Source organism: Albidovulum sp., assembly GCF_041919395.1.
Lineage (GTDB): Bacteria > Pseudomonadota > Alphaproteobacteria > Rhodobacterales > Rhodobacteraceae > Albidovulum.
In genome coordinates this window covers 1-45487 of sequence record NZ_JAYRTX010000012.1, presented here as the reverse complement: position 1 = coordinate 45487, position 45487 = coordinate 1, and the positions used below count along the sequence as shown (strand labels likewise).

At 66.7% G+C, this 45487-nt stretch carries 45 protein-coding genes, 1 tRNA gene and 4 pseudogenes; 24 read left to right on the top strand and 26 right to left on the bottom strand.

The window, feature by feature from the left end; genetic code table 11:
* Positions 1-923, bottom strand: a 923-nt coding sequence (locus tag ACMUOO_RS04015) for a PQQ-dependent sugar dehydrogenase (protein ID WP_413854881.1), incomplete at its 3' end; no start/stop codon positions are given.
* Positions 924-1090: 167 nt separating this feature from the next.
* Here ACMUOO_RS04015 and ACMUOO_RS04010 point away from each other — a divergent pair.
* The 6 genes from ACMUOO_RS04010 to ACMUOO_RS03985 all read left to right on the top strand — a co-directional run bounded on the left by ACMUOO_RS04010 (position 1091) and on the right by ACMUOO_RS03985 (position 6878).
* On the top strand, positions 1091-2275 hold the full coding sequence (locus ACMUOO_RS04010) for an ABC transporter substrate-binding protein (RefSeq protein ID WP_301918245.1): 1185 nt from the start codon (positions 1091-1093) through the stop codon (positions 2273-2275).
* A 112-nt stretch (positions 2276-2387) separates the two neighbouring features.
* The gene (locus ACMUOO_RS04005) at positions 2388-3188 is read left to right on the top strand and encodes an ABC transporter ATP-binding protein (RefSeq protein WP_301918244.1); all 801 of its coding nucleotides are present in this window, start codon (positions 2388-2390) and stop codon (positions 3186-3188) included.
* Complete coding sequence (locus tag ACMUOO_RS04000) at positions 3185-4012, top strand: ABC transporter ATP-binding protein (protein ID WP_301918243.1); 828 nt, start codon at positions 3185-3187, stop codon at positions 4010-4012. The genes ACMUOO_RS04005 and ACMUOO_RS04000 overlap by 4 nt, the downstream gene beginning before the upstream one ends.
* A 4-nt stretch (positions 4013-4016) precedes the next feature.
* The gene (locus tag ACMUOO_RS03995; protein ID WP_301918242.1) at positions 4017-4511 is read left to right on the top strand and encodes a hypothetical protein; all 495 of its coding nucleotides are present in this window, start codon (positions 4017-4019) and stop codon (positions 4509-4511) included.
* A gap of 64 nt (positions 4512-4575) precedes the next feature.
* Entirely contained in the window at positions 4576-5586 is a 1011-nt protein-coding gene (locus tag ACMUOO_RS03990) for a branched-chain amino acid ABC transporter permease (protein WP_301918241.1), read from the top strand.
* Positions 5583-6878, top strand: a complete 1296-nt coding sequence (locus tag ACMUOO_RS03985) for a branched-chain amino acid ABC transporter permease (protein ID WP_301918240.1) — start codon at positions 5583-5585, stop codon at positions 6876-6878. The genes ACMUOO_RS03990 and ACMUOO_RS03985 overlap by 4 nt, the downstream gene beginning before the upstream one ends.
* Here ACMUOO_RS03985 and ACMUOO_RS03980 read toward each other — a convergent pair.
* Complete coding sequence (locus ACMUOO_RS03980; protein WP_413854880.1) at positions 6862-8427, bottom strand: ArnT family glycosyltransferase; 1566 nt, start codon at positions 8425-8427, stop codon at positions 6862-6864. The genes ACMUOO_RS03985 and ACMUOO_RS03980 overlap by 17 nt on opposite strands.
* Positions 8428-8644: 217 nt before the next feature.
* Here ACMUOO_RS03980 and ACMUOO_RS03975 point away from each other — a divergent pair, with 217 nt between their 5' ends.
* The gene (locus tag ACMUOO_RS03975; protein ID WP_413854879.1) at positions 8645-11068 is read left to right on the top strand and encodes a GcvT family protein; all 2424 of its coding nucleotides are present in this window, start codon (positions 8645-8647) and stop codon (positions 11066-11068) included.
* A 145-nt stretch (positions 11069-11213) separates the two neighbouring features.
* Complete coding sequence (locus ACMUOO_RS03970) at positions 11214-11807, top strand: nucleotidyltransferase family protein (protein WP_301918237.1); 594 nt, start codon at positions 11214-11216, stop codon at positions 11805-11807.
* A gap of 19 nt (positions 11808-11826) precedes the next feature.
* Here the strand turns inward: ACMUOO_RS03970 and ACMUOO_RS03965 are convergent, their stop codons facing one another.
* The 5 genes from ACMUOO_RS03965 to ACMUOO_RS03945 all read right to left on the bottom strand — a co-directional run bounded on the left by ACMUOO_RS03965 (position 11827) and on the right by ACMUOO_RS03945 (position 16701).
* On the bottom strand, positions 11827-12501 hold the full coding sequence (locus ACMUOO_RS03965; RefSeq protein ID WP_301918236.1) for a Hint domain-containing protein: 675 nt from the start codon (positions 12499-12501) through the stop codon (positions 11827-11829).
* A gap of 153 nt (positions 12502-12654) precedes the next feature.
* Complete coding sequence (locus ACMUOO_RS03960) at positions 12655-13305, bottom strand: Hint domain-containing protein (protein WP_301918235.1); 651 nt, start codon at positions 13303-13305, stop codon at positions 12655-12657.
* A 12-nt stretch (positions 13306-13317) separates the two neighbouring features.
* Positions 13318-15114 (bottom strand): Hint domain-containing protein, encoded by a 1797-nt coding sequence (locus tag ACMUOO_RS03955; protein WP_301918234.1) that lies wholly within the window; start codon positions 15112-15114, stop codon positions 13318-13320.
* A gap of 592 nt (positions 15115-15706) precedes the next feature.
* Positions 15707-15790, bottom strand: a tRNA-Leu gene (locus ACMUOO_RS03950).
* A gap of 56 nt (positions 15791-15846) precedes the next feature.
* Positions 15847-16701, bottom strand: a complete 855-nt coding sequence (locus tag ACMUOO_RS03945; RefSeq protein WP_301918233.1) for a neutral zinc metallopeptidase — start codon at positions 16699-16701, stop codon at positions 15847-15849.
* A 147-nt stretch (positions 16702-16848) separates the two neighbouring features.
* Between ACMUOO_RS03945 and ACMUOO_RS03940 the strand changes: the two genes are divergently transcribed.
* The 4 genes from ACMUOO_RS03940 (at position 16849) to ACMUOO_RS03925 (ending at position 18712) form a co-directional block, all read left to right on the top strand.
* A complete protein-coding gene (locus tag ACMUOO_RS03940; RefSeq protein ID WP_301918232.1) occupies positions 16849-17427 on the top strand; it encodes a YqaA family protein in 579 nt (192 codons plus the stop codon).
* Entirely contained in the window at positions 17424-17879 is a 456-nt protein-coding gene (locus tag ACMUOO_RS03935) for a disulfide bond formation protein B (protein WP_301918231.1), read from the top strand. Before ACMUOO_RS03940 ends, ACMUOO_RS03935 begins: the two co-directional genes overlap by 4 nt.
* 236 nt (positions 17880-18115) lie before the next feature.
* Positions 18116-18298 (top strand): hypothetical protein, encoded by a 183-nt coding sequence (locus ACMUOO_RS03930; protein WP_301918230.1) that lies wholly within the window; start codon positions 18116-18118, stop codon positions 18296-18298.
* A gap of 18 nt (positions 18299-18316) precedes the next feature.
* Complete coding sequence (locus ACMUOO_RS03925; protein WP_301918229.1) at positions 18317-18712, top strand: hypothetical protein; 396 nt, start codon at positions 18317-18319, stop codon at positions 18710-18712.
* Between the two features lie 68 nt (positions 18713-18780).
* Here the strand turns inward: ACMUOO_RS03925 and ACMUOO_RS03920 are convergent, their stop codons facing one another.
* The 3 genes and pseudogenes from ACMUOO_RS03920 to ACMUOO_RS03910 form a co-directional block, all read right to left on the bottom strand.
* Entirely contained in the window at positions 18781-19854 is a 1074-nt protein-coding gene (locus tag ACMUOO_RS03920) for a tellurite resistance/C4-dicarboxylate transporter family protein (protein WP_301918228.1), read from the bottom strand.
* Positions 19847-20212, bottom strand: coding sequence for a hypothetical protein (locus ACMUOO_RS03915; RefSeq protein ID WP_413854878.1), 366 nt, complete (start codon positions 20210-20212; stop codon positions 19847-19849). The genes ACMUOO_RS03920 and ACMUOO_RS03915 overlap by 8 nt, the downstream gene beginning before the upstream one ends.
* A gap of 350 nt (positions 20213-20562) precedes the next feature.
* Positions 20563-20820, bottom strand: a pseudogene (locus tag ACMUOO_RS03910) (integrase core domain-containing protein); the annotation flags it as partial.
* A 398-nt stretch (positions 20821-21218) separates the two neighbouring features.
* Between ACMUOO_RS03910 and ACMUOO_RS03905 the strand changes: the two are divergent.
* The 6 genes from ACMUOO_RS03905 to ACMUOO_RS03880 all read left to right on the top strand — a co-directional run bounded on the left by ACMUOO_RS03905 (position 21219) and on the right by ACMUOO_RS03880 (position 28081).
* Entirely contained in the window at positions 21219-21446 is a 228-nt protein-coding gene (locus ACMUOO_RS03905) for a hypothetical protein (RefSeq protein WP_301918226.1), read from the top strand.
* A 73-nt stretch (positions 21447-21519) separates the two neighbouring features.
* Positions 21520-22458 (top strand): ABC transporter permease, encoded by a 939-nt coding sequence (locus tag ACMUOO_RS03900; RefSeq protein ID WP_301918225.1) that lies wholly within the window; start codon positions 21520-21522, stop codon positions 22456-22458.
* The gene (locus ACMUOO_RS03895; RefSeq protein ID WP_301918224.1) at positions 22455-23297 is read left to right on the top strand and encodes an ABC transporter permease; all 843 of its coding nucleotides are present in this window, start codon (positions 22455-22457) and stop codon (positions 23295-23297) included. The genes ACMUOO_RS03900 and ACMUOO_RS03895 overlap by 4 nt, the downstream gene beginning before the upstream one ends.
* Positions 23294-24949: a dipeptide ABC transporter ATP-binding protein gene (locus ACMUOO_RS03890; protein ID WP_301918223.1), complete on the top strand. Its 1656-nt coding sequence runs from the start codon at positions 23294-23296 to the stop codon at positions 24947-24949. Before ACMUOO_RS03895 ends, ACMUOO_RS03890 begins: the two co-directional genes overlap by 4 nt.
* On the top strand, positions 24946-26460 hold the full coding sequence (locus tag ACMUOO_RS03885; protein ID WP_301918222.1) for an ABC transporter substrate-binding protein: 1515 nt from the start codon (positions 24946-24948) through the stop codon (positions 26458-26460). Before ACMUOO_RS03890 ends, ACMUOO_RS03885 begins: the two co-directional genes overlap by 4 nt.
* Positions 26461-26521: 61 nt before the next feature.
* On the top strand, positions 26522-28081 hold the full coding sequence (locus ACMUOO_RS03880) for a D-aminopeptidase (protein ID WP_301918221.1): 1560 nt from the start codon (positions 26522-26524) through the stop codon (positions 28079-28081).
* Between the two features lie 644 nt (positions 28082-28725).
* Here the strand turns inward: ACMUOO_RS03880 and ACMUOO_RS03875 are convergent.
* Complete coding sequence (locus tag ACMUOO_RS03875; protein ID WP_301918220.1) at positions 28726-29097, bottom strand: hypothetical protein; 372 nt, start codon at positions 29095-29097, stop codon at positions 28726-28728.
* Between the two features lie 209 nt (positions 29098-29306).
* Between ACMUOO_RS03875 and ACMUOO_RS03870 the strand changes: the two genes are divergently transcribed.
* Together ACMUOO_RS03870 and ACMUOO_RS03865 are read left to right on the top strand one after the other, a co-directional pair.
* Positions 29307-30764 carry an META domain-containing protein gene (locus ACMUOO_RS03870; protein WP_301918219.1) on the top strand — a complete coding sequence of 486 codons (1458 nt, stop codon included), beginning with the start codon at positions 29307-29309 and terminating at the stop codon, positions 30762-30764.
* A gap of 52 nt (positions 30765-30816) precedes the next feature.
* Positions 30817-33105, top strand: a complete 2289-nt coding sequence (locus tag ACMUOO_RS03865) for an alpha/beta hydrolase family protein (protein WP_301918218.1) — start codon at positions 30817-30819, stop codon at positions 33103-33105.
* Positions 33106-33357: 252 nt separating this feature from the next.
* Here ACMUOO_RS03865 and merA read toward each other — a convergent pair whose 3' ends face one another.
* From merA to ACMUOO_RS03845, 4 genes are read right to left on the bottom strand one after another with little or no spacing between them, the layout of a single operon-like run.
* Positions 33358-34782 carry a mercury(II) reductase gene (gene merA / locus ACMUOO_RS03860; RefSeq protein WP_301918217.1) on the bottom strand — a complete coding sequence of 475 codons (1425 nt, stop codon included), beginning with the start codon at positions 34780-34782 and terminating at the stop codon, positions 33358-33360.
* Positions 34783-34786: 4 nt separating this feature from the next.
* Positions 34787-35020, bottom strand: coding sequence for a mercury resistance system transport protein MerF (gene merF, locus ACMUOO_RS03855; protein WP_301918216.1), 234 nt, complete (start codon positions 35018-35020; stop codon positions 34787-34789).
* A 4-nt stretch (positions 35021-35024) separates the two neighbouring features.
* Entirely contained in the window at positions 35025-35330 is a 306-nt protein-coding gene (locus ACMUOO_RS03850; protein ID WP_301918215.1) for a cation transporter, read from the bottom strand.
* Between the two features lie 16 nt (positions 35331-35346).
* The gene (locus tag ACMUOO_RS03845; protein WP_301918214.1) at positions 35347-35736 is read right to left on the bottom strand and encodes a mercuric transporter MerT family protein; all 390 of its coding nucleotides are present in this window, start codon (positions 35734-35736) and stop codon (positions 35347-35349) included.
* 76 nt (positions 35737-35812) lie between these two features.
* On the opposite strand from ACMUOO_RS03845, the gene ACMUOO_RS03840 reads away from it, so the two are divergent.
* Complete coding sequence (locus ACMUOO_RS03840; protein ID WP_301918213.1) at positions 35813-36235, top strand: MerR family transcriptional regulator; 423 nt, start codon at positions 35813-35815, stop codon at positions 36233-36235.
* A gap of 63 nt (positions 36236-36298) precedes the next feature.
* Here the strand turns inward: ACMUOO_RS03840 and ACMUOO_RS03835 are convergent, their stop codons facing one another.
* From ACMUOO_RS03835 to ACMUOO_RS03800, 8 genes are all read right to left on the bottom strand, one after another.
* A complete protein-coding gene (locus ACMUOO_RS03835; protein ID WP_301918212.1) occupies positions 36299-37087 on the bottom strand; it encodes a nucleoside phosphorylase in 789 nt (262 codons plus the stop codon).
* The gene (locus ACMUOO_RS03830) at positions 37084-37455 is read right to left on the bottom strand and encodes a MerC domain-containing protein (protein ID WP_301918211.1); all 372 of its coding nucleotides are present in this window, start codon (positions 37453-37455) and stop codon (positions 37084-37086) included. Before ACMUOO_RS03830 ends, ACMUOO_RS03835 begins: the two co-directional genes overlap by 4 nt.
* A 58-nt stretch (positions 37456-37513) precedes the next feature.
* Positions 37514-38278, bottom strand: a complete 765-nt coding sequence (locus ACMUOO_RS03825; RefSeq protein WP_301918210.1) for a class I SAM-dependent methyltransferase — start codon at positions 38276-38278, stop codon at positions 37514-37516.
* A 149-nt stretch (positions 38279-38427) separates the two neighbouring features.
* The gene (locus ACMUOO_RS03820; RefSeq protein ID WP_301918209.1) at positions 38428-39393 is read right to left on the bottom strand and encodes a cysteine desulfurase family protein; all 966 of its coding nucleotides are present in this window, start codon (positions 39391-39393) and stop codon (positions 38428-38430) included.
* Positions 39394-39421: 28 nt separating this feature from the next.
* Positions 39422-39727 (bottom strand): rhodanese-like domain-containing protein, encoded by a 306-nt coding sequence (locus ACMUOO_RS03815; RefSeq protein WP_301918208.1) that lies wholly within the window; start codon positions 39725-39727, stop codon positions 39422-39424.
* A complete protein-coding gene (locus tag ACMUOO_RS03810) occupies positions 39727-40080 on the bottom strand; it encodes a DsrE/DsrF/TusD sulfur relay family protein (protein WP_301918207.1) in 354 nt (117 codons plus the stop codon). Before ACMUOO_RS03810 ends, ACMUOO_RS03815 begins: the two co-directional genes overlap by 1 nt.
* Positions 40077-41381 (bottom strand): MFS transporter, encoded by a 1305-nt coding sequence (locus ACMUOO_RS03805; RefSeq protein WP_301918206.1) that lies wholly within the window; start codon positions 41379-41381, stop codon positions 40077-40079. Before ACMUOO_RS03805 ends, ACMUOO_RS03810 begins: the two co-directional genes overlap by 4 nt.
* On the bottom strand, positions 41378-42232 hold the full coding sequence (locus ACMUOO_RS03800; protein ID WP_301918205.1) for a sterol desaturase family protein: 855 nt from the start codon (positions 42230-42232) through the stop codon (positions 41378-41380). Before ACMUOO_RS03800 ends, ACMUOO_RS03805 begins: the two co-directional genes overlap by 4 nt.
* An 86-nt stretch (positions 42233-42318) precedes the next feature.
* Here ACMUOO_RS03800 and ACMUOO_RS03795 point away from each other — a divergent pair, with 86 nt between their 5' ends.
* Complete coding sequence (locus ACMUOO_RS03795) at positions 42319-42984, top strand: ArsR/SmtB family transcription factor (RefSeq protein ID WP_413854877.1); 666 nt, start codon at positions 42319-42321, stop codon at positions 42982-42984.
* Positions 42985-43154: 170 nt separating this feature from the next.
* On the opposite strand, the gene ACMUOO_RS03790 is transcribed toward ACMUOO_RS03795, so the two are convergent.
* A complete protein-coding gene (locus tag ACMUOO_RS03790; protein ID WP_413854876.1) occupies positions 43155-43412 on the bottom strand; it encodes a hypothetical protein in 258 nt (85 codons plus the stop codon).
* A pseudogene (locus ACMUOO_RS03785) lies at positions 43409-43759 on the bottom strand (peptidase M15); the annotation flags it as partial. The pseudogene ACMUOO_RS03785 and the gene ACMUOO_RS03790, both read right to left, overlap by 4 nt.
* Here ACMUOO_RS03785 and ACMUOO_RS03780 point away from each other — a divergent pair.
* Positions 43758-44267 (top strand): annotated as a pseudogene (locus ACMUOO_RS03780) (recombinase zinc beta ribbon domain-containing protein); the annotation flags it as partial. The pseudogenes ACMUOO_RS03785 and ACMUOO_RS03780 sit on opposite strands and share 2 nt — an antisense overlap.
* On the opposite strand, the pseudogene ACMUOO_RS03775 reads toward ACMUOO_RS03780, so the two are convergent.
* Positions 44235-44810, bottom strand: a pseudogene (locus ACMUOO_RS03775) (Crp/Fnr family transcriptional regulator); the annotation flags it as partial. The pseudogenes ACMUOO_RS03780 and ACMUOO_RS03775 overlap by 33 nt on opposite strands.
* Positions 44811-44960: 150 nt before the next feature.
* On the opposite strand from ACMUOO_RS03775, the gene ACMUOO_RS03770 reads away from it, so the two are divergent.
* Positions 44961-45197, top strand: a complete 237-nt coding sequence (locus ACMUOO_RS03770) for a hypothetical protein (protein WP_413854875.1) — start codon at positions 44961-44963, stop codon at positions 45195-45197.
* Positions 45198-45487: the final 290 nt, after the last annotated feature.

Here is a 45487-nt window from a genome sequence, read left to right as displayed (position 1 = left end):
AGGCTGCCCAGGAAGTGATCCCCAGCCCACTCCGGCCAGAGCCTGCCGGAATAGACCATGTGGCCCGAGGGCGCGATCGAGGGATCCCAGTAGTGGGCGGGCTGCGTCACGCCCTCCCCCGCCGTGCCGCGGCCGATCCTTTCGCCGCTGTAATGCCGCCCGTAGGCGATGACGGGCCAGCCGTAGTTCCCGCCCGGTTCGATCAGGTTGATCTCGTCGCCGCCCATCGCCCCGTGCTCGCTTTCCCAGAGCCGCCCCTCGGCGTCGAAGGCAAGCCCCTGCGGGTTGCGGTGGCCGTAGCTCCAGATCGTGCCGTCGGCGCGGTCGGGGAAGGGATTGTCCGGCAAGGCGCGTCCGTCCCGGTCCATCCGCAGCACCTTGCCCATAAGCGCGTCGAGGTCCTGCGCCGGGTCGAAGGCCCCGCGCTCGCCCACCGTCAGGTAGATCGCCCCCTCCGGCCCCTCGGCGAGTCGCCCGCCGAAATGGACGCCACCCGTGGTGCCGGGCGGCATCTGCCAGACGATGGCCAGATCCTCCAGCCGGTCGCCGTCGAGCCGCGCCCGGGCCAGTGCCGTGCCCGCGCCCCCGTCCTGGGGCCTGGCGAAGCTGAGATAAAGCTCGCGCCGGTCGGGAAAGTCGCGGGGCAGCAGCACGTCGAAAAGCCCGCCCTGCCCGCGCGCGAAGACCACCGGCACGCCCGCGACCGCGTGGCGTTCCCCCGCGGGGTCCACCCGCGTCAGCCGACCGTCGCGCTCGGTCACGAGAAACCCGCCCTCGGGCAGGAAGGCAAGCGACCACGGTTCGACGAGGCCCGTGGCCATGGGCTCGACCACCACGCGGCCGGCACCCGTCTGAACCTCGGCCGCCGTCATCGCGCAAGGGACGAACGCCAGCACGACGGCAGCCAGCAGCGTTGCTCGCATTGGTTCCCTCCATGCAACAGCAGAGGCAAGTTAGAGACCAATGGCGCGGCCACCAACCCAAATCCCCGTGACAGAACCCGGCAGAAGCACCACCGAGTGGCTTTTCTTTTCAGACGGCTCCCTCTAGTTTGCCCTACAGGACAACGTTCCACACAGGGAGTGACCTTATGAAGAAACTTCTCGCTGCCACCGCTGCGGCGGCCCTCCTGGCCGGTGCCGCCGGGGCGGAAGACATCAAGATCGGCGTGATCCTCGGTTTCACCGGGCCGCTGGAATCCATCACGCCCGCGATGGGCACGGGCGCCGAACTGGCGATGAAGGAAGTGACCGATTCCGGCAAGCTGCTGGGCGGTTCCACCGTGACCTCCGTCCGCGGCGACAGCACCTGCGTCGACGCGGCGGCCGCGACCGCCGCGGCCGAAAGGCTTGTCACGACCGACAAGATCAACGCCATCATGGGCGCCGACTGCTCGGGTGTCACCGGCGCGATCCTCGCCAACATCGCGGTGCCGAACGGCATCGTCATGATCTCGCCCTCCGCCACGTCTCCTGCGCTCTCGACGGCCGAGGACAACGGCCTGTTCTTCCGCACGGCGCCGTCGGATGCGCGCCAGGGCGAGATCGTCCGCGACATCCTGAAGGAAAAGGGTGTCAGCGCCATCGCCATCACCTACACCAACAACGATTACGGCAAGGGCCTGGCCGAGGCGATCCAGCGCAACTGGGAAGAGTCCGGCGGCACGGTCACGATCTCGGCCGCGCATGAGGACGGCAAGGCCGACTACTCGGCCGAGGTCGGCGCACTCGCCTCGGCAGGCGGCGATGTGCTCGTCGTCGCCGGCTACATCGACCAGGGCGGCTCGGGCATCGTCAGGAACGCGCTCGATACTGGTGCCTTCTCCACCTTCTACTTCGTGGACGGCATGGTCGGCGAGAAGCTGAACGAAAACTTCGGCGCGGAACTGAACGGCTCCTACGGCGCCTATCCGGGCACCGACAGCCCCGGCGCGACGAAGTTCCAGGAGATGGCCGCGGCGGCGGGCTTCGACGGCACATCGGCCTTCGCACCCGAAAGCTATGACGCGGCGGCGCTCATCATGCTGGCGATGCAGGCCGCCGGCTCGTCGAAGTCGGCCGACTTCGCCGGCAAGGTCATGGACGTGGCGAACGCCCCGGGCGAACAGATCTTCCCGGGCGAACTCGCCAAGGCACTCGACCTCATCGCCGCAGGCACCGACATCGACTACGTGGGCGCGACGGCGGTCGAACTCATCGGGCCGGGTGAATCGGCCGGCAACTACCGCGAGATCGAGTTCAAGGACGGCAAGTACGAGACGGTCAAGTTCCGCTGACCGTCAAAGAACGCGGAAGGCAGCCCGACCAACCGGGCTGCCTTCTTCGACATAAGAACAAGAGCTTCGCGGGCGTTTCCAAGACGCCACGCGCGCCAGGTGGGGATACTGCATGATCATCGTCGAGGATCTGCACAAGCATTTCGGCGGATTCCGCGCCGTGGACGGCGCATCTCTGGAGATCGCCACCGGGTCGATCACCGGCCTCATAGGGCCGAACGGCGCGGGCAAGTCCACGCTCTTCAACGTCATCGCCGGGGTCCATCCGCCGACATCGGGGCGCGTGGTGATGGATGGCGAGGACATCACCGGGCTGCCTCCACACGCGCTCTTTCACAAGGGGCTTCTGCGCACCTTCCAGATCGCGCACGAGTTTTCCTCGATGACGGTCCGGGAAAACCTGATGATGGTGCCGGCGGGCCAGTCGGGAGAGACGCTCTGGAACGCCTGGTTCCATCGCGCCCGCATCCGTGAGGAAGACGCGGCTCTCGCGAAGAAGGCCGATGATGTCCTTGAATTCCTGACCATTTCCCATCTCGCGGACGAAAGGGCGGGCAACCTGTCGGGCGGCCAGAAGAAGCTTCTGGAGCTTGGCCGCACGATGATGGTCGAGGCGAAGGTGGTCTTCCTCGACGAGGTGGGCGCGGGCGTGAACCGGACGCTTCTCAACACGATCGGCGACGCGATCGTGCGGCTGAACAAGGAACGCGGCTACACCTTCTGCGTCATCGAGCACGACATGGATTTCATCGGCCGGCTCTGCGACCCGGTCATCGTGATGGCCGAGGGCAAGGTGCTGGCCAGGGGCTCGGCTGCCCATATCATGGAAAACGAGGCGGTGATCGAGGCCTACCTGGGGCGCGGGCTGAAGAACAAGGTGAAGGCCGAGGCCCAGATGGAGGCCGGCGCATGACCAGGTCCGACAACCCCTACCGGGACGACCGCGGCAACAAGGATCGGTCGATCACAAAGGCCGGTGGCGGAACGATCGACAATCCGGAGGGCGGCGGAAGTGCCTTGCCCGCCCCCGGCGGCCCGTTCCTCGCGGCCGAGGGCATGACCGGCGGCTACGGCGCGGCCGACATCCTCCACGACTGCACGCTGACGGTGGAGAAGGGCCAGATCGCGGTCATCGTCGGCCCGAACGGCGCCGGCAAGTCCACCGCGATGAAGGCCGTCTTCGGCATGCTCCGGCTCCGCGGCGGCCATGTCAGGCTCGACGGCGAGGACATCACCCATCTCAGCCCGCAGGACCGCGTCGCCAAGGGCATGGGCTTCGTTCCGCAGACCAACAACGTCTTCCCGTCGATGTCGGTCGAGGAAAACCTCGAAATGGGGGCCTTCCTGCGCCGCGACGACTTCCGGGCGACGATGGAGCAGGTGTTCGATCTCTTCCCCATCCTGAAGGACAAGCGCCGCCAACCGGCAGGGGAACTTTCGGGCGGCCAGCGCCAGCAGGTCGCCGTCGGCCGTGCGCTGATGACCCAGCCGAAGCTCCTGATGCTCGACGAACCGACCGCCGGCGTCTCCCCCATCGTCATGGACGAGCTTTTCGACCGGATCATCGAGGTCGCCCGCACCGGCATCTCGATCCTGATGGTCGAACAGAACGCCCGCCAGGCGCTGGAGATCGCCGACAAGGGCTATGTCCTCGTCCAGGGCGCCAACCGCTACACCGATACCGGCGCGGCGCTTCTCGCCGACCCGGATGTTCGTCGCACCTTCCTGGGGGGCTGAGGCGATGGGCCGACTTGCAGTCCTCGGCGTGGCACTGAAGAGCGGCCTTCTGGCCGGCGCCGCCGCGCTGGCCGAGACACCCGCGGCTGGCGGAACGGAAGGGCTGGCGCCGGTTCAAGACCTTGCCGGCACGCACACGGCGGTGCCGCCGCACGCCGACGCGATCCTTCCCGATGACCGCACCGTCAGGGGCATCCGCTGCGAGGCCGATCCGCCGCCGGTCGACGCTTCCGACGCGCTCGGACTGCCGGAGACGATCCGCACCGACGGGCTCCTGCACCGCAATGTCCGGGTGGAGAACCCCTGGGAGGCCGAACCGGTGATGACGGGCGCGGGCCCTGCGGTGGAGGTGGTGGTCTACAAGCGCGGCCGGACGCTGATCTTCGACGCCGGGACCGAGGTGCTCTATCTCGACCGCGAGAACCGCCGCTTCACCTACATGCGATCTGCCACCGACCGGGTGACGCTCTGGCACGGCACCTGCAACGCGGAGGGATGATGACGAGCCGATCCCAAGCCCCCGACCGCCCGACTATCCGCCGCATCCGCAGGAAAGAGGACTGATGGATTTTCTCAACGCGATCGTCGCGCTTCTCAACTTCGTCGTGATCCCGGCGACGGCCTACGGCGCGCAACTGGCACTCGGGGCCCTCGGCGTGACGCTGATCTACGGCATCCTCAGGTTCTCCAACTTCGCGCATGGCGACACGATGGCGCTCGGCACCGGCTTCGTGATCCTCTTTACCTGGTGGTTCCAGTCGATGGGCCTGCATTTCGGCCCGCTCCCGACGGCGCTCCTGGCGCTGCCCTTCGGCATCGCCGTCACCGCGGCCTTCGTGCTTCTGACCGACCGCGTCGTCTATCGTTTCTATCGCAAGCAGAAGGCCGCGCCGGTGATCCTGGTGATCGTGGCGATGGGGGTGATGTTCGTCATGAACGGCCTCACGCGGTTCCTCATCGGGGTGGACGAGATTCGCTTCGATGACGGTGCGCGGTTCCTGATCACCGCCAACGACTTCAAGGCGGCGACGGGCCTCGCCGAGGGGCTCGCGTTCCGGTCCACGCAGGCCCTGACCATCGCCACCGCCGTCGTCGTCGTCGCTGCTCTCTTCTGGTTCCTGAACCGGACCCGCACGGGAAAGTCGATGCGGGCGTTTTCCGACAACGAGGACCTCGCGCTCCTCTCCGGCATCAATCCCGAGAAGGTCGTGGCGGTCACCTGGATCATCTCGGCCGGACTCGCGGTGATCGCCGGCACGCTCTACGGACTCGACAAGAGCTTCAAGGCATTCAACTACTTCCAGCTCCTGCTGCCGATCTTCGCCAGCGCCATCGTCGGCGGGCTCGGCAATCCGCTTGGCGCCATTGCCGGCGGATTCCTCATCGCCTTCTCGGAGGTCGGCTTCACCTATGCCTGGAAGAAGGTCGCGACCTATGTCCTGCCCGAAAGCCTTGCCCCTGACGGCCTCGCACAGCTTCTTTCCACCGACTACAAGTTCGCGGTGTCCTTCGCGATCCTGATCGTCGTCCTCCTCTTCAAGCCCACCGGCCTCTTCAAGGGGAAAGCGGTATGAACACGCGCAACCTGCTTCTCTTTGCCTTCGTCGCGGCGCTCATCGTCGGCGAGGGGCTGACGGCGAGCTGGAACACCGCGCTCGGCATCGTCAACATGGGGCTGATTTCCGCCATCCTTGCGCTCGGCGTGAACATGCAATGGGGCTATGCCGGGCTCTTCAACGTCGGCGTCATGGGCTTCGTCGCGCTCGGCGGGCTCGCGCCCGTCCTGATCGCGACCCCGCCTGTGACCGAGGTCTGGACGGCCGCAGGGGCCTTCCGCATCATCTTCGCGCTTCTCGTCGGGGCAGGTGTCATCGCGCTCGCCATCCTGGCGAACAAGCGGCTCGCCGGGGCGGTCCGGGTCATCGCCCTTCTTGTCACGATGATCGGCGGCTTCTTCCTCTTCCGCGCGCTGTTCGATCCCGCGGTCGATGTGGTGGAGGCCTTCACGCCGGCCACCTACTCGAACATCGGCGGGCTCGGGCTGCCGGTGCTCCTCTCCTGGCCGGTCGGCGCGCTCCTCGCCGCGGGCGCGGCCTGGGCGGTCGGCAAGACGGCGCTCGGGCTCCGCTCGGACTATCTTGCCATCGCCACGCTCGGCATCGCCGAGATCATCCTCGCGGTGATGAAGAACGAAGACTGGCTGGCACGGGGCGTGAAGAACGTCATCGGGATTCCGCGCCCTGTCCCCTACGAAGTCGATCTTCAGAGGAGCCCCGGTTTCGTCGAATGGGCCGCAGGCCTCGGCTCGGACCCGGTGACGGCCTCGACCATCGTCGTGAAGCTTCTTTATGCCGGGCTCTTCACGGCGATCCTTCTCGCGCTCATCTGGGCGTCGGAGAAGGCGCTGAACTCGCCCTGGGGCCGGATGATGCGCGCAATCCGCGACAACGAGACGGCGGCCGAGGCGATGGGCAAGGATGTGACACGGCGGCACTTGCAGATCTTCGTCCTCGGCTCGGCGATCTGCGGGCTCGCCGGCGCGATGATCGTCACGCTCGACAGCCAGCTCACCCCCGGCACCTACAATCCCCTGCGCTTCACCTTTCTCATCTGGGTCATGGTGATCGTCGGCGGTTCGGGCAACAACTGGGGCGCGGTGCTCGGCGGCTTCCTGATCTGGTTCCTGTGGATCAAGGTCGAGCCCTGGGGCAATGCGCTGATGGACTTCATCACCGCCGGCATGGCCGATGGCACGCTGAAGACGCACCTCCAGGAAAGCGCGGCCCACATGCGGCTCCTGACCATGGGGCTGGTGCTGCTCCTCGTGCTCCGCTTCAGCCCGCGCGGGCTCATTCCCGAACGCTGACGGCGACGGTCCCGGCCGGCCAGAGACCGAGATCGAGGCCGTTGTAACGGATCGTCTCGGCGGGCGGGACATCGACGGGCACGCGCCCGACCGGCCCGAGGACAAGCCCGCCGGGGTGCGCCACGCTCCAGTCCCTGAGGGCCGCGGGTGTCTTCGGCGTGGCGACCGGTGCCGTAAGCCGCGCGCCGAAGTTGAACTCGGCGCTGTAGGTCATGGCGGCGACCGCTATTCCCCGATCCCGCGCCGTGTCGATCCGGGCCACGATGGCCGCGCTATCGTACTGGCTCGTCAGCCCGCCCGTAGCGAGAAACACGTGCGCGGCAAGGGCCATGCCCGCGCCTGCGAGCGCAGCGTTGGCGGGCCGTGGCAGCAGCAGGACCGCGACCGCGAGCCCGAGGCATCCGACCGCGACGACCGGGAGGAACCAGCCGGGCGCAGCCGCGGCGAAGTCGCGCGCGGCCGGCACGAACCCGGCCGCCACGGCGCAAGCGGCAAGTGCCGCGCCGAAGGGAACCAGCGCCGCGGCGCGCCACGCGCGGGCACCGTAGAGGCCCGGCAGGGCCCGCGCCACGAGCAAGGCCACAGCGGGGTATTCGGGCAGCAGGTAGTGCGTCTGCTTGCCCGAGATGAACGAGAACAGGACGACCGCCGACACCGCCCAGATCGCCAGCATGCGCGCGGCCGGGTCCGCGCGGACGCATTCGCCGATCCGGCGCCAGAGCCGCGCCGACCATCCCCATGGAAAGAGAAGAATCGGCAGCAGGGCGAGAAAGAACCACACTGGCCGGTCATGGGCCAGCCCGCCGGCCACGCGCGCAGCCGACTGCGTCCAGAGAAGCTCGCGCCGGAACTCTGCCGTGCCTGCGACAAGCGCCGGGACGAGCCAGAGCCCAACGATCGCGAGTCCGGCCGCGACCGCCAGCCCAAGACCCGCAAGCTGATCCCGGAGCCGCGGCGGAACCGGTGCCCAGAGCCGCATCGTGAGCAGCACAGGAAGCAGATGGACGAAGATGACCGGCCCCTTGGCCAGCGTCCCGAAGGCGAGCGCCCCGCCGAACGCAACCCAGTGCCGCAGACCTGCCCCGCCCTGGCCGATCCGCCAGAGCACGGCCGCGCCCAGCACCGCGGCGAGGCCCAGCATCGCGTCGAACATCGTGGTGCTGGCATAGATCAGGAAGACGGTGAAGCCGGCGAGGACCGTCACAGCGCGCGCGCCGATCCCCGCGTCGCCCGTCCAGAGGCGCCGGCCCAGGCCGGCCGCCGCGACTGCCAGCGACACGCCGAAGGCGGGTCCGACAAGTCGGGCGGGGAATTCGTGCACCCCCGTGATACCCCAGACGAGGTTGATCGCCCAGAAGAGCAGCGGCGGCTTGTGCGCGTAAATCTCGAAGTTTCGCGTCAGGTGGAACCAGTCGCCCGACAGCCGCATCTCCCAGGCGACGGCAAGATAGCGCGTCTCGTCGACCGGGACGAGCGGTCGCAGCGCGACAAAGACTGCCAGAAGCGTGGCAAGCACCAGCGCGGCGCCCACAGTCCGAGAAAGAATCACACTCCGCCTCGCTCGGCCATTGATGCCCCCACAGTCACTAACCGCACCATGCGCGCGGCTGCCATCCCCCTCCGGATATAGACGGGTGAAATCGACGAAGCGCAGTCCATTTGCGACAGAGTCCGTCGCTGACGGTCTGTCTGCCCGTCGGCACCTTTGCCATTTTCGCGGAGACGGGGCCGCCGCCGGCGCCACCCGCGATCACGAGGGAGATCCCATGAAGACCCATGCACAGGTCGTTGTCATCGGCGGCGGCGTCGTCGGCTGTTCGGTGCTCTATCACCTGACGAAATTCGGCTGGACCGACGTGATGCTGATCGAGCGGTCGGACCTCACCTCCGGTTCCACCTGGCACGCGGCGGGCGGGTTCCACACGCTGAACGGCGACACCAACATGGCGGCACTTCAGGGCTACACCATCCAGCTCTACAAGGAGCTGGAAAAGATCACCGGCATGTCCTGCGGCCTCCACCACGTCGGCGGCATCACCCTTGCCGACAACCAGGCCCGGTTCGAGATGCTGAAGGCCGAACGCGCCAAGCACCGCTACATGGGGCTTCACACCGAAATCCTGACGCCCGAGGAAGTGCACGAGTTCACCTTCGGGCAGGTCAACCTCGACGGCATCATCGGCGCGCTCTACGACCCTTTGGACGGGCACCTCGACCCTTCGGGCACGACGCACGCCTATGCCAAGGCGGCGCGGATGGGCGGCGCGGAGATCGTTCTGCACAACCGGGTTCTGGCGACCACGCCGCGACCCGACGGGACCTGGGACGTGGTGACCGAGAAGGGCACTGTCCACGCCGAGCATGTGGTGAACGCCGGCGGCCTCTGGGCGCGCGAGGTGGGCGCGATGGCCGGCGTCTACCTGCCGCTCCTGCCGATGGCACACCAGTATCTGGTGACCGACGACATCCCGGAGATCATGGCGATTCTCGACCAGGGCAAGGAATTCCCCCATGTGATGGACCCCGGCGGCGAAAGCTACCTGCGCCAGGAAGGCCGGGGCATGTGCATCGGCTTCTACGAGAAGCCCTGCGAACCCTGGAGCGTGGACGGCACGCCCTGGAACTTCGGGCATGAGCTTCTGAACGAGGATTTCACCAAGATCGAGGAGTCCGTCGCCTTCGCCTATCGCCGCTTCCCGGTGCTCGAGCGCGCGGGCGTCAAGCGGGTGATCCACGGCCCCTTCACCTTCGCCCCCGATGGCAACCCGCTGATCGGCCCGATGCCGGGCCTCAGGAACTACTGGTCGGCCTGCGCGGTGATGGCGGGCTTTTCCCAGGGCGGCGGCATGGGCAAGAGCCTTGCCGAATGGATGACCCACGGCGAGACCGAGGTCGATCCGCGCGGCTTCGACGTGGCGCGCTTCGGCAAGTGGACCTCGCCGGGCTATACCGTCCCGAAGGTGATCGAGAACTACCAGATGCGGTTTTCGGTGAGCTATCCGAACGAGGAACGCCCCGCCGCCAGGCCCTTCCGCACGACGCCGATGTACGACATCTTCGACGGCATGGGCGCGGTCTGGGGCCAGCAGTACGGGCTCGAGGTGGTCAACTACTTCGCCCACGACAAGGAGCCGCGCTACGAGACGCCGAGCTTCAAACGCTCCAACGCCTGGGAGGCGACGGCGCGCGAGGTCCGCGCGGTGCGCGAGGGCGTCGGCATCAACGAGGTGCAGAATTTCGGCAAGTTCCGCGTGACGGGGCCGAATGCACGTGGCTGGCTCGACCGGATCATGGCCGGCGCGATCCCGAAGCCGGGGCGGCTCTCGCTGACCCCGATGCTCAGCCCCAAGGGCAAGATCATCGGCGATTTCACCGTGACCTGCCTTTCGGAAACCGTGTTCCAGATCACCGGCAGCTACGGCGCGCAGGACCAGCATTTGCGCTGGTTCCAGAAGAACCTCGACGCCAGCGTCGAGGTGGAAAACGTCTCCGACCGGATCACCGGCTTCCAGATCGCCGGGCCGAAGGCGCGCGACCTCCTGGCGCGGGTGACGCGGGCGGACGTGTCGGCGGCCGGATTCCGGTTCATGGATGCGAAACAGATCACTGTCGGGATGGTCGATTGTCTCGTCCAGCGCGTCAGCTACACGGGCGACCTCGGCTACGAGATCTACTGTGATTTCATGAAGCAGCGCGCGCTCTGGAACGCTCTCTGGGCGGCCGGACAGGATCTGGGCCTGACGCCCTTCGGCATGCGGGCGATGATGTCCCTGCGGCTCGACAAGCTCTTCGGTTCCTGGGCGCGGGAGTTCTCGCCCGACTACTTCCCCGGAGAGACCGGCATCGACCGGTTCATCCGCTGGAACAAGGATGCCGACTGGATCGGCAAGGCGCCGGCGATGAAGGAAAAGGCGGAAGGGTCGAAGCGCCGGCTTTGCGCTTTCGTGGTCGAGGCCGGCGATGCCGATGTCGTGGCCTACGAGCCGATCTGGGTCGGCGAGAAGGTCGTGGGCTTCTGCACGAGCGGCGGCTATTCGCACTGGTCCGGCCAGTCGGTCGCCATGGGATTCCTGCCGGCCGACCTTGCCGGTGCGCGCGAGGTCGAGATCGAGATCCTCGGCATCCGGCGCAAGGCGCGGCGCATTGACGGCCCGCTCTGGGACGCCGACGGGGCACGGATGCGGGGGTAAGGCGGCGATCGTCCCGCGGAGGGTCGTCACTGCCGAAGGCGGCCGCACACGCGAAAGGCCGGGCAAGACGCCGGGCTTGCCCCGCGCCGCCACCGCGGCAATACTGCATCGGGTGTCTGCGGCCCGGCCATGCGGGGAGGACGCGATGGCGGCGCTTGTCATTCTCATCCCGGCGGCGGGCGCCTCGCGGCGGATGCGGGGCGCCGACAAGCTGTTGGAAGACATCGACGGGGAGCCGGTTCTCAGGCGCACGGCGCGGATCGCGTCGGAGGCCGCTCCTGTCCTTGTGACATTGCCCGACACCGGCCCGCTGCTGCCCGCCCGCCGCGCGGCACTGGCGGGACTGGGCGCGCGCATTCTGCCGGTCGCCGATGCGCACGAGGGAATGGCGGCGAGCCTGCGCGCCGGCGCGCGGGAGATCGGCGCGGCCGAGGGGATGATGATCCTCATGCCCGACATGCCCGAAGTGACGGCGGACGACCTGCACCGGCTGGCCGCCGCCTTCGCCGCGGACCCGACGCGACCGCTGCGCGCCGCGACGGAGGACGGAACGGAAGCCGGCCATCCCGTGATCCTGCCCCGGAGACTCATGCAGGAGGTCGCGGTGCTGAATGGCGATCGCGGCGCCCGGATCGTGCTCGAAGGGGAAACGGTGCGGGTGCTGCCCCTGCCCGGCCGCCGTGCCGTGACCGACCTCGACACGCCGGAGGACTGGGAAGCGTGGCGCGCGGGCCGGTGAACGTGGCCCCGGCGCGCCGTCAGGCCGCGCGAGGGACGATGCGGACGGGTTCCCTCGGGTCGAGCGACAGCATCCGCCGGGCCGGCAGATAGGCGCTCTGCCCGGCCATCGTCGCAAGCTCGGGGAAGATCGTCAGGATCTCGCGCAACTGCGCGTCGTGCAACCCGTCGAGCGCCGACGCCTCGGGCAGGAAGCTCTCGCTCCAGCAGCCGTCGGCCCAGACGATCTCGTGCTGGTCGAACATCATGTGATAGTATGTGACGGCCGCGGTCTCCTCCACCCGGGCCAGGCCCAGCGTCACGAGATCGGTTGCCGCGGCGAGTATCTCTGCCTCGGCGCTCGCCACCGGCACGTGGTCGGCCGACAGCAGCACACGGTGCTGCGGGCTGACGAGCAGATCGGCGGAAGGAACATCCGATCCGAAGGCTCCCCGGCGGATGCGCACCGGCCTAAGTTCGGGATAGTCGTTCAGGGCAGAGGTGTCGAAGGCCCGGCCGCCGATCCAGCGGATCGGCCGGAAACCGTTGTCGCGGGTGAGCACGAGGTCACCGACGCAGAGCGACTCGATCGCCACCGGGCCAGCTTGTGTCGCGATGCGGCTGCCGGCCACGAAACAGGGCGTGCGCGGCGGCCGCCGCGGCCCTTCCGCACCGGTGCTGCCGCACCCCGCTCTCTCTGATCCCCTGCCGCACATGATCGGCGCTCCACACTCACAACTTCCACGCCGCGATCTCTAGTCCAGGAAATCGCCGAAAGTTAGGACTTTGTTCATCCTTTTATGGGCTGTTGCACGACAGCATCCGGGTGGTGCCGCCATGATGCATCCCACAGGTTGTGCTGGGCCCGCTCAGTTCTCCGAACCCAGCGCCGCCTCGGCAATCGCGACGGGCCGGCCCGCAGCAGTCGCGGAGTCCGGTCCGCAAACGCCCTCGACCCAAAGACCGTTGGCAAGGATGGCGCCAGACCGGCGAAGCGTGAGCCGCACATAGCGTATTGCTGTCACATCCGCCTCCGCCACGCCCGGTTCGCCCAGCAACGCGCGCGCGGCCGTTGCGCTTTCGCCCCGCCCTGCCGGAAGGATCCCGAGGCCGCCGGCGACAAGGAGATCGCGGATCGGGCCCGCCTCTCCGAACGCGCCCGAGGCGATGCGGATCGGACGGAGCACCGGCAGAAGGCCGAGTTGGCGCCAACCGATGTCGAGCGTCACGACGCCGATGACCGGCTGGAGTCCTGCCTCGCGCGTCACCACGCGGTCGCCGGGCCGGAGTGCCTCGGCCCGGACCTCGCCGCGTTCGGTGGCGATCAGCGTCCCCTCGGCGACGCCGGCACTGTCGGCCGCGACCCGCGCGAGATCGGCCCCCGCAAGGGTCCCGAGGGCCTCCCCGAGGACCTCGACCCGCCCTACGGTCATCGCGTCGTCATCATAGCTGAGGCGCAGGCTGCCCGCGCCGGCCGCGAGACCGGTGCGAAACACTTCCTGTCCGGCGTCCGTCTTCATGCCCCCTCCCGGTCACTCCCTCAGAAGCGCGGCCTCGTACCGCTTCAGCGTACGGCGTGCCGAGACGTAGGCCTTTCGGCCCGGCCTCTCGGCAAGTTCCGGAAACAGTTCGTAGATCTCGGTCCTCTGGGCATTGCCGAGGCCGTTGAGCGAATGGTCGCCCGGCTGGAACGATTCCGTCCACGCGCCATTGGCGAGAACCACCTCGTGCCGGTCGCACATGAAATGGACGTAGGTCACCCCCAGCACGTTGACCGGCCGGATCGTCCTGCTGTCCACCAGATGCTTGGCCGCGACCAGCACCTCGTGCTCCTCGAAATAGAGCATGGTGCGCTCGTTGGCGGCCAGGAAACGGTGGTTCGGACTCACCAGCATGTCGCGCTCGGGCAGGCCCTGGCCGAGGCTGCCGCGTGTGACCAGGATCGGGCGGAGATGCTCGGCCGCGGCAAGCTGGCCGTGGTCCAGGGTCTTGCGGCCGATCCAGCGGATTTCCTGGATCCCGTTGTCGCGGGTGACGACGCGATCGCCAACCGCGAGTTCCTCGATGGCGCGCTCTCCTCTGGGCGTGGCGATGGCGGTTCCGGGTGTGAAGCAGGGCACAATGTTCTCGATGTTTTCGAAGGTGAGGGTGCCGACGATATTCCCCTGTGGATCGAGGAACTCGACGATACCGTTTTCGGGATTGTTGGGATCGAAGATGATGTTGGTGGCAGCCTTCCCCCAGTCGCGGAGGTCGAGCGTGTCAAAGTCGATGCCGCCCTCGCCGCCGTCGATGCTGTCGCCGGACGTGGTGCCGGTGAAGGTGTCGCGGTCGTCGCCACCCAGCTGTGTGTCGGCGCCGGCGCCGCCGGTCAGGGTGTCGTCGCCTTCGGCAGCGGTAAGATAATCATCCCCAATGCCGCCATCCAGCAGGTCGTTGCCGCCATCACCGTCCAGCCAGTCCTCACCCGCGCCGCCGAGGAGCGTGTCGTCCCCGCCACCGCCGCCGAGCGTATCGTCGCCCGCGCCGCCGTCGAGGATATCATTGCCGCCCTGCCCGAAGAGGACATCGTTGCCGGCCTCGCCGAACACCTGATCGTCGCCGCGTCCGGCGAGGACCGTGTCGTCGCCGTCGCCCGCGAGGACATGGTCGTCGTTCGGCGCCGCGCCGGGCAGCACCGCGTCGCCGGCGTCGATCCGGTCGCCCTCAGGGTCGCCGGTGTAATCGACGTCGATCAGATCGTTGCCGGCCGTCCCCTCGACGATCCCGTCGAGCGCGGCCGCGAGCGCCGTCGGCTCGGCCATGAGCTGGAAGGCCGTGACGGTCTGCGCCCCGCCCCCTTCCCCGCCCTCGTCGGCTGTCCGGCCGCCGTCATCCGCAAAGGTCCAGTCGGTGCTGTCGCCGGCGGCAAGGTCCATCGTCAGGGCGGCGCCTATCGCTTCCCCATGGGTTGCCCCCGAGGACATGTTGGTCGCGATGAAGGCGCCGCCCTTGCCCCCGGCATCCCAGGAGTAGCCGACCTTCAGGTGGTCGCCCTCCGAGAAGAAGGCCGCGGGTGTCGTGAACCGATGGTCTTCGCCGTCGACCCGATGATGGACGACAAGGGCCTGATCCGTCGTTGTGGAAAGCGAGAACTGCGGCGCTTCGAGTCCGCCGCCGGAAACGAGGGTCTCTCCGCCTCCGGATATCCGGGCGGCGGTCACGAAGGAGAGCGCGAGCGCGCCCTGGTCGAGGCGAAGCGCCGCCACGGCGGGACCTGCGTCCGCCGGATGCATGTCCTGCCCGGCTGGCCCCGCGACCGGAAGATCGAACTCACTCTTGACCGTCATCGCACCCTTCCCACCGCAATACACCTTCCGCGCCCGGCCGGGTCCGGCCATTCTGCGCGACCCATACGCTGGAGGATGCGCCGCTCCCGTCGGACGCGGCACCAAGATACGTTCTGTCTGGTTCCTCTTGTGACCGGTGTGGCGGTCCCACCCCGGACCGCCCGCACCCAGGCCAGCCAATCACCACCTTGCCCCCCAGAGCCCGTTCAGCCTAGCCCCCGTTGGGGCCGCGACCAAAGCGCAAAGTGGCAGGATTGTGGCAGGCTCGCCCGCCCCGGGCGCCGGCACGCGGACCGCCTGCCATGGTGAAATTCGCAAGAACGCCACCATTGTTTCCGAAGAGACGCCAAGTGGACTTGCCTTGCCGGAACGGAAGGCCCGGGACAGAGCGGATGTTTCGGCGACCGAAACAGTCAGTCGGAAGCCTTCCGCGCTGCCCCGACGTATCGCGTTCCAGGCCTCAGCCGCCGCTCCGCCCACGAAACGCAACCAAACTGCGCCGCGGCCTCTGATTGTTGACGACTACGCCACCGCCAGCCGCAACTTGCGGCGACGCGATTCGCGCCTCACGCGGTGAAGGAAGTCAGGGATGTGGTGCCCGAGGCGAGACTCGAACTCGCATGCCTTGCGGCGACGGATTTTGAATCCGCTGCGTCTACCATTCCGCCACTCGGGCCACTCTGGCCGTCTAACGCCCCCGGGTCGCCGCGGCAAGAGGGTGATCGACCCCGATCAGAGGTTGGCCGCCGCGAACGTGTCGCAGGCCTGCAACGAGCCGCTTTCGAACCCGGTCGCGAACCAGCGCTGGCGCTGCTCGGACGTGCCGTGGGTGAAGCTGTCGGGCATCGGCCGGCGGCCTGCGTTTCTCATCAGCGTGTCGTCGCCGATCTTTTCCGCGGCGTTCATCGCCTCGGCGATGTCGCCCTTCTCGAGGGTGCCGAAGGCTTCATGCGCATGCCGTGCCCAGAGGCCCGAGAAACAGTCGGCCTGAAGCTCCACCCGGACCGAGATGGCGTTCGATTCCGCTTCCGAGGACTGCTGGCGCAGCGCCGTGGTCTTGCCGAGGATGCCAAGTTCGTCCTGCACGTGATGGGCGACCTCGTGCGCCACGACATAGGCCGCGGCGAAGTCGCCGCCCGCGCCCATCCGCTGCGAAAGCGCGGCGAAGAAATCGGTGTCGAGATAGACCTTCTTGTCGAGCGGGCAGTAGAACGGTCCGGTCGCGCCCGAGGCATTGCCGCAGGGCGACTGCGTGACCTGCTTGAAAAGGACAAGCGTCACCGGTTCGTAGGTCGCCCCCAGTTCATCGCGGAATATGCCCGACCATATCTCCTCGGTATCGGCGAGCGTGACCGAGACGAACTCGGCCGCGCGCTGGTCAGCCTCGGTCAGTTCGACGTCGCTCTGGATCGCGCCGCCGCCGGAGAGGCCGGTTCCGTTCAGAAGCGGCGTCACGTCAACGCCGAAGAAGTATCCCACGAGCAGTACGAGGACGACGCCGCCAAGCCCGAGCCCCCCTGCCCGGCCCGCGCCCATCCGCCGCCTGTCCTCGATGTTCTCGCTGCCGCGCCGTCCCTGCCATCTCATGCCCGCACCTCCTGAACCACGAACGCCAATTGGCCCCCCAGGTTCCAGACTAGCCGCGAATGCGTCTGCCCGGAAGGCGGGACGCGCTTGACGCCAGACCGGGGCCGTGGCCTAACGGCGCGACAGAAACCTAGCCGGTGCCCTTGCATGATCCGTGCCCTCTACGACTGGACGCTCAGACTCGCGGATCATCGCCACTCGCTCAGGGCCCTCGGGATCGTCTCCTTCGTGGAAAGTTCGTTCTTCCCGATCCCGCCCGACGTCCTCATGATTCCGATGATCATTTCGCGCCCGTCCCGCGCCTGGATCGTCGCCACCGTTGCGATGGTGACCTCGGTGCTGGGCGGTCTGCTGGGGTATTTCATCGGCGCGGTGCTCTGGGACACGGTGGGCCAGCCGATCCTCGAGTTCTACGGCAAGACCGACGCGGGCGCGAAGTTCGCGCAGGAGTTCAACCAGTATGGCGCCTGGGCGGTTCTTTTCGCCGGGGTGACGCCCTTCCCCTTCAAGGTCATCACCATCGTCTCCGGCTGGACGGGCCTCAGCCTGCCGGTGTTCATCCTGTCTGCGATCGTGGCGCGGGGGCTGCGGTTCTACGTCGTCGCGGCGCTCCTCTGGAAGTATGGCGCGCCGATCCGGGATTTCGTCGAACGTCGGCTCGGGTTGATGTTCACGGTCTTCATGGTGCTCCTGATCGGCGGCTTCGCTCTCATCAAATACCTATGACCCGATCTCGCCTCATCCTCCTCGCCGCCGGCGGTTCCGCGGCCCTTCTCGCGGGGGCGCATGTGTTCGAGGCACTCGGCTACGCGCCCTGCAAGCTCTGCCTTTGGCAGCGCGGGCCGCACTGGGCGGCGGTGGCGATCGGCCTCGCGGCGCTGGTCGCGGCCTGGCGGGTGCTTCCCTGGGCCGGGGCACTGGCGGCCGCCACCACCGGCGCGCTCGGCATCTATCATACCGGTGTCGAACGCGGACTTTGGCAGGGGCCCGATTCCTGTACTTCCGGCGGCAGCCTGTCGGGTTCCGCCGAAGACCTTCTCAACGAGATCATGGCAGCGCCCCTGATCCGCTGCGACGAGGTGGCCTGGAGCCTTTTCGGCATCTCCATGGCCTCCTGGAACGCGATCCTGTCCTTTGCGCTCGTGGCGCTATGGGTCGCGGCCGCACGGCGCCGCTAGCTGTGGCGATTCTTGCCGAAGGTTTCCCGGGCACTTCGGTGGCGCCTGGACATTGCGATGGCGATCGGACAGGTCTTTTCCTACGTCAGTTCCTCCCCGGTGCCGTTCGTGACCTGACTGCGGGAGCTGGCGATCCTGCATCGCTCGGGCATCTGCTGGGATCTCGCCTCGACGCTCTTGCCGATCGCGATGCTCCTCGCGCGCATCTCGGCGAACCTGTGCGAGGGGCAAGGGCCATGCGCACGGCGCTCGGAACGGACGCCGTGGCGGCCGTCGGCGCCGCGGCGTTCTGGTGGGGGACCGGCCAGGGAGGCGCCCTCACCTCCGAAGCGGCGCGGCGGCTCGACATCGCCACCGCACCATGCGGTCTGCCGGATGTGACGTTGCGCGACCAGACGGGCGCCGAGACGCGGATGTAGGAGTATCGCGGCGCGCCAGTGCTGGAATTCGTCGGTGCGACCTGCCCCCACATCTGTCCGACGCTCGGCACCGCTTCCGGTCGACTGGGTTCGACGCTGGCCGAGGACGCGCGTATGTTGTCGATCAGCTTCGGCCCGAGTGACGACACCGAACTGCTTGGCTCGGTCGCCGACCGCCCTGCCGCGGTATCCCTCCGCTGGCGGGTCACCGGCATCGCGGAAGGCGGAGGCCGCGCCGCCCTGCTCGAGTCTGCCGCAGTTGTCGTGATCCAGGACGGTGAGGGCGGCCTCCTGCACGCCTACGCCGCGGCAATACTCGCGGTCATGGGCTGGATGCCGCTCGCCGCGCCCTTCGGGGTCTGCAACGCCGACTGGCCCGCGGACCGGAGGCCCCGCTTGGAACGGGGCTGCTGATCGCCACCGTAGGGCTGATCGCGGTCCTGCCCGTCCCGGAGCTGATCGGGCGCGCTCCGGAGTCCGGATCACCGCCGCAGTGCACGCGCCAGCCTGCGGAGCAGCCCGGTCATGCCCAGCACCCAGGCCGTGAGCGCGACATAGACCAGCACCTTGGGGATGGGATCGAGGAAGCCGTAGCCCATGGCGTGGTCGAACTGGTAGGTGCTAGTGGTATACATCCCGAGCGGGAACACCATGCCCCACACCGCCGGCTCGTAGGTGAAGCGGTCGCGCATCCAGACATAGCGCCAGGTCATCAGCGCGAAGAGGAACGGTATCCACCAGCTCGCCACCGCCCAGAAGAAAAAGGTGAAGCCGCGCAGGAATGGGATGAGCGGTCCGAGGAGCGGCCAGGTCTCGCCGCGCAGGAGCAGGATCGAGCCCGCAAGCGCGGTGATCGCCACTGCCCCCATGTTGATCCAGTAGGGCGGGCTGAAGTCCTCGTGGCTCATCGGCACGAAGGTCAGGCGGTAGAAGATCAGCGGGATGATCGCGAGATAAAGCATGCAGCCGATCAGGAACATCGCGATCACCTGGAACTGGATCAACTCGGACGGAGGCGCGCCCACGTCTATCACGCCCCGCAACACGACCACCGACTGGGTCGAGACCGCCGCGATGAGCCATGCTCCGTTGATCCCGCGCTTGAGCGTCGGCTTGCGCGCGCGCACCGTGACCGCGGTGAAGAAGCTGTACATGATCGCGAACCACAGGATCAGTCCCAGCCACCACAGCGCCGTCCCGACGTCGCGGGCTCCGATCACCACCACGTTCTGCGTGCCCAGAACGCAGGTGCCGGCCACGATGGTGAAGAAGCCGGGCGCGCGCTGGTGATCCGACAGGTCGCGGACAAGTTCGGCACGGAACCGCACGGCCCGAAGGATCGTCAGGGCCCAGAGCACCGGCCAGGCGATCCAGTTGACCGCGATCAGCGCCAGCGCGATCGGGCGCAGCCCCATGAAATGGCAGGCGATCGACACAACCCCGGTCGCCATGACAAGTGCGAAATAACCCGGAAACAGCGAGGCCGCACCATCGAGCAGAAGCTGTCTCGCGCCAGCAGGCCCGACCGTCCTGTTGGTCGAGGTCAATTTATCCACGTGCAAATCTGAGCGCCAACTCGATCTGGAGAAAGAGAAGGACAAATGCTGTATTCAGTCCCCAGGCGATGGTCGACCATCTTGCAAGAACCCCCCAGAATGGAGCGGCGTTCGGCGCGCACCGCCAGATCGCGACCAGAATCCAGATCGTGTAGGCCGCCGAAACCACGATCAGGACTTGCTGAAAGGCCAATTGTCCCGCGTCGAGCGCGGTTGCGTGAAGAATGACGAGAGCCATGCTCGTCGCAACGCCATATCCCCAGAAAACTACGGCCAAGGGCATCCGCCCACGCCATGCTCGCAGTTCAGGAGCGAAGAACAGTGATAACAGTGATTTCCTGGACTCACTTGGTGTCATGGCCGCACCTCTCGATTCAAGTCTGAACCAGTGCCCAGCGATTTGAAAGGCCATCCGTCCCGACCGGCCGGCCGACATGACGGCGGGAAAAATTGCCCGGTCGCCTCGGGGCGCTCCGCGCTCCTGCGCGCTCCCTCGGACATGCGTTCTTGTTCGACGAACCCTTCGTGCGCCCGGTCCGGCCAAGCCCGGCTCTCATGACGGGAGGCGTTGTGTGCCGCTGTGGGAGCGGGTCTGGCTGGCCAACTGCCCGAACATCGGACGGTGACAAAAGCTACGATCTGACGTCTGCCGGTCTCCGAGGACGAGGAGGTCCGAATGTGGACTTGCCCGGCTTTTGTGGAGAGCGTTTAGCTCACTACCCGGGCCCTCCGCTCGAAGGCGATGGGTCTCTGGAAGCCGAGCGATGAGTGCCGCCTGACGGGGTTATAGAACCCGTCGATGCATCTGGCGACGGCATTTTCGGCCTGCAGGCGGGATTGCCAGGCGACCGGCCAGATCAACTCCGACTTGATGGTTTTGAAGAACGTTTCCACCATCGAGTTGTCGAAGCAGTTCCCGCGCCCGCTCATCGAGATCAGGATGCCGCGCTTCCGGAGCAGCGTCTGCTGCGTCATGCCGACCTGGCGCACCGCTTCGGCCACGCTCACGCCTCGTCCCCGCAGCACTTCAACCTGCCGCAGCTTCATGACGATGCCTTCGGCCTTCCCTCGCGTCCCAGCCATCTCCTGGTTCTCCAATCTGCGGGCCAAATATATCCCAATTGGTGGGCCACTTCAGAGAGGGTACTCCACCCCGAGAACAAGGAGGCTTCATCAGACACGCAATCGCCGTGCTGCTCCCGCTGAATTCCTGCTGGCAAGTGACCGGCAGAGATCAGGGACTTGACCGCAGCGCCATGAAGCCTTTTGATGAAGCGCAGATGTCTGGCAGCCGAGCCTCGAATCCCGATTTGCGCAGGAGCGCGATGGCGGGAATGCGAGGCTTTTTTCGCTTTTGGGGTGGCATGAAGCAAGTGATCGGACTTGGGCTTCTCTATTCGCGTCACGGGATCCATACCCGCCGCCTGATCGAGGCGGCGCCTGTGCCCGAACCGGCGCGCGCGCGCGCGTCCAGCCCGGGCCTGTCCGGCAAGGTGCGAAGCCCGATCCATCCCGTCCGCAGCCGTCTCGGGCCCCTTGTCCTGCGCTACATCGGCGGCGAGCATCTGGTGGCAGGTCAGGTCACGGCGTGAAAGACCGGAACCTTCCCGCTCTCGTCCGACCGGCGATGCCCTGCCACGCCCCCGCCCCAACGGGAGCCGTCTGATGCGCCGCTACCGTTTCGTCCTGTTCCGCCCGTTCCAATTTCTCCCAGTCCTTTTCGGAATCTCGATTATCACCTTCGTGCTCGTCCGGCTCATACCCGGCGATCCGGCGCGGATCCTCTTGGGCACCCGCGCGACCCCGACCGCCATCGCCAACATCCGCGCGCAATATGGTCTCGATGAGCCGATGTGGGTGCAGTACCTCTACTTCCTCAAGAATCTCGCGTCCGGCGAGATGGGCAAGTCAACGCTATACAAGGTCGACACGCTGAAACTGATCGTCACGCGGATCGAGCCGACGCTGGCGCTGGTCGTCGCGGGCGTGGTGCTGGCGCTGGTGATCGCGGTTCCCTTCGCCGCGATCTCCGCGCGGCGGCAGGGGACGGCGGCGGATCACGCGATCCGGATCGTCTCCACCGCCGGGATCGGCTTTCCCTCGTTCTGGCTCGGGGCGATGCTGATCATCCTTTTCGCGGTGCGGCTCGACTGGCTGCCGGTTTCGGGCTACGGCGAACGCCTTGGAGACAAGCTCCTGCACCTGATCCTGCCCGGGCTGACCATCGCGCTTTCGCTTTCGGCGGTGATCACCCGGTCGCTGCGTGCCGGCATGATCGCGGGGCTGTCGTCGGACGTGGCGGTAGCGGCGCGGGCACGCGGGATGCCCGAAAGCGTCGTCTTCTGGCGCCATGTCGTGCCAAACGCGCTGGTGCCGACAGTCAACCTCTTGGCGGTCAACATCGGCTGGCTGATCGGCGGAACGGTCGTGGTCGAAAGCGTCTTTGCGGTGCCAGGCCTCGGGCAGCTCATGGTCCGGGGTATCTTCAGCCGCGACTACATGGTCGTGCAGGGCGTGGCGCTGACCTTCGCGGTGGCGACCGTGCTGATCAACTTCCTTGCCGACATCATCACCGTCGCGCTGGACCCGAGGGTGGAGATATGACGGCAACGACGCTTTCCCCGCGCTGGAGTGCCAGGTTCGGACGCAGACCCATGCTGCTGGCCGGGCTGACGATCCTTGGCGCCTTCGTGGCGATGGCGGTTTTCGCACCCCTCGTCGCGCCTTACGACCCGATCCTTCACGACGCGGGCGCCAAGCTGCAGCCTCCTTCGCTGGTGCATCCCTTCGGCACCGACAACTTCGGCCGGGACGTGCTGTCCCGCGTGATCTGGGGCGCGCGGATCGACCTTCAGATTGCGGTGATCGGGGTCGTCTTTCCCTTCCTGATCGGCACCGGCATCGGCACCGTCGCGGGTTTTTTCGGCGGCTGGGTCGATGCGCTGTTCATGCGGATCATCGACGTTGTTCTGGCCTTCCCCTTTCTTGTGCTGATGCTGTCGATCATCGCCATCCTCGGCCCCGGTCTGGGCAGCTTCTACATCGCCATGGCGCTGGTCGGCTGGGTCAGCTACGCGCGGCTGATCCGGGCGCAGATCCTTGTGCTGAAGACGCAGGATTTCGCCGTGGCCGCCGCCAGCCTCGGCTTTTCACGCCTGCGGATCATGTTCCGGCACCTGTTGCCGAATGCGCTGGCGGGGTCGCTCGTCTTCGTCATGTCCGATGCTGTGCTGGTGCTCCTGAACGGTGCGGCGATCAGCTACCTCGGCCTTGGTGTGCAGCCGCCCGTCGCCGAATGGGGCGTCATGGTCGCCGAGGCGCAGGGCTTCATCACCCAGGCCTGGTGGATCACGCTGTTCCCCGGCCTTGCCATCGTGACTCTGGCCTTCGGCTTTTCGCTGACCGGCGACGCGCTGGCGGACCTGATGGGGGTGCACGAATGAGCGTGCAGCTTGAGATCGCCGGCCTCGCGGTCGCCTTCCGCGACCATCGGGAAGAGCGGCCGCTGCTGGAAGACGTCTCGCTGTCGCTGGAGCGGGGCGAGATCCTTGGTCTGGTGGGCGAGAGCGGGTCGGGAAAAAGCCTTCTGTGCCGCACCATCATCGGCCTGATACCCTCGCGCAAGCTGCGTGTGACGCAAGGCAGCGTGCGGCTGGACGGCGACGAGATCCTTGGCCGCGACATGCAGGCTGTCCGGGGCCGGCGGATCGGCATGATCTTCCAGAACCCGACAAGCCACCTCGACCCCGTAATGACGATCGGCCGCCAGATCAGCGAGGGGTTGCGCCATCACAAGGGCCTTGACGACCGGACCGCCCGGGCCGAGGCGATCGCGCTTCTGACCCAGGTGGGCTTTCCCGATCCGGCGCGGGCCGTCACCTCATATGCGCACCAGTTCTCTGGCGGGATGCGCCAGCGCGCGATGATTGCCATCGCCCTTGCCTGCGACCCGGAGATCCTGATCGCGGATGAGCCGACCACCGCTCTCGACGTGACAGTGCAGGCGCAGATCCTGCGGCTTTTGATGGAGCTGCGCGACCGGCGCGGGCTGTCGATCATCCTCATCACCCACGACCTTGGCGTCGTGGCGCAGACCTGCGACCGTATCGCGGTGATGCGGCACGGCAAGGTGGTGGAGGTCGGCGAGAAGCGCGCGCTTCTGGCCGCGCCGCAGCACCCCTATACCCGGGAGCTTATTGCCTCGCACCCCTCGATGCCCCACCCCGAGGATGCGGTGATAACCCACCCGCATGACCGCCGGCCAATCTTCGAGATCGACGACCTGGACGTCAGCTTCCCCGTGGGCGGCGGCTTCCTGACCGGAAAGCGCGAGGTGCGTGCCCTGAAGGGTGTCAGCCTGCGTATCTGGCCGGGAGAGACGGTGGGCATCGTCGGGGAAAGCGGCTCGGGCAAAAGCACCCTCGCCCGCGCGATGCTCGGCCTGACGCGAGTTAGTGCGGGCGACATTGCCTTCGACGGCAATGTGCTGACGAAAGACCGGGACAAGACACTGAAACACCTGCGCAGCGATGCCGCGATGGTGTTTCAGGATCCGTTCAACTCGCTGAACCCGCGCCTGACCATCGGGCAGACGCTGGCCGAGGTTCTGAAGACCCAAGGCGAAACGCGCTCCGACAAGATCCCCTCGCGGATCGGGGAGCTGCTTGACCTCGTGGGGCTGGACCGCAGCTTTGCCGCGCGCAGGCCGCGCAGCCTGTCGGGCGGGCAGTGCCAGCGGGCCGGGATCGCGCGCGCGCTGGCGGTCAATCCGCGCGTCATCATTGCGGACGAATGCGTCGCGGCGCTGGACGTGACGATCCAGGCGCAGATCGTCGATCTGTTCCGCGACCTGACGCAGCGCACCGGGCTGACGCTGGTCTTCATCGCGCACGACCTCGCCATCGTCCGAAACCTCTGCGAGCGGGTCATCGTCATGCATCACGGCGAGATCGTCGAGGACGGACCTTCCGCCCGGGTCTTCCATCAGCCCGAACGCCGCTACACGGCCCAGCTGATCGCGGCAATTCCAGACATAAACCCGGATCGCCCCATCAACTGCGGCCCCCCATCAACCCAACAGGAGTATGTGACATGATGAAAGACCTCACCCGCGCGGCCATGTTCGGCCTCGCCATGACAACCGGGCTTGTGTCCGTCGCCGAGGCGCAAGGCGTGCTGACAATAGGCCGGCGCGAGGACAGTTCCACCTTCGACCCGATCGCCACGGCGCAGAACATCGACTTCTGGGTGTTCTCGAACGTCTTCGACGTGCTGGTGCGCGTGGACAACGCGGGCCAGAACCTTCTGCCTGGCCTTGCCGAAAGCTGGGAAGTGTCGGACGACGCGCTGACCTATACCTTCCACCTGCGCGACGCCAAGTTCTCGGACGGCATGCCTGTCACCTCCGAAGATGTCGCCTATTCGCTGGCCCGCATCCGCGACAGCGAGCTGTCGCTCTGGTCGGACAGCTACAAGATCATCAAGGACATGCAGACGCCGGACGCCAAGACCCTGGTCATCACCCTCGACGGCCCCTCGGCGCCGTTCCTCTCGACCCTGGCCATGCCCGGCGCCTCGATCGTCTCGAAGGCGGCGATGGAAAGCATGGGGGAAGAGGCCTTTGCCGAGAAGCCTGTGGGATCGGGTGCCTTCACCGTGGACGAATGGCGCCGCGGCGATCGGGTGATCCTGAAGAAGAACCCCAACTACTGGGATGCCGCCAACGTCAGTCTCGACGGGGTCGAGTGGATATCCATGCCTGACGACAACACGCGGATGCTGGCGGTTCAGGCTGGGGAGCTTGACGCGGCGATCTACGTCCCCTTCTCGCGCGTGGAAGAGTTGAAGCAGGATGCGAACCTCAACGTGGTCGTCGATCCCTCGACCCGCGAGGATCACCTGCTGATGAACCAGGAACATGCGCCGCTTGACAACGTGAAGGTGCGCGAGGCGCTCGACTATGCCATCGACAAGAAGGCGATCGTCGACACCGTGACATTCGGTATCGGCGAGGTGGCGAATTCCTACATTCCGAAGGGCGCGCTCTATCACAGCGACGACAACGGTGCGCGCGACTTCGACCCGGAAAAGGCCAAGGCGTTACTGGCCGAGGCGGCCGCAGGCGACATCAGCCTCGATTATGTCGTCAACGCCGGCAACGAGGTCGATGAACAGATCGCCATTCTCCTGCAGCAGCAACTGGGCAATGTCGGGATCACGCTCAACCTTCAGAAGATGGACCCGAGCCAGACCTGGGACATGCTGATCAACGGCGAATACGACCTGTCGGTCATGTACTGGACCAACGACATCCTCGACCCCGACCAGAAGACGACCTTCGTTCTGGGCCATGACGTCAACATGAACTACATGACCCGCTACCAGAACGACGAGGTCAAGCAACTGGTGGCCGATGCCCGGCTCGAGATGGACCCGGCGAAGCGCGAGGCGATGTACGCGCAGATACAGAAGCTCGCCAAGGCCGACGTCCACTGGATCGACCTCTACTACAGCCCCTACATCAGCGTGACCCGCAAGGGCGTTGAGAACTTCGGCCAGAACCCGCTCGGCCGCTTCTTCCTGGAAGAAACCAGGAAGACCTACTGAGCAGCACGCGGCGGCTTCCTTTGGGCCGCCGCGTCCCAACCGTCTTGAGAGGACATGCGATATGACCGAGATCGACCTTTCCGCGCTTGAAACCGCTCTCGACGCGTTGCCGAAACGCTATCCCGGTCCCGGCGGCGTGGCCGGAATCGTCAAGGACGGCAAGGTGGTCGCGACCCGCGCCTGGGGGTATGCGAACCTCGACACCGCCGCGCCGATGACCCGCGCGACGCGGTTGCCGATTTGCTCGATCTCGAAGCAGTTCACCTGCCAGGTGCTGCTGGCCTCCATCGAGAACCCGGATCGGCTGGACGGCAGGATCGCGGATTTCCTGCCGGACTTCACCGGCCCCATGCCCAGCCTGCGCCAGCTTTGCGACAACCAGTCGGGCCTGCGCGACTACTGGGCGCTGACCGTGCTGCAAGGGGCCAGGGCCGAGCAGGTCTTCGCGCGCGAGGATGCGCTGCCGGTGATCGCGCGGATGAAGACCGGCCACTTCCCGCCAGGAACGGCATATTCCTACTGCAACTGCAACTACCGCATCGTCTCGGAACTGATCGAGGCGGAGACGGGCGAGAACCTTGAAACCCTCTACCGCCGCCATGTCTGGGGGCCGGCGGGAATGAAGACGGCCGTCCTGACCTCTGACACCCGTTATCCCGAGGACGGCGTGGTGGGCTATGAGGGCAGCGATGCGACCGGATTCTTCCCGGCGGACAATGCGATCTTCTGGATCGGCGACGCGGGGATATCGGCCTCGCTTGACGATATGCTGGCCTATGAAAGCTGGATCGACGCCACCCGCGACGATGAAAACAGCCTTTACCGCCGCGTTTCCGTACCGCCGACCTACGTCGACGGGACACCGGCGACCTATGGCTACGGCATCGCCCGGCATCAGATCGCGGGACTTGAGTTCACCGGCCATGCGGGGGCACTGCGCGGCTTTCGGGCACAGCGTCTGAATGCGCGCGATGCCCGCCTGTCGGTCGTGGTGATCTTCAACCACGAATGCGACAGCCACGGCGCCGCGCAGTCCCTGATCGAGGCCGCGCTTGGCCACGAAAAGCCCGAACCTGCCCCGATCCCGGAGGGATGGGACGGCCAGTGGCTCGCCGATGACGGCTTGCTGGTCCGGATCGAATGCGGTCGCCGCAGCGCGACGCTGGCCTATGCGACCGGGGCCGAGACGCTCACGCTGTCGCCGGACGGCACCCTCGCGGCCGCCGGCGCCATCCTGTCCCGGCAGGGCGAGGCGATGCTCATGACACGCCCGCGCGACAATACCGCGCCGAAGCTGACCCCCCTTCCGTCCACGGAAACCGGCGACGCCACGGGAATCGCGGGGCGATATACATCCGCCGAACTGGAAGCGGATCTTGTCATCGAAGCCCGGGACGGCGCTGCCTTTGCCCGCTTTGAAGGCATGCTGGGAAATGGTCGGATGGAAAGGATGGAACCCGCCGGCAAGGATGTCTGGGTCGTCGCCACAAGGCGCTCGATGGATGCCCCGGCCCCAGGTGACTGGACCGCGATCATCCAGCGCGACGCGGCGGGCGAAGTCGCGGGCCTGACCCTCGGCTGTTGGCTGGCGCGCCGGGTCGAGTATGGGAGGTGCGGTTAAGCGGCGCGGTCGGGCATTCGATTTGGGTGAGAACCGTAGGCGGTCTTTCCTTCGCCGCACGACATTCGGCGCTGGACGACCAATTGGAACCAGCCTCGGCCAGGACACTGACGCTGTCCCTTGTGCCGCGCAGAGACGCCCGCCACGGCGCAAGGGCGGTGATGGGTTTTGCCGTCAAAACCCTGCGGGCAGGCCCGTGAGGCTGACAATACTGGCAGAGGGGATGGGCCTGACGTCGGACCTTTTCCGGCATGTAACATCGCATGCAGGTCGGTGCAGTTGCCCGCCCCGGGCCTCAAAACGAGCTCCCGCTGACATCAGTTGCGGCGGAGAGGACGGCAGACTCAACAACCTTGTGATAACTCACAGATAGTCATTCAGACTACCGGAGAGGTTGTTTTCCGAGACATGAGTCATCACGGTCATCGCCACCTGCTCTCTCGGGCTGTAGGCGGCATGGTTGCCGTCCTGGGCGCTCACGGCTCCCAAAACAGCGACGGCGCAAACCTAGAAAGTGAGGCTGTTTTTCAAAACCATCGCGGTCACCCTTGAGGGCCTGGCCTTGGACGCCCGTCGCACTTGCCGTTGGTCGCGACGACTCGAGCCGGTACATGCCCGGCCCGCTGCCGAAGAAATCCCCGCGATCAGGTGCGGCTGATATCCGTGGAGCCGTCCCTGTAGACGTAGCGGCAGACACGCGGTTCGGTGTTGACCGTAAACTGGTCGCGCCGGACCTCCATGTTCACCTGAACGCCCCGCGGAGCGCCGTTCCCGAAGCCATACTTGCTGACGGAGTCGACGCGCGCGACTATCAGGCCCTGCTGCCGTGCGGCGTTGACGCAAATGTCACGTGCGCGGCTGAGACTGATCTGGTTCGTGCCCCAGGATCCGCCAAAACCGCCCGAACCGCCGCTGCCGCCGAAACTTCCGCCCGAACCGCCAAACTCCGCGGTCTCGACGCAACCGACCAAGGCAAGGCTTCCAAGCAGCCCCACTATCGCTGTTCTCACCGCCATGGTCCGCCCCCTGATTTCACGCTGCGCCGATGCTACCCATAATTCCGGTACGAAGCGGGCGTGAATGACCCGGATCGGGTCATCTGGCTTGGTCTTGTGTGCCTAACGCCGATAAACCGGAGGCAGTCTGCCGCGTATCCTGCCGATGTCTGACGCGACCGGCGGCGCGTGGCCGACTGGCGCGAGGAACGGCGGTGGAAAGGAAACCGATGCAGTCGAAGCAAAGAAAGACCCGGATTGGGCGCAACAGCGCCCTGCGTCCCGTGTTTCGCCGGGTGGCGTCCCTTCTTGCCACTGTGGCGGCGCTGCTTGCAGGACCGGCAGCTGCCGAAACCCTGAATGGTCGGGCTGTGATTGCGACGCGCATGGCGCTGCCCCCGGGGCTGACCTTCGAGGCGATCATCGAGGATATCTCGCGGGCGGGCGCTCCGGCGGAGGCTCTCGCCCGCATCACGATCGAGAATCCGGGCCAGCCGCCCATCGACTTCGCGATCGAGTACGACCCGGCAGACCTGCAACCGCAAGCGATCTACGCCCTGCGCGCGACGATCCGGCGGTCGGACATGCTTCTGTTCACGACCGATACGATCACCCCCGTCCTGAACAGCAACGCGCCGGGCCCTGTCGAGGTGCGCCTGGTTCCCGTCGGCCGGCCGACCGGCGCCGATGTGCCGCTGGTCGGCGCGCACGGGCTGGCCTTGCCCGCCACCTTCACCGGCGTTCTGCCCTGTGCCGACTGCGAGGGCATCCGGCATCATCTCGATCTCTGGCCCGACCAGGCCTACCACATGCGCCGTGAATGGCTGGGCCGCGCCGAGGGGCCGCTGCGCCGCGACGAGGTGGGGCGCTGGTATGCCGATCCGGCCCGCGGGGCCATCGTGCTTCATGGCGCCTCCGAGATGCCGCTGTTCTGGAAGGTTAAGGGGCCCGACAGCTTGCGCCAGATGGACATGGCCGGAAACCCCATCGCGTCCGACCTGCCCTATGAGCTGACGAGCGATGGCACGCTGTCGCCCACGGATATTGAAGGCACGTTCCTTCTCGGCATGATGACCTACCTCGCCGACGCGGCCATGTTTCAGGAATGCCTGACCGGTCGGGCCTACCCGATCGCCGGCGAGGGCGATTACCTTGCGCTGGAACGCGCCTATCTCGATACGCGTGCCGGACCGGGCGCGCCTCTGCTGGTGCATGTCGAAGGTGGACTGGTCCAGCGCCCGGCGATGGAGGGGCCGGACCGCACGCACCTTGTTGTCGACCGGTTCATCAAGACCGTGCCGGGCGAAACCTGCGCCGGGGATGCCCCGACGGCGTCGCTGACCAACACCTACTGGCGCATCGACAGTCTGATGGGCCAGCCCGTGACGGCCATGGACAATCGCCGCGAGCCGCATCTGGTGCTCGTGGATGCCGACGGGCCGCGGTTTCGTGCCACGGTGGGCTGCAACCAGCTGATCGGCGGGTATGAGCGTGACGGCGACCGCCTCGGCTTCGGGGCCGCTGCCAGCACCATGATGGCCTGCCCGCCGCCGCTCGACGGGATCGAGCGACAGCTTGGCGAGGCGCTGTCCCTGACCCGGCGGATGCTCCTTGAGGGAAATCGGCTTGACCTGCTCGGCGACGATGGTGCGGCGCTGGCCAGGCTGGAGGCCGTCTATCTGCGCTGAGGACGTCAGACAGCAGATGGCAGGACGTGGTATGGCATCGGGGAGAGGCATGATGGTCCGTTCGCTTCTGATTGCTGCGGTGGTTGCGCTGTCGGGGGCGATGCCGCTTCTGGCGCAGACCGGTCAGCCCAAGGTCGGCACGGATACGGGAGGCGAGGTCGTGGCGATCGGCACGGGCGTGGGCATCTTCGACGTCGACGGCACCCAAGGGCGGCTACCCGATCTTCTTCCGCCCGAAGAGCTTGACCGGCTCACCGCGCTGCTCGGCGCCCCCTCGGGCCCGAGCTACAAGATCGACAGCCCGGTCAGCCCCGATGACCGGACGATCCTTGCCAGCACGAAGGGCCAGCGCTTCTTCGTCAACCTGCAGAGCGGCGAGATCGTTCCGGTCGTCTTCGAGCGGATCCTGGCACTCGCAAGCAATGTGATCTGGCTTGATGACGACACCGCGGGTTTCCTGACATTCCAGTCCGAGGCGGATGGCAAGGCGCGCCTGGTGGGCGGCAGCGTGGACCGGCGCACCGGGGCGGTGACGATCCCCGAGCCGCGCCTCGCCGCGGTCGCCGACCGGCTGGGCGAAAAGCAGACGCCGCTTCTGATGTCCGATGACGGCAGCCAACTCCTGCTGGCCGACGGGCGCGACGCAAAACCGATGGCCTTCCCCGGCATGCCCCGGCCCGGCGATGGTAAAGGGGACAGCACGGGCGACAGCTATGACCCGATCCCGACGCTGGTCGCGATGGCGCTGACCGAAGGCACGCGGCTGATCGTGACCGATGTCGCAACCGGCGCCGCGCATGAGGTCTTTTCCATGGGCCCCGACATCCGCATTCTGGATGTGGCCTTCAGCGCAGATGGCAGCCGGTTCTGCCTGACGAGCGAATCCATCGGCGATTCGCAACGCCGCACCTTCGACGGGGCGAACCTGACCGAGCAGGAATACCAGGACTCGGTCGGCATTCTGCCGCCCGGAAAGAACATTTTCTTCCAAAGCAATCAGGTCACGGTGCTGGATACGGGAACCGGCGCGCTTTCCACGCTGCGGGCAGCCGACGGCGACGGGCTGGTGTTCCGCGGCACGCACTGGAACCCTGACGGCAGCGTGATGCTGGCCGAGATGGCCGGGCCGGGACGTCTGGCCGGGCGGCCCCACCCGCAATACCTGGGGGACTCGCGCTCGGGCGGGGCGATCGTCTTCTACGACCGGGATCTGCGCGAGATCGGCCGGATCGACCGGCCCGAGGTCGACAGCCCGGTGAAGGACGCCCGCTTCATCTCGGAAACAGAGGTGCTGGTGCAGACCCGTCACGGCACCAATGGGCATCCATATCTCTATAACCTCGCCACCGGCGAATTCCGCAACCTGGCCGACCGGCCGGGCGCGTATCTCGAAGTTGTCGCCACCCGCGCCAGCCGCGAGATCGTTTTCGTCCATACCTCCTGGACCGAACCGCCGGAATATGGCCGCGCGAAGATGGACGGGACAGGCTTCACCCGGCTCACCTCGCTGAACGCCACCGCGCAGGCGGAGGTGCGGGCGACGCAGCATGCCGTCTCGTTCGATCTGGAGGATGGTGATCGCATCGACGGTGTGCTGATCCTGCCCGAAGGCGTGGCCTTTCCGCCGGTCGACGTGCCCATCGTGGTCTGGCAGTCCGGCGGGCCCTTCAACGCCGTCACCAACAACTGGGACCCCACGGTCGAGACCCCGGCAAGCTTGCTGCCAAGTTTCGGCTTCGGCGTGCTGGTGACGCCGCTTTACGGGCGGCACGGCTATGGCGACGCGCGGTTCAACAAGATCGCCGACAACGACAACTTCGGCCGCGCCGACATCGACGCCCAGGCCGAGATCGTGGACCAGATGCGCGCCCGCGGCTGGGCCGGCAAGGTCGGGATCGCGGGATGCTCCTATGGCGGCTACTTCGTGACCCAAAGCCTCGTGCGCCACTCCGACATCTATGACGCGGGCCATTCCATGTGCTCGATTGTCGACTGGGTGACGGAATGGAGTCGCGGCGGCGGCCAGGGGGCCCCATGGCTTCTGGGCAAGGCGATCTACGATGACCCGATGGCCTATGTCCGCGTCTCGCCGGTATACAATGCAAGCGCGATCAAAAGCCCGCTCCTCGCCTTCCACGGCACCGACGATTTCGTGCCCATCGCGGTGATGGAGAACCTGATGCATCAAGTGATCGCGGCAGGCACCCCGGCGCGGCTTCTGCGCTTCCGCAAGGCCGGCCACGGGCTTTCCGGCACGTCGCCGGCCGAACTGGCGCGGGGCTACGAGGTCTACGGCGTCCAGGAACAGGTGATGTGGTTCCGGACCTATCTTGGGGAGTGAGACGGGGATCACCGCAGAGGCCGCGCCGAGGGTGCTGGCAGACTCATTCGAACCAGTCTCAGCTTGGACAGTGACGCTGTCCCTTATTCTGCGCAAACGCAGCGCCACTCGGCGAGAGCAGCGGCGCGGTTGTCCGTGTTCGCAACAGGGATTATGGCGGAGGGGATGGGCCTCACATCCACCCCATCTCCACAACTAAACCATTGTTGTTATTATACTATACGTCCAATGCGGTGTCGTCCGCAGGGCTTGTTATCCCGCACAGCACGACAGTTTCGCCACATCCTTGTCGAAGGTCTGGGCGGCGAGTTTCAGGCCTTCGACCGTGGCGAGGTATGGAAAGATCGTCTCGCCGAGGGCCTTGGTCGTCATGCCGAACCTCAGTGCCATGACAAGCGTCTGGACGCTGTCCGCGCATTCGGGGGCCATGATCACGCCGCCCAGCAGGCGGTCCGTCTTGGCATCCGCGACCAGCTTGATCAGCCCCCGCGTATCTCGGGCGGCGAGCGCGCGGGGCACGTTGTCGAGGCCAAGCACGCTCGTCTTCACGTCATGGCCCGCCGCACGCGCTTGCGCCTCGGTCAGGCCGACGCCCGCGACCTGCGGGTCGGTGAACACCACCCAGGGCATCACCGCGTTGTCGTAACGCTCAGACCCACTCAGCACCGCGTTGCGGGCCGCCAGCTTGGCACCATAGGCGGCCATGTAGACGAACTGATCGCGGTCGGTCACGTCCCCCGCCGCATAGATGCCAGGCCGCGTCGTGGCCATGTCGTCGCCGACCTTGATCGCGCCGCGCGCATCGGTCTCGACGCCGATATCGGGCAGGCCCAGCCCCTCGGTATTGGACACGCGTCCCGTCGTCAGGACGAGATGATCGGCCGCGAGATCGCGGGCAGCGCCGTCCACTGTCACCGTCAGAACCGCGCGGTCTCCGCTGCGCTGCACGGCGTCGTAAGTCACGCCGTCGAGGATCGTCAGACCTTCCGCGTGCAAGAGTTCGGTGAGCACTTCGGAAACCTCCGGCTCCGCCCGCGGCAACAGGCGCGAGCGGCAGACGATGGTCACGCGGGTGCCCATCCGCGCCATCATCTGCGCGAGTTCGACACCGATATAGCCGCCGCCGAGGAAGATCAGGCTCTCGGGCAATCGGTCCAGTTCCAGAAGCGAGGTGCTGTCGAGTGTCGGAACATCCGCAATTCCAGGGATATCGGGCACGGTCGGCCGGCCGCCGGTGGCGACGATGACCTTGGGCGCCGTGATCATGCGCCCGTCGATCTCGACACCACCGGGAACGAGCCGCGCCGGACCCTCGTCGATATAAGTCACGCCATCGTAGCCCGGCAGCAGGTCGGCGTACTTCTTCTGGCGCAGCGTCGTAACGAGATCGTCTTTGGCCGCGACGAGCGCCGCCCAGTCGGCGACCTGCGCCGCGCCGTGCAGGCCCGGGAACCGATGCGCCGAATGCGCGCCGTGCAAGGCTTCAGCGGCCCGGATCATCGTCTTGGAGGGCACGCAGCCAACGTTCACGCAGGTGCCCCCGATGGTGCCGTGGCCGATCAGGGCGACACGTTTGCCGCCCTCGGCGGCGGTGATCGCGGCCGAGAACCCGGCCGATCCGGCGCCGATCACGGCAAGGTCGAAATCGCCCTTGGGCGCGCAGCAGTCGTCCTTCATGGGATCATCCGTCCGTTCGTGTGTTCAGCCGCCGCTGCCGCCGCCAGACGGCATAGACCGTCAGCGCGACGAAAAAGGCGAGCGCGGGCAGCAACACATAGTCGAGCCAGCCGAGCCAGGCTGACAGACCTACGGCGCCGAGAAGTACGACCAGCACCGGCGTGAAGCAGCAGAGCGCCGCGATGACGGTGCCGGCGATCCCTGTCGCGATCAGATTGCGGTCGGATCGATCGGCCATTCCGTCAGCCCGAGACACGCGCCGGGTAGCCTGCATTGGCCGAAGCGGCCGCGATGGCATCGGCGCTGGTAGCGGCGGTGTCGAAGAACACCGTGGCGGTGCGCGCCTCGAAGTCGATCTCGACGGCACGAACGCCCTCGACGCCTTCCATCGCGCGTTTCACCGTGATCGGGCAGAGCGCACAGGTCATGTTGTCGACGGCGAAGGTGACGGTCTGTTCGGCGGCGACATTCTGCGCGGCGACCGGGAGGGCATGGAACGGCGCTGTCGCAGTCAGGCCAAACAGGGCAAGAGCGAGGAACTTCTTCATGGGTTTTCCTTTCGGGTCAGTAGAGAAGCGGCGCCCACCAATCGATGGTCAGCGCGGCGACAACGAGGATCAGGGAGGCCCAGAGCGCGGTCTTGGTGATCCGCGCCGAGGCGGGCCTCGCGCAGTAAGAACCCGGCTCGCATACGATCGGTTTGCGGAAATACACCTGCCGGAGTCCGGCCGCGATGAAGCCAAGCGCGAACACAGCGAAGATCGGCTTGTAGGGCTCCAGCGCCGTCAGGTTGCCAATCCAGGCGCCGGAGATGCCGAGGGTCAGCAGAACCAAAGGCCCGACACAGCAGGCCGAGGCGAGAAACGCGCCCAGCACGCCACCAGCAGCGAGCCAGCCCTTGCGGGCCGGGCGAACCGTACCCGCGCTATCCGTCCTCTCGTCTGTCAGCGCCATCGCACGCACCTCTCGTCTCTGATTGACGATGGGTGTAGGGTCTGTAGCAACTACAGGCTCAAGCGGGAATTTGCCCATGACCGATCACGAGAGCGAGAGCGGCCTCACGCGCGGAGAGCTGGCGCGTGTGACCGGCAGCAATATCGAGACGATCCGCTATTACGAGAAGACCGGCTTGCTGCCCGATCCGCCCCGTACTGACGCGGGCTATCGCATCTATTCCGCCGCACACGCCACACGCCTGCGGTTCATCCTGCGCGCCCGCGAGCTTGGGTTCTCGACGGAAGATGTCCGCGGGCTTCTGGGGTTGGAAGACGGCGCCGCGCCCACCTGCGCAGAGGTCAAGGAGCGCACCGAACGCCACCTTGCCGATGTCCGCACGAGAATTGCGGATCTCAGACGCATTGAAGCAGTTCTCGCCAAAACGGCCGCCAGGTGCTCCGGCGCCGACGTCCCCGACTGCCCGGTACTCGACACGATCGGATCGCGGGATCGTTGACGCCGAGATGCGGAACCCGCGGCTTCCCACGGGACCCCCGCAGAATTCCGGCTGAGGGCCGGTTCAGCCCAGTCGAGCCACGATCTTTGAAACCACCGCGAGCGCGTCAGCCGTGCCGTTCGCCTCACCCTTCTCGAAGTCACCATCGATGGTGCCCATCTGGTTGGTCACATGCGCTAGGCAGATGACAGCCCGGTCCCGCGCCTTTGCGAAGGCGTAGAGCCCGGCCGCCTCCATTTCGACCCCCAGGATGCCGCGAGCGCGCGCCGATCCGATTGCGGCCTCCGTCTCACGAAACGGCGCGTCGGTGGTCCAGGTCGCCCCGGTGAGCACGCGGGGGCCATCGTCGAATGCTCCTTCCAGCCGCGACAGAAGCTGCTCGGGTGCTGCGCTCCACTCCGAGGGCGGGAGGTAGTGATAGCTCGTGCCCTCGTCGCGCAGCGCCCGGTCGATCAGGATGAAATAAGGCGGCGCCCCCTGTGGCATGATCTGCCCCGAGGATGTGACGCTGATCAGCAGTGCGCACCCCGAGGCGAACATCTCTTCGGCCACCAGCACGGCGAAGGAGGCGCCGACGGCGCAACCGACCACGCCAATCTCGTGGCCGTCCAGATCGAACACCCACATGTCGGTGTGGTAGCAGACCCATCCTTCGCGCCGCCGCGCGCGGCCCTCTGCGCGGAGCTGGCGCACGATATCGCCATCGGGGTCGAGCAGGCAGACCTTCGGCACCGCGACGGCGTCAGCACCTTTCTGGCGGCGCGCCTCGCGCAGCAGGCTCTCCGGGGTGAAGGCTGACGGGTCGTCGGGATGCTTATCGCTCAGGATCGGCGGAGTTTCCTGCGGCTTCATGCGTCTCTCTCCTTCCGCCCACGCCCCATTCGCCAATCGGCGACCGTACCCGCGCAAAGGAAGACGAATCCCGCGAGTTCGATGATCCGCTCGTAGGAGACCAGCATGGTGAATGCGATCAGAAGAAATCCGACGCCTGCGAGCAGGACGGGGGCCAGTCGACGATGCCCACGCCAGCGGATCAGCAGGGCGACCAATGCCAGACCCGCAAACAGGACGATTGCGCCCGCCCAGACAGCCTCGTTCAGGGCGATCGTCACGCCAAGCGCGCCCAACAGCGTGATCGCGGCAAGCGTTCCATAGCAGGCGACAAGCGAGAAAGCGGTCGCCAGGGCGGCAAGCCATTCGCCGGTTTTCTTGGGGCTCATTTCAGTCTCTGCATCGTTTCCGAAACCTTGCTCGTGATGTGACGGCAGCCGGATTCCGTCAGATTTTGCTTGATGATTGCGACACCGGAGCGCCCGGACTTGTAGCGCTGAGCACAAGAAACGCGGCACCTATTGTTGTGAGAGTGCCGATCTTGTGATCAAATCCCGCCATGAGTTGAGCGGCAATTCCGAGTGGCGGATAGAAGACGGCGCCGGTGACTGTCGAGTCCCGCAGCCGCGCCTGATCCGCGAGCGCGAGCAGATCACCCCGGCTGCGGAAACGAGCCGCGCGCCAGAGTTTCGAGCCGAGCCAGCCCTTCACGCGTCGCTGCGCGGCCCAGAGGTTCCAGCGCCCGAGTTCACCGAGGATCAGTCGGCCGCCGGGCTTCAGGACGCGGACCATGTCCCGGATCGTCGGGCGCGGGTCATCGACAAAGCAGAGTGTGGCGACCGACACGACGCAGTCGAAGTACCCTGCGGGGAATGGAAGGCCGCGAGCATCCCCTTCCACCAGATCGATCTCGACACCCGCGGCTTTCGCCCGGCGGCGTGCGGCGGCGATCATGTCTGCCGAGGCATCGATGCCGGTGACCCGAGCGCCGGAACGAGCGAGCCGGGTGGCCAGCACGCCGTCGCCGCAGCCGACATCGAGGATGCGCAGGCCGCGGGTTGGGCCGATCCGGTCAATCAGGAGACGCTCCTCGAGCGCGTCCGTGATCCTGCCGAGCGCGCTGCGTCGCCAGTCGGCATAAGCGTCGGGAAGACCTTCGAGCGCGGGGTCGGCGGCGCTCGCATCCGAGACGGGCCGCTCCGCTTCCGTCAACTCAGCACCCGGCGCAAGCGGGCCACGACGTGATCGACCTCGTCCACGGTGGTTGTGCGGCCGAGGCTGAACCGGATCGCGCCCATGCCGACCTGCGGCGCGACACCCATCGCCTCCAGTACCGGAGACAGCTCGACGCGCCCCGAATGTCAGGCAGAGCCGGTCGAGGCCGCAACCTCCGGCATGGCCGCGAGGATTTCCGCGCCCACGCGCCCGACGAAGGCGACGTTGAGCGTGTTGGGCAGGCGCTGCGCGGAGTGGCCGTTGAGAACGACGTGATCGCCGAACGCATCCTTGAGCGTGGCCCAGAAGCGATCTCGCAGGGCCTGGACTTGCTCCATCGGCCCCAAATCCGAGGCAAGACTGGCTGCCACCCCGAGCGCGGCTGTGAGCATCGCACTTTCGGTCCCCGCGCGCCTGCCGTTCTCATGCCCGGCGCCGTGGATGAACGGCTCCAGCTGCAGGCCGTCACGGATGAAGAGCGCGCCGACACCCTTTGGGGCATGGAACTTGTGCCCGGCCATCGTCAGCAGATCGACGCCGAGGTCGTCCGCCCGGGTCGGGATTTTGCCGACCGACTGCGCGGCGTCGGTGTGGAAGCGAACTCCGTGCTCTCGCGCAATCGCCGCGCACTCCGCGATGGGCTGGATCGTTCCCGTCTCGTTGTTGGCGTGCATGATGGTGACGAGCACGGTGTCGTCGGTCATCGCGCGCCGCAGGTCGTCGGGATCGACGAGCCCCGTGCCATCGGCTGGCAACCAAGTGACCTGCGCACCGAGGCGCTCGAGGAACCGAAGCGGTGCCACGATGGCCGGATGCTCGGCGCTCGACGTGATGAAATGCGGCCGGTCCTTGCCGCTGGCGAAGAAAACGCCCTTCAGGGCGTGGTTGTTCGCTTCGCTGCCGCCGCTCGTGAACACGATCTCCTGCGGCGCGCAGCCGAGAAGATCCGCGACACGGGTCCTGGCGTCCTCCACCATCTGGCGGGCGGGAGCCCCGGCCCAGTGGCCACTGGACGGATTGCCATGCCCCGTTTCCAGGGCATGGCGCATGATCTCGGCGACCTCGGGGGCGACCGGGGTGCTGGCGTTGAAATCCAGATAGATGTCGCGCATGGCCGCGTCGCCTTTCCCGTCGGGTCGTTCAGCTGTCCTGCTTGTGCACAGTGAGCCAGCCGGTCGTGCCGCCCTCGAGCCAGAGCGCGTCCGGATAGCCAAGCTTTTTCAGCATGACAGCGCCTTCAGTGGAGCGGCCGCCGCCCTTGCCGCAGATGGTCACGGGTGTCTTGCCGGGAGGAATTTCGCCCACCCGAGCTTCGAGTGCAGCCAGCGGGACGTGCACGGCGCCCGTCACGTGGGCAGCGGCGTAGTCTTCGGCATCGCGCACATCGATCAGGTGGAAGCGATCCGGGTCGGCCGCGAGGGCTCTGAGCGTGAGCATCTCCGCCATCAGAACACCAGCACCTTGTCGGCGGCGAGCGTCGTCTGGGCAAGCTCGTCCATGGTCGAGCGGCTCACCCCCTCCATCATGTCACCCTCGGCGAGCCCGCGCGCGTCCATGCAGGTGCCGCACATCAGGACGCGCCCCTTGGAGGACAGGACACGGCGGAGCATCCGTTCGAGGTTGTAGAATCCGTCCGGCGTCTTCTGCCCGGCCTTTGCGCAGAGCACTGCGTTGGCCATCAGGAAGACGGTGATGTCCGCTTCAGCATCATTTTTTGCCAGTGCGTGGGCCATGCGCAGGCCGTTGAAGCTGCGCTCAGTGCCGTAGGGTGGGTCGTTCAGGAGGATCAGGTGTTTCATGCGGTTGCTCCTTCAGCGGCGGGGTTGAGCCGTGGGTGGGTTTCCTCGCCGAGCCAGAACAGCACGCCGCCGGAGACCAACATGGAGATCGCGACGAACCAGAAGGCGGCTTCCGCAGCGCCGGTCAGGCTGGCCGCAAGCCCGAGGCCGAGCGCGCCGATCGCGTAGCCGAGGTCACGCCAGAAGCGGTAGATTCCGATGGCCGAGCCGCGCCAGGCCGGCGGGGTGATGTCCGCCACCGCGGCCGAGAGGTTCGGGTAGAGGAGCGCCATGCCGAAGCCCGCCACCCCGGCCGAGACCGACCACCAGAGCGCGCCGGTGCCCATGACCACCATCGCCACGCCCGCGCTGCAGATCCACATGCCGAGCACGTTGGGCCAGAACCGTCCGACATGATCCGACAGCCGCCCGGTGAAGAGCTGCGAGCCGCCCCAGACGAAACCATAGGTGCCGACGATCCAGCCGACCTCAGTCAGGGTCGCGCCTTGCGTCACAAGGAAGACCGGGAACAGCGCCCAGACCAGCGCGTCGACGAACTTCTCGACCAGCCCCGCCTGAGAGATCGCGAAGAGGCGGCGGTCGCGCCAGCTCATCAGCGCGAAGACCTCGCCCGTCGAGGGGTGCTCGGAGGCGTCCCGCGGGTAGCGCGGCAGGGATTTGGGCGGCGCCGCCTTGTGCGCGGCCGTCTCGGCCCTGGCCCATGGCAGCGTGTCCTTGACCCAGACAACCGTCAGGACCAGCGCCAGCAGGACCACGGCCATGCCAAAAACCAGAAGCCCGGTGCGGGCGCCCAAGGCTTCGGCGGCATAGGCGGTCAGGATGCCCGCGATTGCCACGCCGACATAGCCGGAGAACTCGTTCAGCCCCATGGTGAGCCCGCGTTCCTCTGCTCTCGTGATGTCGAGCTTCGCGGTCTGCGTCATCGACCAGCAGAGGCCCTGGTTGACCCCCAGCAGCACGGTCGCCGCGACGATCCAGTTCCAGTCGGGGGCATACCAGATCATCACCGGGATCGGCAGCGCCACGACCCAACCGAAGGCCAGCACCCGCTTGCGGCCGATGCGTTCGGACCAGCGCCCGGCGACGAAGTTCATCACCGCCTTCACCGCACCGAAGGCCACGACGAAGGACGCCAGCAGCAGGAACGAGCCGCGCTCCAGCCCGAACTCACTTTCGGCCAGTGCGGGGACCACCGTGCGCGTCATGCCGATGGCAAAGCCGACCAGCATGACCTGGATCAGCTGGTGCGTGACCTGAACCCGGTTCTCACGGATGCCGCGCGTGAAGTCGCTGGAGGTCATTCGGCGCGCTCCTTCACCGTGATGCGGGGATCGAGCGCATGGCCGCTGGCGGGTCCGCGCAGCGGCTGGACCAGCATCCGGTCGAGCCAGAGATCGCGGCGCGTGCGGAACTGTTCGATGCCGATCTCCATCCCCTCATGTCCCTTGGCGGGCTGGGCGATGTAGGTGCCAAGCAGCCGGTCCCACCACGGCAGGTTGAAGCCGTAGTTCGAGTTGGTCTCGCGCGGATCGATGGAATGGTGGACGCGGTGCATGTCGGGCGTGACGACGAAAAGGCGCAGGACACGGTCCACCGGGCGCGGCAGGTCGATGTTGGCGTGGTTGAAGAGCGCGGTGGCGTTTAGGATCACCTCGAACAGCAGCACCGCGACAGCGGGCGGGCCGAGAGCCGCGACCACTGCCAGCTTGATCCCCATCGAGATGAGGATCTCCACGGGGTGGAAGCGCAGGCCCGTGGTGGCGTCGAAGTCGAGATCGGCGTGGTGCATCCGGTGCAGCCGCCAGAGCCCCGGCACCGCGTGGAACATCACGTGCTGCAGATAGATCGCCAGATCGAGCAGCAGCATCGAGATCACGATGGCCAGCCAGACCGGCACGTCGATGTTGTTGAATAGGCCCCAGCCACGCTCTTCTGCCATGACCGCGAGCCCGACCGCGATGATCGGGAAGGTCAGCCGCAGGATCGCGGTGTCGAGCACCACGAGCGCGAGGTTGTTCGTCCAGCGGATGACGCGCGGGATCTCGCGCCGACGCCGGGGCGCCGCCACCTCCCACAACGCCATGGCCACCAGGACGCCGAGAAAAGCGGCAAGGCGGATGGTAGGTTCGGCGGCGAGGATGGTCTCGGACATGGATCTGGACTTCGGGCTTGTGGGGCGCGATGGAATCGCTATCATTCAAATCATCGCTTGAATGATCTACAGTCTGGAGACGTCCAGTGTCAATCAGCCCGAAGCTGGCTCTGCTCGAAGAATACGCGCTCGTTGCACGCGCCCTGTCGGCTCCGGCCCGGCTGTCGCTCCTCGAACAGCTCGCGCAAGGAGAGCGTGGCGTGGAGGCGCTGGCGGAAAAGACGGGCCTGACCATCGCCAACTGTTCGCAACATCTGCAGCAGCTCCGCCGTGCGGGCCTCGTCACCAGCCGCCGTGACGGCAAGGCGGTGATCTACCGGCTGACCGACGCGAAGACGTTGGAGCTGATGGACCTTCTGCGCATCGTCGCGGAGCGCAACCTCGCACAGGTCGAGCGCATCTTGCGGGGGCTCTCGGGCGGCGAGGACGCCCCCGAACCCGTCAGCCGCGCGGACCTCGCCGCACGGCTCGCGGAAGGCTCCGTCACCGTGCTCGATGTCCGGCCCGCCGACGAATACGCCGCGGGCCACATTCCAGGCGCGCTGAACGCGACCCTGGCGCAGCTGGAGCAGCTCCTCCCCACGCTCGCGCCGGACGCCGAGATCGTCGCCTATTGCCGCGGCCCCTACTGCGTCTACGCCCATCAGGCCGTCGCCACCCTGCGCCGCCATGGCCTCAACGCGCGGCGACTGGAAGGCGGTTTGCCGGAATGGCGCGAGGATGGAAGGCCCGTGCTCATCGACGCGGGCTGAGTGTCCCTGTGCTTGGGCAAGTCCGCGCCTGGTCGCGCATCACGGCGTAATCCGCGAGCATCTCCGCGACCGCCGAACCCTCCGGCAGCAGGGTGAGCTCCTCGGCCGCCCGCGCCTGGAACTCCCGGCTGTACCCGACGACAGGTGGACACGCCCCTGGCCCGCCACCGTCAGACCTGACCGTCGCGCAGCCGCTCAGCCAGATCGTCGCGAGAACGAGGGCGACGCGCCGCAGCCTCGAGCATCCGTCGTTGGGCTTCATATGTGTTCTCCATGGTCTCGAGCCGCTCAGCCAGCCGTCCCGCTCGCTCGCCCGAGCGACGCAGCGCGAAGAGGAACGACAGGATCGCCAGAGCGATGACGCCGTAGCGGAGCGCCGCGCGCGCCCATGCCGATCCGGCGAGCGTGGCGAGAAGCCCCCCGATCACCGCCGCCCCCGGTGCCAGTCATCGAGGCGGGCGTAGATGGTGACCGCGATGCCGCCGAGCGCGACGGCGATGAACACCCAGCGGAGCGTGTCGAGATACGGCACCAGCGGCAGGATCGCGGTCTGGGTTTCGGCCAAGACGCTCTGCGCAACTTCGACCCCCGCAGCGCCCAGCGTCGCCACGCCAGCCGCGCCACCGCCCTTCATCGTGCGGCTGTCGGCCAGCACTTCGCGTGCGGGTGGGGTCTCGGCCGCAAAGGCCGTCTCCCGGACCGGGAACCGCTCCCCCCACTGCCGTGCGGGCCCGAGGTCGACATGGATGAAGCCCGAGCGCGGATAGAAGCCGAACCGCACCTACATCGGCGAGGCGGTGCACAAGGGCGAGAGCTACCCCGGCGAGCACGACGCAATCATCGACCGCGAGACATGGGACCGGGTCCATGCCATCCTGCAGGAGAGCTCCCGCAAGCGCGCCGCCCGCACCCGCGCCGATACGCCAGCGCTGCTAAAGGGGCTGCTCTTCGGACCGGACGGGGCCGCCTTCTCGCCAACGCATACCCGCAAGGGCGGGCGGCTCTACCGCTACTATGTCAGCCAGACCGTGCTGAAGCATGGCGCTGGATCTTGCCCGGTCGGCCGCGTGCCCGCGGGCGAGATTGAGGCGGCCGTCATCGACCAGCTGCGCACCGTCTTCCGCCAGCCCGAGATCGTAGCGGGGACATGGAAAGCTGCATGCGTCCACGCCGCCGACGTCACCGAGGCCGACGCCCGGACGGCACTGCAACAGCTTGATCCGCTATGGGACGAGCTATTCCCTGCCGAACAACCCCAGCGTATTGGCGAGGTGGTATTGCGTCAGAGGGCAGTCGAATCCTTCCCTGCTGCCTATTCCAACCAGCGCAAGCCTCGATCCCAGTTCGAGCAGGAAATGCGCCATTCGGGCGTCCGCATCACGCCGACCGATCCCGACCAGATGCTCCACGACCATCGCTTCGTCCCTTGACGCTGCCCAGAGTATGGCGGTCGCGAGGCGCGGCGTCCGCGCGAAGGCATCGATAAGGTCGCTCGCCAGCACTTCGGCGGCCTCGATGTCAACGATGGGTTCGAAGCTGTGATCCGACGTGCGCAACAGGACGCTGCGCAATCCCAGAAAATCCCCCGGCACTTGGAAATCCACGATCTGCCGCGTCCCGTCGGCCTGGAGCTTGTAGGAACAGACCCAACCCGACGACAGAATGTACGCGGCTTGAGCCGACTGCCCCTGATGCACCATGTCACGCCCCGCGACGAATGAGCGACGACGCTCATGCAGTCGTTCAAGCACGGCCAGCTCGACCTCCGACAGGGCGACGAAGGCGGAGAGCTTGCGTGTCAGGGGGCTGTGTTCGGCTGATGTCATGAAGGCTCCCGGCGTGCCGTGACCCAGGAGCGGAAATCGGTCCGGACACTGCTCTGGATCAGTCCAGCATAGAGCACTTCCTGCGAGAAGTACGGATGTATCTGAAACTCGCCTTCCACGGGGATCACGATGCCAAGGAAGGGACGCCAGATGTCGACCGCGAGCGAACATGCAGGCCAGGCCGCCCTGTCAATCTGCGAGGCGCTCCTGTTTGCCTTGAACGATCGTGGGGTGCTGCCGGAGCACGAGATCGTGGGGGTTCTTCGCGACGCCGCAGCGACCCACGAGAACGCGGTCGGTATCGACCATGAGACGGAGAATCACCGAGCCGTCGCGGACCTGATCAACGCGATCATCGCCGCCGGTTACTCAGGTCGACGCTTGTGAGGTCGAGCTTCGACGAACTGCAGGAGCAGTTATGGATATCAATCGATTGGAAGTCGAAAGATATTCTTTGTGACGCTATTGTGGAACCCCTGCTGAGCCATCACTTCAATGGCATTGGCACTCCGGTATGGCGAGTGCCAAAGCACCTTCGAACATCGCCATGGATAGTGCCCCTTGGAGTGGTGTAGCTGGCACTGATCGTCACCGTGGTGTTCGGTGCGGGCCTGCTTGATCAGGATGCCACGGCGGGCAGGCTGATGATGGGATCATCCCCCATTGGCGCGATGGTT

Excerpts from the sequence above, each read along its gene's own strand:
- ACMUOO_RS03900 (WP_301918225.1), top strand. The coding sequence starts at position 21,520 with ATGCGCCGCTACCGTTTCGTCCTGTTCCGCCCGTTCCAATTTCTCCCA.
- ACMUOO_RS03970 (WP_301918237.1), top strand. The coding sequence starts at position 11,214 with ATGGCGGCGCTTGTCATTCTCATCCCGGCGGCGGGCGCCTCGCGGCGG.
- ACMUOO_RS03840 (WP_301918213.1), top strand. The coding sequence starts at position 35,813 with ATGACCGATCACGAGAGCGAGAGCGGCCTCACGCGCGGAGAGCTGGCG.
- ACMUOO_RS03770 (WP_413854875.1), top strand. The coding sequence starts at position 44,961 with ATGTCGACCGCGAGCGAACATGCAGGCCAGGCCGCCCTGTCAATCTGC.
- ACMUOO_RS03880 (WP_301918221.1), top strand. The coding sequence starts at position 26,522 with ATGACCGAGATCGACCTTTCCGCGCTTGAAACCGCTCTCGACGCGTTG.
- ACMUOO_RS04005 (WP_301918244.1), top strand. The coding sequence starts at position 2,388 with ATGATCATCGTCGAGGATCTGCACAAGCATTTCGGCGGATTCCGCGCC.
- ACMUOO_RS03965 (WP_301918236.1), bottom strand. The coding sequence starts at position 12,501 with ATGTGCGGCAGGGGATCAGAGAGAGCGGGGTGCGGCAGCACCGGTGCG.
- ACMUOO_RS03935 (WP_301918231.1), top strand. The coding sequence starts at position 17,424 with ATGACCCGATCTCGCCTCATCCTCCTCGCCGCCGGCGGTTCCGCGGCC.
- ACMUOO_RS03850 (WP_301918215.1), bottom strand. The coding sequence starts at position 35,330 with ATGAAGAAGTTCCTCGCTCTTGCCCTGTTTGGCCTGACTGCGACAGCG.
- ACMUOO_RS03845 (WP_301918214.1), bottom strand. The coding sequence starts at position 35,736 with ATGGCGCTGACAGACGAGAGGACGGATAGCGCGGGTACGGTTCGCCCG.
- ACMUOO_RS03945 (WP_301918233.1), bottom strand. The coding sequence starts at position 16,701 with ATGAGATGGCAGGGACGGCGCGGCAGCGAGAACATCGAGGACAGGCGG.
- ACMUOO_RS03805 (WP_301918206.1), bottom strand. The coding sequence starts at position 41,381 with ATGACCTCCAGCGACTTCACGCGCGGCATCCGTGAGAACCGGGTTCAG.
- ACMUOO_RS03915 (WP_413854878.1), bottom strand. The coding sequence starts at position 20,212 with ATGACACCAAGTGAGTCCAGGAAATCACTGTTATCACTGTTCTTCGCT.
- ACMUOO_RS03990 (WP_301918241.1), top strand. The coding sequence starts at position 4,576 with ATGGATTTTCTCAACGCGATCGTCGCGCTTCTCAACTTCGTCGTGATC.
- ACMUOO_RS04010 (WP_301918245.1), top strand. The coding sequence starts at position 1,091 with ATGAAGAAACTTCTCGCTGCCACCGCTGCGGCGGCCCTCCTGGCCGGT.
- ACMUOO_RS03810 (WP_301918207.1), bottom strand. The coding sequence starts at position 40,080 with ATGAAACACCTGATCCTCCTGAACGACCCACCCTACGGCACTGAGCGC.
- ACMUOO_RS03985 (WP_301918240.1), top strand. The coding sequence starts at position 5,583 with ATGAACACGCGCAACCTGCTTCTCTTTGCCTTCGTCGCGGCGCTCATC.
- ACMUOO_RS03895 (WP_301918224.1), top strand. The coding sequence starts at position 22,455 with ATGACGGCAACGACGCTTTCCCCGCGCTGGAGTGCCAGGTTCGGACGC.
- ACMUOO_RS03940 (WP_301918232.1), top strand. The coding sequence starts at position 16,849 with ATGATCCGTGCCCTCTACGACTGGACGCTCAGACTCGCGGATCATCGC.
- ACMUOO_RS03955 (WP_301918234.1), bottom strand. The coding sequence starts at position 15,114 with ATGACGGTCAAGAGTGAGTTCGATCTTCCGGTCGCGGGGCCAGCCGGG.
- ACMUOO_RS03870 (WP_301918219.1), top strand. The coding sequence starts at position 29,307 with ATGCAGTCGAAGCAAAGAAAGACCCGGATTGGGCGCAACAGCGCCCTG.
- ACMUOO_RS03835 (WP_301918212.1), bottom strand. The coding sequence starts at position 37,087 with ATGAAGCCGCAGGAAACTCCGCCGATCCTGAGCGATAAGCATCCCGAC.
- merA (WP_301918217.1), bottom strand. The coding sequence starts at position 34,782 with ATGAAGGACGACTGCTGCGCGCCCAAGGGCGATTTCGACCTTGCCGTG.
- ACMUOO_RS04000 (WP_301918243.1), top strand. The coding sequence starts at position 3,185 with ATGACCAGGTCCGACAACCCCTACCGGGACGACCGCGGCAACAAGGAT.
- ACMUOO_RS03930 (WP_301918230.1), top strand. The coding sequence starts at position 18,116 with ATGCGCACGGCGCTCGGAACGGACGCCGTGGCGGCCGTCGGCGCCGCG.
- ACMUOO_RS03815 (WP_301918208.1), bottom strand. The coding sequence starts at position 39,727 with ATGGCGGAGATGCTCACGCTCAGAGCCCTCGCGGCCGACCCGGATCGC.
- ACMUOO_RS03865 (WP_301918218.1), top strand. The coding sequence starts at position 30,817 with ATGGTCCGTTCGCTTCTGATTGCTGCGGTGGTTGCGCTGTCGGGGGCG.
- ACMUOO_RS03800 (WP_301918205.1), bottom strand. The coding sequence starts at position 42,232 with ATGTCCGAGACCATCCTCGCCGCCGAACCTACCATCCGCCTTGCCGCT.
- ACMUOO_RS03820 (WP_301918209.1), bottom strand. The coding sequence starts at position 39,393 with ATGCGCGACATCTATCTGGATTTCAACGCCAGCACCCCGGTCGCCCCC.
- ACMUOO_RS03975 (WP_413854879.1), top strand. The coding sequence starts at position 8,645 with ATGAAGACCCATGCACAGGTCGTTGTCATCGGCGGCGGCGTCGTCGGC.
- ACMUOO_RS03995 (WP_301918242.1), top strand. The coding sequence starts at position 4,017 with ATGGGCCGACTTGCAGTCCTCGGCGTGGCACTGAAGAGCGGCCTTCTG.
- merF (WP_301918216.1), bottom strand. The coding sequence starts at position 35,020 with ATGGCCGATCGATCCGACCGCAATCTGATCGCGACAGGGATCGCCGGC.
- ACMUOO_RS03830 (WP_301918211.1), bottom strand. The coding sequence starts at position 37,455 with ATGAGCCCCAAGAAAACCGGCGAATGGCTTGCCGCCCTGGCGACCGCT.
- ACMUOO_RS03960 (WP_301918235.1), bottom strand. The coding sequence starts at position 13,305 with ATGAAGACGGACGCCGGACAGGAAGTGTTTCGCACCGGTCTCGCGGCC.
- ACMUOO_RS03890 (WP_301918223.1), top strand. The coding sequence starts at position 23,294 with ATGAGCGTGCAGCTTGAGATCGCCGGCCTCGCGGTCGCCTTCCGCGAC.
- ACMUOO_RS03905 (WP_301918226.1), top strand. The coding sequence starts at position 21,219 with ATGAAGCAAGTGATCGGACTTGGGCTTCTCTATTCGCGTCACGGGATC.
- ACMUOO_RS03875 (WP_301918220.1), bottom strand. The coding sequence starts at position 29,097 with ATGGCGGTGAGAACAGCGATAGTGGGGCTGCTTGGAAGCCTTGCCTTG.
- ACMUOO_RS03885 (WP_301918222.1), top strand. The coding sequence starts at position 24,946 with ATGATGAAAGACCTCACCCGCGCGGCCATGTTCGGCCTCGCCATGACA.